At 39.9% G+C, this 57,671-nt stretch carries 57 protein-coding genes and 2 riboswitches (2 of these 59 cut by a window edge); of the genes, 52 read left to right on the top strand and 5 right to left on the bottom strand.

The annotated features are described in order from the left end of the window. Positions 1-79: the 3' end of a MarR family winged helix-turn-helix transcriptional regulator gene (locus AK95_RS21930; protein WP_162487627.1), read on the top strand. The gene continues 389 nt to the left of window position 1, outside the view; only the last 79 of its 468 coding nucleotides appear in the window; its start codon lies beyond the left edge, outside the window; its stop codon occupies positions 77-79. A 73-nt stretch (positions 80-152) separates the two neighbouring features. Here the strand turns inward: AK95_RS21930 and AK95_RS21925 are convergent, their stop codons facing one another. Beyond that, a complete protein-coding gene (locus AK95_RS21925; protein ID WP_071222023.1) occupies positions 153-2,249 on the bottom strand; it encodes a heavy metal translocating P-type ATPase in 2,097 nt (698 codons plus the stop codon). Between the two features lie 343 nt (positions 2,250-2,592). On the opposite strand from AK95_RS21925, the gene AK95_RS33615 reads away from it, so the two are divergent. The 8 genes from AK95_RS33615 (at position 2,593) to lgt (AK95_RS21890) (ending at position 10,160) form a co-directional block, all read left to right on the top strand. Further along, positions 2,593-2,922: a four-helix bundle copper-binding protein gene (locus AK95_RS33615; protein ID WP_074961916.1), complete on the top strand. Its 330-nt coding sequence runs from the start codon at positions 2,593-2,595 to the stop codon at positions 2,920-2,922. Positions 2,923-3,283: 361 nt separating this feature from the next. After that, positions 3,284-3,417: riboswitch (cyclic di-AMP (ydaO/yuaA leader) on the top strand. Positions 3,418-3,421: 4 nt separating this feature from the next. Further along, the gene (locus AK95_RS21920) at positions 3,422-3,901 is read left to right on the top strand and encodes a C40 family peptidase (protein WP_071222022.1); all 480 of its coding nucleotides are present in this window, start codon (positions 3,422-3,424) and stop codon (positions 3,899-3,901) included. A gap of 280 nt (positions 3,902-4,181) precedes the next feature. Further along, positions 4,182-6,053: an asparagine synthase (glutamine-hydrolyzing) gene (asnB, locus tag AK95_RS21915; protein WP_071222021.1), complete on the top strand. Its 1,872-nt coding sequence runs from the start codon at positions 4,182-4,184 to the stop codon at positions 6,051-6,053. A 151-nt stretch (positions 6,054-6,204) separates the two neighbouring features. Further along, positions 6,205-7,131, top strand: coding sequence for a WD40/YVTN/BNR-like repeat-containing protein (locus AK95_RS21910; protein WP_162487626.1), 927 nt, complete (start codon positions 6,205-6,207; stop codon positions 7,129-7,131). Between the two features lie 70 nt (positions 7,132-7,201). Beyond that, on the top strand, positions 7,202-7,633 hold the full coding sequence (locus AK95_RS21905; protein ID WP_071222019.1) for a BlaI/MecI/CopY family transcriptional regulator: 432 nt from the start codon (positions 7,202-7,204) through the stop codon (positions 7,631-7,633). Further along, positions 7,630-8,487 carry a M56 family metallopeptidase gene (locus AK95_RS21900; protein ID WP_071222018.1) on the top strand — a complete coding sequence of 286 codons (858 nt, stop codon included), beginning with the start codon at positions 7,630-7,632 and terminating at the stop codon, positions 8,485-8,487. Before AK95_RS21905 ends, AK95_RS21900 begins: the two co-directional genes overlap by 4 nt. Before the next feature lie 74 nt (positions 8,488-8,561). Continuing rightward, positions 8,562-9,299 carry an urease accessory protein UreH domain-containing protein gene (locus AK95_RS21895; protein ID WP_071222017.1) on the top strand — a complete coding sequence of 246 codons (738 nt, stop codon included), beginning with the start codon at positions 8,562-8,564 and terminating at the stop codon, positions 9,297-9,299. Between the two features lie 51 nt (positions 9,300-9,350). Further along, positions 9,351-10,160 (top strand): prolipoprotein diacylglyceryl transferase, encoded by an 810-nt coding sequence (gene lgt, locus AK95_RS21890; RefSeq protein WP_071222016.1) that lies wholly within the window; start codon positions 9,351-9,353, stop codon positions 10,158-10,160. A 110-nt stretch (positions 10,161-10,270) separates the two neighbouring features. On the opposite strand, the gene AK95_RS21885 is transcribed toward lgt (AK95_RS21890), so the two are convergent. Further along, complete coding sequence (locus AK95_RS21885) at positions 10,271-10,831, bottom strand: C40 family peptidase (protein ID WP_343225172.1); 561 nt, start codon at positions 10,829-10,831, stop codon at positions 10,271-10,273. A 286-nt stretch (positions 10,832-11,117) separates the two neighbouring features. Between AK95_RS21885 and AK95_RS35375 the strand changes: the two genes are divergently transcribed. The 6 genes from AK95_RS35375 to AK95_RS21850 all read left to right on the top strand — a co-directional run bounded on the left by AK95_RS35375 (position 11,118) and on the right by AK95_RS21850 (position 17,962). Beyond that, positions 11,118-11,363 (top strand): four-helix bundle copper-binding protein, encoded by a 246-nt coding sequence (locus tag AK95_RS35375; protein WP_481855861.1) that lies wholly within the window; start codon positions 11,118-11,120, stop codon positions 11,361-11,363. 770 nt (positions 11,364-12,133) lie between these two features. After that, complete coding sequence (locus AK95_RS21870; protein ID WP_071222013.1) at positions 12,134-14,335, top strand: spermidine synthase family protein; 2,202 nt, start codon at positions 12,134-12,136, stop codon at positions 14,333-14,335. Positions 14,336-14,450: 115 nt separating this feature from the next. Beyond that, positions 14,451-15,164, top strand: coding sequence for a cytochrome c biogenesis CcdA family protein (locus tag AK95_RS21865; RefSeq protein WP_071222012.1), 714 nt, complete (start codon positions 14,451-14,453; stop codon positions 15,162-15,164). 15 nt (positions 15,165-15,179) lie between these two features. After that, on the top strand, positions 15,180-15,692 hold the full coding sequence (locus AK95_RS21860) for a TlpA family protein disulfide reductase (RefSeq protein ID WP_071222011.1): 513 nt from the start codon (positions 15,180-15,182) through the stop codon (positions 15,690-15,692). A gap of 22 nt (positions 15,693-15,714) precedes the next feature. Further along, the gene (locus tag AK95_RS21855; RefSeq protein ID WP_071222010.1) at positions 15,715-16,560 is read left to right on the top strand and encodes a hypothetical protein; all 846 of its coding nucleotides are present in this window, start codon (positions 15,715-15,717) and stop codon (positions 16,558-16,560) included. A gap of 214 nt (positions 16,561-16,774) precedes the next feature. Next, a complete protein-coding gene (locus AK95_RS21850) occupies positions 16,775-17,962 on the top strand; it encodes a D-alanyl-D-alanine carboxypeptidase family protein (RefSeq protein ID WP_071222009.1) in 1,188 nt (395 codons plus the stop codon). Between the two features lie 44 nt (positions 17,963-18,006). Here AK95_RS21850 and spoIIP read toward each other — a convergent pair whose 3' ends face one another. Continuing rightward, positions 18,007-18,933, bottom strand: a complete 927-nt coding sequence (gene spoIIP / locus AK95_RS21845) for a stage II sporulation protein P (protein WP_071222008.1) — start codon at positions 18,931-18,933, stop codon at positions 18,007-18,009. Positions 18,934-19,154: 221 nt separating this feature from the next. On the opposite strand from spoIIP, the gene AK95_RS21840 reads away from it, so the two are divergent. From AK95_RS21840 to AK95_RS34275, 5 genes are all read left to right on the top strand, one after another. After that, positions 19,155-20,618 (top strand): UDP-N-acetylmuramoyl-L-alanyl-D-glutamate--2,6-diaminopimelate ligase, encoded by a 1,464-nt coding sequence (locus AK95_RS21840; RefSeq protein ID WP_071222007.1) that lies wholly within the window; start codon positions 19,155-19,157, stop codon positions 20,616-20,618. A 135-nt stretch (positions 20,619-20,753) separates the two neighbouring features. Then, positions 20,754-21,536, top strand: coding sequence for a flagellar motor protein MotB (locus AK95_RS21835; RefSeq protein ID WP_071222006.1), 783 nt, complete (start codon positions 20,754-20,756; stop codon positions 21,534-21,536). 333 nt (positions 21,537-21,869) lie between these two features. Beyond that, positions 21,870-23,318, top strand: coding sequence for an MFS transporter (locus AK95_RS21830; protein WP_071222005.1), 1,449 nt, complete (start codon positions 21,870-21,872; stop codon positions 23,316-23,318). Positions 23,319-23,491: 173 nt separating this feature from the next. Beyond that, complete coding sequence (locus AK95_RS21825) at positions 23,492-24,067, top strand: YdhK family protein (RefSeq protein WP_071222004.1); 576 nt, start codon at positions 23,492-23,494, stop codon at positions 24,065-24,067. Between the two features lie 472 nt (positions 24,068-24,539). Beyond that, positions 24,540-24,677: a hypothetical protein gene (locus AK95_RS34275; protein ID WP_162487625.1), complete on the top strand. Its 138-nt coding sequence runs from the start codon at positions 24,540-24,542 to the stop codon at positions 24,675-24,677. A 129-nt stretch (positions 24,678-24,806) separates the two neighbouring features. Here the strand turns inward: AK95_RS34275 and AK95_RS21820 are convergent, their stop codons facing one another. Beyond that, positions 24,807-25,214 (bottom strand): hypothetical protein, encoded by a 408-nt coding sequence (locus AK95_RS21820; protein ID WP_162487624.1) that lies wholly within the window; start codon positions 25,212-25,214, stop codon positions 24,807-24,809. A 31-nt stretch (positions 25,215-25,245) separates the two neighbouring features. Between AK95_RS21820 and AK95_RS21815 the strand changes: the two genes are divergently transcribed. The 32 genes from AK95_RS21815 to AK95_RS21650 all read left to right on the top strand — a co-directional run bounded on the left by AK95_RS21815 (position 25,246) and on the right by AK95_RS21650 (position 56,740). Further along, a complete protein-coding gene (locus tag AK95_RS21815; RefSeq protein ID WP_083397704.1) occupies positions 25,246-25,473 on the top strand; it encodes an SHOCT domain-containing protein in 228 nt (75 codons plus the stop codon). A gap of 132 nt (positions 25,474-25,605) precedes the next feature. Beyond that, complete coding sequence (locus tag AK95_RS21810) at positions 25,606-27,309, top strand: multicopper oxidase family protein (protein ID WP_162487636.1); 1,704 nt, start codon at positions 25,606-25,608, stop codon at positions 27,307-27,309. Positions 27,310-27,446: 137 nt separating this feature from the next. Next, the gene (locus AK95_RS21805; RefSeq protein ID WP_071222001.1) at positions 27,447-27,671 is read left to right on the top strand and encodes a DUF2933 domain-containing protein; all 225 of its coding nucleotides are present in this window, start codon (positions 27,447-27,449) and stop codon (positions 27,669-27,671) included. A gap of 379 nt (positions 27,672-28,050) precedes the next feature. Further along, positions 28,051-28,758, top strand: coding sequence for a response regulator transcription factor (locus tag AK95_RS21800; protein WP_071222000.1), 708 nt, complete (start codon positions 28,051-28,053; stop codon positions 28,756-28,758). After that, complete coding sequence (locus AK95_RS21795) at positions 28,755-30,158, top strand: sensor histidine kinase (RefSeq protein ID WP_071221999.1); 1,404 nt, start codon at positions 28,755-28,757, stop codon at positions 30,156-30,158. Before AK95_RS21800 ends, AK95_RS21795 begins: the two co-directional genes overlap by 4 nt. A 1-nt stretch (position 30,159) precedes the next feature. Then, positions 30,160-30,366: a hypothetical protein gene (locus AK95_RS21790; protein WP_071221998.1), complete on the top strand. Its 207-nt coding sequence runs from the start codon at positions 30,160-30,162 to the stop codon at positions 30,364-30,366. Positions 30,367-30,793: 427 nt separating this feature from the next. Beyond that, positions 30,794-31,162, top strand: coding sequence for an ArsR/SmtB family transcription factor (locus AK95_RS21785; protein WP_071221997.1), 369 nt, complete (start codon positions 30,794-30,796; stop codon positions 31,160-31,162). Position 31,163: 1 nt separating this feature from the next. Further along, positions 31,164-33,311, top strand: coding sequence for a heavy metal translocating P-type ATPase (locus tag AK95_RS21780; RefSeq protein ID WP_162487635.1), 2,148 nt, complete (start codon positions 31,164-31,166; stop codon positions 33,309-33,311). Between the two features lie 118 nt (positions 33,312-33,429). Then, positions 33,430-33,885 carry a signal peptidase II gene (gene lspA / locus AK95_RS21775; RefSeq protein ID WP_071221995.1) on the top strand — a complete coding sequence of 152 codons (456 nt, stop codon included), beginning with the start codon at positions 33,430-33,432 and terminating at the stop codon, positions 33,883-33,885. 230 nt (positions 33,886-34,115) lie between these two features. Next, positions 34,116-35,375 (top strand): CYP152 family fatty-acid peroxygenase CypC, encoded by a 1,260-nt coding sequence (gene cypC / locus AK95_RS21770; protein WP_071221994.1) that lies wholly within the window; start codon positions 34,116-34,118, stop codon positions 35,373-35,375. Positions 35,376-35,651: 276 nt separating this feature from the next. Beyond that, positions 35,652-36,323, top strand: coding sequence for a class I SAM-dependent methyltransferase (locus AK95_RS21765; protein WP_071221993.1), 672 nt, complete (start codon positions 35,652-35,654; stop codon positions 36,321-36,323). A 26-nt stretch (positions 36,324-36,349) separates the two neighbouring features. Continuing rightward, on the top strand, positions 36,350-36,985 hold the full coding sequence (locus AK95_RS21760) for a cadmium resistance transporter (RefSeq protein ID WP_071221992.1): 636 nt from the start codon (positions 36,350-36,352) through the stop codon (positions 36,983-36,985). A gap of 34 nt (positions 36,986-37,019) precedes the next feature. Continuing rightward, positions 37,020-38,429 carry a dihydrolipoyl dehydrogenase gene (gene lpdA, locus AK95_RS21755; RefSeq protein ID WP_071222307.1) on the top strand — a complete coding sequence of 470 codons (1,410 nt, stop codon included), beginning with the start codon at positions 37,020-37,022 and terminating at the stop codon, positions 38,427-38,429. 84 nt (positions 38,430-38,513) lie between these two features. Further along, positions 38,514-38,879 (top strand): ArsR/SmtB family transcription factor, encoded by a 366-nt coding sequence (locus AK95_RS21750; RefSeq protein ID WP_028407066.1) that lies wholly within the window; start codon positions 38,514-38,516, stop codon positions 38,877-38,879. 285 nt (positions 38,880-39,164) lie between these two features. After that, on the top strand, positions 39,165-40,010 hold the full coding sequence (locus tag AK95_RS21745; protein WP_071221991.1) for a cytochrome c oxidase assembly protein: 846 nt from the start codon (positions 39,165-39,167) through the stop codon (positions 40,008-40,010). A 63-nt stretch (positions 40,011-40,073) separates the two neighbouring features. Continuing rightward, positions 40,074-40,787 (top strand): cytochrome c biogenesis CcdA family protein, encoded by a 714-nt coding sequence (locus tag AK95_RS21740; protein WP_071221990.1) that lies wholly within the window; start codon positions 40,074-40,076, stop codon positions 40,785-40,787. 99 nt (positions 40,788-40,886) lie between these two features. Beyond that, a complete protein-coding gene (locus tag AK95_RS21735; protein ID WP_071221989.1) occupies positions 40,887-41,570 on the top strand; it encodes a DsbA family protein in 684 nt (227 codons plus the stop codon). Continuing rightward, complete coding sequence (locus AK95_RS21730; RefSeq protein WP_071221988.1) at positions 41,571-42,020, top strand: disulfide oxidoreductase; 450 nt, start codon at positions 41,571-41,573, stop codon at positions 42,018-42,020. 379 nt (positions 42,021-42,399) lie between these two features. Next, positions 42,400-43,305 carry a prolipoprotein diacylglyceryl transferase gene (gene lgt / locus AK95_RS21720; protein WP_083397703.1) on the top strand — a complete coding sequence of 302 codons (906 nt, stop codon included), beginning with the start codon at positions 42,400-42,402 and terminating at the stop codon, positions 43,303-43,305. A 253-nt stretch (positions 43,306-43,558) separates the two neighbouring features. Further along, a riboswitch (cyclic di-AMP (ydaO/yuaA leader) is annotated at positions 43,559-43,692 on the top strand. Between the two features lie 3 nt (positions 43,693-43,695). Further along, a complete protein-coding gene (locus tag AK95_RS21710) occupies positions 43,696-44,172 on the top strand; it encodes a C40 family peptidase (protein ID WP_071221985.1) in 477 nt (158 codons plus the stop codon). Between the two features lie 264 nt (positions 44,173-44,436). Beyond that, complete coding sequence (locus AK95_RS21705; protein ID WP_071221984.1) at positions 44,437-45,474, top strand: flavin-containing monooxygenase; 1,038 nt, start codon at positions 44,437-44,439, stop codon at positions 45,472-45,474. A gap of 128 nt (positions 45,475-45,602) precedes the next feature. Beyond that, entirely contained in the window at positions 45,603-45,977 is a 375-nt protein-coding gene (locus AK95_RS21700; protein WP_071221983.1) for an ArsR/SmtB family transcription factor, read from the top strand. 182 nt (positions 45,978-46,159) lie between these two features. Next, entirely contained in the window at positions 46,160-48,328 is a 2,169-nt protein-coding gene (locus AK95_RS21695; protein WP_071221982.1) for a heavy metal translocating P-type ATPase, read from the top strand. 364 nt (positions 48,329-48,692) lie between these two features. Next, a complete protein-coding gene (gene qoxA / locus AK95_RS21690; RefSeq protein ID WP_071221981.1) occupies positions 48,693-49,616 on the top strand; it encodes a cytochrome aa3 quinol oxidase subunit II in 924 nt (307 codons plus the stop codon). Positions 49,617-49,640: 24 nt separating this feature from the next. After that, a complete protein-coding gene (gene qoxB / locus AK95_RS21685) occupies positions 49,641-51,590 on the top strand; it encodes a cytochrome aa3 quinol oxidase subunit I (protein ID WP_071221980.1) in 1,950 nt (649 codons plus the stop codon). Beyond that, positions 51,587-52,183, top strand: coding sequence for a cytochrome aa3 quinol oxidase subunit III (gene qoxC / locus AK95_RS21680; protein WP_071221979.1), 597 nt, complete (start codon positions 51,587-51,589; stop codon positions 52,181-52,183). Before qoxB ends, qoxC begins: the two co-directional genes overlap by 4 nt. A 2-nt stretch (positions 52,184-52,185) precedes the next feature. Further along, positions 52,186-52,470 carry a cytochrome aa3 quinol oxidase subunit IV gene (gene qoxD, locus AK95_RS21675; RefSeq protein ID WP_036638605.1) on the top strand — a complete coding sequence of 95 codons (285 nt, stop codon included), beginning with the start codon at positions 52,186-52,188 and terminating at the stop codon, positions 52,468-52,470. A gap of 174 nt (positions 52,471-52,644) precedes the next feature. Then, positions 52,645-53,385 (top strand): pirin family protein, encoded by a 741-nt coding sequence (locus AK95_RS21670; RefSeq protein ID WP_071221978.1) that lies wholly within the window; start codon positions 52,645-52,647, stop codon positions 53,383-53,385. Positions 53,386-53,584: 199 nt separating this feature from the next. Next, the gene (locus AK95_RS21665) at positions 53,585-54,010 is read left to right on the top strand and encodes a BlaI/MecI/CopY family transcriptional regulator (RefSeq protein WP_071221977.1); all 426 of its coding nucleotides are present in this window, start codon (positions 53,585-53,587) and stop codon (positions 54,008-54,010) included. Beyond that, a complete protein-coding gene (locus AK95_RS21660; protein WP_071221976.1) occupies positions 54,003-54,863 on the top strand; it encodes a M56 family metallopeptidase in 861 nt (286 codons plus the stop codon). The genes AK95_RS21665 and AK95_RS21660 overlap by 8 nt, the downstream gene beginning before the upstream one ends. Before the next feature lie 177 nt (positions 54,864-55,040). Beyond that, entirely contained in the window at positions 55,041-55,658 is a 618-nt protein-coding gene (locus tag AK95_RS21655; protein ID WP_071221975.1) for a copper resistance CopC family protein, read from the top strand. Beyond that, the gene (locus AK95_RS21650; RefSeq protein ID WP_071221974.1) at positions 55,655-56,740 is read left to right on the top strand and encodes a copper resistance D family protein; all 1,086 of its coding nucleotides are present in this window, start codon (positions 55,655-55,657) and stop codon (positions 56,738-56,740) included. The genes AK95_RS21655 and AK95_RS21650 overlap by 4 nt, the downstream gene beginning before the upstream one ends. Before the next feature lie 120 nt (positions 56,741-56,860). Here AK95_RS21650 and AK95_RS21645 read toward each other — a convergent pair whose 3' ends face one another. After that, positions 56,861-57,671 carry the 3' portion of an IS5 family transposase gene (locus tag AK95_RS21645; protein WP_162487633.1) on the bottom strand. It continues 632 nt past the right edge of the window, so 811 of the gene's 1,443 nt are visible here — the last part of the coding sequence; its start codon lies beyond the right edge, outside the window — the gene reads right to left on this strand; it ends in the stop codon at positions 56,861-56,863.

Here is a 57,671-nt window from a genome sequence, read left to right as displayed (position 1 = left end):
GATCAACCAAATCCTTTGCGAACTGTTGTCGGAAGAACCCATTGCAGGCAGCCTGCAGGCTAGGGGTTTCATGAAATAATGGGATGCCTCGCTTTGCCCAAAGAAAAAAGAGGCTCGTATGAGCCTCTCGCAGTAATTGTTTCACACTTGGGTTATGCCCTAAGAAGTTTGGCGTTAATTGCTACGACAATAGTACTCAGAGACATCAGTATGGCTCCAATCGCAGGGTCTAGGACAATTCCAGCGCCATATAATATACCGGCAGCAAGTGGAATGGCAATAATATTATAACCACTGGCCCACCAAAGATTTTGAATCATTTTATTGTAAGCTTTCCTAGATAAGTCGAGAATCGAAACGACATCATTAGGATCACTCCTTACAAGAACAATATCTGCTGTTTCAATTGCGACATCCGTTCCGGCGCCAATAGCAATGCCGAGATCTGCTTTTGCCAAAGCTGGAGCATCATTCACCCCATCCCCCGTCATGGCAACCATATAACCCTCTTTTTGAATTTCCGTTATTTTATCAGCCTTTTGATGGGGGAGGACTTCTGCATGTATCTCATCTAAATGCAAGCTTTCGCCAACCCATTGGGCAACTTTTTTGTTATCCCCCGTCAACATCATTGATTTGATTCCTAATGATTTTAAATTCTCTACAGCGTTCTTTGCACTTTCCCGGACTTTATCTGCAAGGCCGATTAGACCGGCATATTGGTTATCAACAACGGCAAAGACAACCGTTTTCCCTTGTGATGACAGCTTATTATACTCCGAAATAGGATAATCTATTTTTTGATCCTCCATAAAGCCAGGACTAACAACCAAAACATCCTTACCGTTAACTTTCCCCTTAAGACCTTTCCCTGTCAGTGCTTCAAATGACTCTGGTTCTGATATTTTTATTTCACGGTTTTTCACTTCTTCCACTACACCTTTAGAAATAGGATGTTCGGATTGAGCTTCCAGGGAACCAACGAGGGTTAAAATTTCCGTCTCTGTATATCCCGATGCAGGTAAAATATCGGTTATTCCAAATTTACCTTGAGTTAGTGTTCCTGTTTTATCAAATACGACAGCGTTCAATTTTCGAGCTTCTTCAAAGGCAGTACGGTTACGTATCAATAACCCTTTTTTCGCTGCTATCGAGGTAGTGGTTGATACAACAAGAGGCACAGCCAAACCCAATGCGTGTGGACAGGCAATAATCATCACAGTCACCATGCGCTCTATTGCGAAGTTAAAGCCGTAACCTAAAGAGAGCCATACGAGTAGGGTTATTAACCCTGCACCTAAAGCTACATAAAATAACCATTTTGCCGCACGATCGGATAAGTTTTGAGTTTTAGATTTAGATTCTTGAGCTTCTTTAACTAGGGAAATAACTTGGGATAAGTAACCCTTTTCACCACTATTGGTAACCGTTACGGTTAATGCTCCTTCACCGTTGACAGCTCCTCCAATGAGTTTATCTCCAGGATTCTTGATGACCGGGACGGATTCCCCCGTAAGCATGGATTCATCGAGTGATGATTGTCCTTTCACAATGATTCCATCTACAGGGATTCGCTCTCCTGGTTTAATTAAAATCGTTTGCTCTGGGCTTAGCTCTGACACGCTTACCTCTTTGATATCTCCATTTTCCGTAATAAGATGTGCTTCAGAAGGAATTAGTTTGACCAATTCCTCTAGGGCATTAGATGCACCTAAAATAGACTTCATTTCTAGCCAGTGACCTAGCAGCATAATGACAATAAGGGTTGCCAGTTCCCAAAAGAAGTCTACATCCGTCAATCCTATGACAATTAATGAACTGTATACGTAAGCAACAACGATAGCAAGTGATATTAACGTCATCATGCCAGGGCTCTTTTGTTTTAGTTCTCGATATGCACCAACTAGAAAAGGCTTACCTCCATAAATGAAGACAAAAGTGGAGAGTAGAAACAGTAAAACGGTGTCATATGGAAACCGCCAATGTACACCAATGAACATCTGAATCATTGGCGAAAGAGCCATGATTGGAATTGTAATAATTAAACAAATATAAAAGCGTTTTTTAAAGTCATCTACATGATGACCGGCATGTTTATCCCCGCCGCTATGTTGGTGCCCGGTACTATGATGTGATCCGGAATGGTCATGGTCGTGTTTCATCCCTTGATGATGATGCTCACTTTCGTGTTTATGCATATGATTGTTCGTGAATTGATGTTTCACGCTCTTTTTGGAGTTTTTATACATTGAATTCACCTCTTCATAAGATTATTTAGTCTAATGCCGTAATAAGAAAAGATTGTTAGGACTACATCACGTAGTATTGTTACCCATTAATACTAATTTAAACCTTAAAGAGTAAAGTAATCACGGATTCAAAGCTCAGTCTTCATGTACAATCATCATTTTCAAATTTGTTCAGTTTCCTCACAAAATCTACATAACTTCGGGTTATATAATAGTCAACCTAACAATAGGTTACAAATCGTATGAAAAGCGAGGTGATTACATTATTTGATTTTTTGAATCAAATAAAAAGTGTTGTGCATCCTAAATTCTTGAATCGTAAATTCGAAAGGAGATATTGACTATGTCACATGAACAATACCAAAAGTGTATCGAGGAATGCATACGTTGTATGATGGCATGTAATAATTGTTACAACGCTTGTCTTGATGAAGAGAATGTAGCTATGATGACAAAATGTATTCGTTTGGATCGACAATGCGCTGATATTTGTGCTTTTGCTGCGCATGCAATGTCAACGAACAGTGTTTATGCGCGTGAGATTTGTAGTATCTGTGCCGATGTTTGTGAAGAATGTGGCACAGAATGTAAAATGCATGATGTAAAACACTGTCAAGAATGTGCAGAGGCTTGCTTTAGATGTGCAGAGGCTTGTAGAGCAATGGCAGCGTAGAACAGACTCAATAATCAATAAACCCTTCTTGTGAGAAAGGAGGGTTTATTGATTATAAGTTACAACTAAAATTATATATGACTTGAAGATAGCTGTTGGAGCAGATCAACGTCTGCTTGAACAGTTTTTTCTGCTTATACTGAAAATGAAGTAGTTACAATAATGTATTTAATAATTCACTTAGAAGAAGTCTGTGTTCATATAAGAATAATACAATAAGAGCGAAACTTCTCCTTATATGTGTACTTTATGGGGTGAATTTGAACGAAACTCGACTGTTTATAAAAAAAATGATGGATTTAGAGGATGGGATTGACAACATATACGAAAATGTACTACATTATGTAGGGTTACAAAAAATTAATTTTTAATGCCGAGTTTCATTTTTGAAAACGGGGGAACCATTCCGGGTGAATTATTCTTGATTGAAAAGGAATAAAGGGAGCCTTCTACCGAACCCTTAGCTAACTCCGTAGGCATCCGAAGGGAGAGCATGTGTTTGAAGAAATTCATGATTTCATTAATAGGGTCTGCAGTAATTTTATCAGCTGGTGCGACTAATGCGTTTGCTGATGATCAATCCAAATTGCGTACAGAAGTAAGTCAAGTTGTGGGTACACCTTACAAGTGGGGGGGAACTTCTGTATCGAGTGGATTTGATTGTTCTGGTTTTATCTTGTATATCTTTGATAAGTTTAATTTAGAGCTGCCACGGACATCAAATGCTCAGGCAAAAACGGGTACCCCAGTCGCAAAGAAAAATCTCAAACCTGGGGATTTGGTATTCTTTAATACAAGTGGTGCTGGTATATCTCATGCGGGGATTTATATCGGGAATGGGCAATTTGCTCATTCTTCCAGTAGCAAAGGGGTAAGGATTAGTAATTTATCGGAGTCATACTATAAGAATCGATACGTTACAGCAAGACGTACAATCTCTAAACAAAGTTATACAAAAATGGTAAGTGGATTGCACTAGTACTAATTTGTAATTAGACAAGCCCTGGTAAAAACCACGGGTTTGTTTTTTTGTATCGCATATTTAGGTGAATTAAATCTTGTTAAGAAATTAATCTAACAAAATTCATTAATCTACAATAGAAATACCATAAAATGAAAAATTGACTAGTTAAATTAAATAAACTACAATTCGTAGTATATAATATTATTGATTTCTTGATGTTTTTAAACAAGGATCAATTTTTAACACTAAAACACTACAATGTGTAGTTAATAATCCAGAAGGGAAGACTTTTTCTATGTGTGGGATTACAGGGCTTTTGATGTTTGAAAACAATTCGCTGCCAACGATGGCAGCAATTAGAAAAATGACCGATGCAATCAAACATCGTGGTCCTGATCAAACGGGCATTAGGTTGGTAGATCGGATTGCTTTAGGATTTACCCGTTTGTCGATCCTTGATTTGGAACACGGCAGCCAGCCTATTTCCAACGAAGATCAGAGCCTTTGGCTAGTTTTTAACGGTGAGATTTATAATTATCAATCATTAAAAAGAGAACTTGAAGACCTTGGTCATACGTTTAAAACGAACACAGATTCTGAAGTCATCATACATTTATATGAGGAGTATCAGGAATATTGTTTAGAAAAATTGCGTGGGATGTTTGGATTTGCAATATGGGATCGGAGGAAGAAACAATTATTTGCAGCTCGTGATCATTTCGGAATAAAACCATTCTATTACTATACGGATAATACTCAATTTGCTTTTGGATCCGAAATTAAAAGTATCCTTTCTTTAGATGGTCTGAAACCCGCCGTAAACCCGAAAAGCCTATTTCATTATCTAACATTACAGTATGTCCCCCAACCAGATACAATGTTTGCTGGAATAAAAAAGCTTGAACCGGGTCACTATTTGATTGTCGATCAATGGGGCAATATAAAGAACCAAACATATTGGGAGCCACAATTCGAACCGGAACATCGGCCAATTGAAACATTTATAGAAGAGATTCGGTATAAACTTAATGAATCTGTGAATCTTCATACCCAGAGTGATGTGCCGATAGGGAGCTTTTTATCTGGTGGCATAGACTCAACTTCGATTGCCAGTTATCTTAGCAAGAGAGGGCCTATAAAAACCTTCTCGGTAGGTTTTGAAGGTGAGCATAATGAAAATATATATGCCAAGAAGACGGCAATTGAACTGGGTATTGACCACTTTGATGAAGTGATATCGGTTGATCGTTTTTTTGAGGATACGATTAAGGCCGTATGGCATATGGATGAACCCATAGCAGATCCGTCTGCAATTGCGATCTATCGACTTTCCCAAGTGGCAAGAGAGCATATTACTGTCGCATTATCAGGTGAAGGTGCAGACGAGTTGTTTGGAGGATATCGTATTTATAGAGAGCCTTCCTCACTTAAGCCATTATCGTGGATTCCAACGAACCTAAAACGGAACATCAAGCAATTTATAGACGGAATTCCGTTCAATTTTCATGGTAAAAACTATATAAAAAGAGGCTTAACTCCTTTGGAAGAACGTTTTTTGGGGAATGCTAAGATCTTTAACCAACAAGAAAAGAGACTTGTTTTGTCTTCAATGGTAAATTTGCAGGCTAATTGGGAACCTACAACAGCACTGACGAGTAAAATATATGAAACTTCGAGAGACCTTGATGATATTAGCAGAATGCAATTAATTGATCTTAACTTCTGGTTACCCGGCGATATTCTAATGAAGGCTGACAAAATGAGCATGGCACATTCCTTAGAGGTTCGAGTCCCATTTCTAGACAAAGAAGTGTTTGAAATAGCTCGTAAAATACCATCATCATACCGTGTAACACATAAAACAACGAAATATGTACTACGTAAAGCTATGGAGGACATTGTACCAAACCATGTACTAAATCGTCCCAAGTTAGGTTTTCCAGTACCTTTAAAGAAATGGCTTATGGGATCTATCGGAGATATCATGATCGAACAAATCATTATAAGTGGTATTGAAGAATGGATTCAAATAGATCATGTTGTTGGTCTATTAAAGGAACACCGTAATGGGAGAGTCGACAACTCAAGAAAAATATGGACCATTTATATTTTTGCCTTGTGGCACTCGGTTTTTATACATGAAAATTCAGTTAGACTCGTGATATAAATTAGTTGTTAAATGAGGGGGTAGACCTCTCATTTTTTACTTTCTAAGTTGATAGGTTAAATCTTGGCTTAAATGTCTGAGAGAATGAGGCTCACAAAATCTACACATTTACCAACTATAATAGGAGTTATTCTATACTCAAGTTAGGAGAATGATGATGACGGATAAGAAATCAAAGAAAAAAAGGAAGGGAATATCATTAGGTATCGGATCATTATTTTCTGTGGTTATGATTGTCTTGATTGGTTTTGCTATTTGGGGAAATGTGAAAAAATCGAATGATACCACGCTTGATACACTGAATGCTGACTCTAACACTCATCCACATATATTTAGCTACTCGCCTAGTAATGATACGGTCTGGGTAGGGACACATACAGGTGTTTATGAGCTGAAAGACGATATATTTCAAAGAACACTCCCAGAACTCCGTACGAATGATGTCATGGGGCTTGAAATTGATCCGTTTGATCCAACAAGGATATTTGTATCAGGACATGGATTTGTCAAACGTTCCGTTGATGGTGGGGAAACTTGGCAGACAATTGAAAACGGACTCCCTAATGAAGCAAAACCCGATGAGCCCGATGCCCATTATTTAACGATGGACCCGGATGATCCGAATCATCTATTTACATTGTTAGCAGGTGAGGGTGATAACCTGTATGAAACAAGGGATGGCGGGAACACGTGGACGAATGTAACAAGTTTACCTGCCGGTGCATATTCTATTACAATGATGACTGGATCGCCATCATCCATTTTGGCTGCAACGGAAACGGGACTTGTACGGTATGATATACAAAATGGAACTGTTCAAGAAAACAAACTGACCAATGATCCGGTTTATCAAGTCATAACTTTGCCTAACAAAGAAGTAGTTACTATGACGGAAAGCGGATTCGAAAAATCAATGGATTTGAAAACATGGACGGCGATGGACATAGAATTGAATGGGGAAATGCCACTTGGTATTAAAGCATCTAAACAAGACAGCAACCGTCTTGTTGTTATAACCGATCGTTATTCTGTTTATGAAAGTAGTAACGGCGGAGAGAAATGGACAAGAACGAAATAAGTAATTCGCCTTCTACAATTGACAGTGCTACTAATTGTTACTACAATTTGTAGTTACAGAGGTGAGGAAATTGAAAATTAAAAAGTTTAACATGCATGAACAAGGTTTGAATCAATTTTTTGGTCCGCTGGAATCGAAAATCATGGAAATTATGTGGGCATCCAAAAAAACAACGATTCGTGATGTACAAACCATTGTAAGTGAAGAAGAACCACTTTCATTCAACACCGTAATGACGGTTATGAATCGATTGATTGAGAAGGGGCTGCTAAAAAAAACCTCCAAGGGGAGCGGTAGGGCAAGGTTAACGTTCTTTGAACCTATACAAACCAAAGAACAATTCTTATCAGAACAAACCAAAGAGGTTACACAAGGACTAATCCGTGAATTTGGAGATTTAGTTGTGGGTCATATGATCGATGCATTGGATGAAGCAGATCCTAAATTGATCTCTAAGCTACAAGATAAACTGAACCAAATGAATCACGGGAGTTCATCATGAAATCGGCTGTAAAAACAAATCTGATTTTTTTAATCATGTTACTCACGGGCTTATTTGTGTTGATCCAAATGGGTTGGTATGTTGCGCATCAAGTACTAGGTGTTCCACTCAATTGGAATATAATACAATACTGCTTAACCGCTATACAGGAAGACACTTTGGGACATGACATCATTAAAGTTTTATTTAATCTTGTCATTTTGTATACAGTGGTGCGATTAGTCGGCAGATCAAGTAGGCAATTATTCTTGACTTGGAAATGGATGCGGACCTTTAGAAATAATATGGATCACCAGCAAACGATATACCTAAACAAGGTATATCAGGATTGGAATACAGAAATTATGGTTGTAAGAGATGACGCATTTATTGCTTTGGCTATGGGGATTTGGCATCCACGTATCGTTATTTCTACTGGGCTTATGAACATGTTCAACGAAGAGGAAGTTAGGGCAATATTACTCCATGAATGGTATCACTGCAGGGGACGCGATCCGCTTCAAATGTTCTTGGTTGTTTTACTGACAGAGAGCATGGGGTATATCCCATTATTAAAAACATTGAGTAATCAGTTTGCAACTAGGAAGGAACTTCTTGCGGATCGCTTTGCTCTAAGACATATGAAATCGGAATATCACTTAGGGAATGTATTATTGAAGTTGTCCACTTTGGTAAATAATAGGCATATAACCGTAGCTGTGCCCTTTGCTAATACAGCGATTAATTACCGAATATTACAAGTGCTTCAGCCGGATCAACCGCTTCATGTTCCTTTTTCCTACGGCAAATCTCTTTTGTCAACCATTATTATTTTTGGCATCATGATTGGTTTGATATCGGGCGGATGTTCATGAGCCCTTTTTTTACCTTAAACACTACTATTTGTAGTTTTTTTGAAGTAAGATTGTTGCTGAGGTGATATAAAGACGTGTATGAAATATTCAACTGGATAACCAACGTCGTTGCTGGTCCATTAACTGAGGTAGCTTACTCTTCGAATATAGCACTTCTTTCTGTTATGTTTTTGGGATTTGTCGGTTCAGTGGCACCATGTCAAATATCAGCAAACATTGGTGCCATGATGTATTTTAGTAATCGCCAAGTTCAGCGAAGATCATCATGGATCGAAATTACTATGTATTTGCTCGGGAAAATTTCAGTATTTAGCATATTGGGTGCTCTGTTTTGGCTATTTGGCCAAAGTTTATCCCAAGATATGATTCCATTATTCGTATTCGCACGTAAAATGTTAGGTCCACTGCTGATTATCATGGGCCTGTTTTTTTTAGGATTGTTTAAATTACCAGGTGGTTTCGGTTTTCAATTATCTTCCTATTTAAAAGATCTATCTGGACGTATCGGTGGGAAATGGGGGGCGTTTGTACTAGGAGCTTCCTTTTCCTTCGGTTTTTGTCCGACGATGGTTTGGCTGTTTTTCGGCTTAGTTATGCCGTTGGTATTTCAATCTTCTTATGGATTCATTCTACCTCCAATATTTGCTCTAGGAACAGCGATGCCGTTTCTATTGTTTGTGGGATTGAGCGTCGTCCTGGGGATCGATACAGCTATGATAAAAAAGTCGCGGCAATGGGGGAAATGGATGCAGAGAGTCGTCGGTGTGTTATTTCTAATATTAGGAGTCGCCGATACGATAACTTATTGGTAAATCAGGTGACTGCATGCTGTTATATACTTGAGATGAGGGGAAAATGATGAAATGAAAGTTATACTCTTTTCCATTGGCGGAATTGAAATTCGTTCTTATGGCGTAATTGTAGCTCTTGCAATTTTACTTGCCATTGGAGTTGCTTATTACCTTTCGAGAGGGAGCGAGTACCAGAAACATATTCCCAATTTAATGACCTATGTGATTTTTGGCGCAATTATAATGGCCAGAGTTTGGCATGTATTCTTTTTTCAGTGGAACTATTACTCATCACATCTTAGTGAGATATTTGCCATTTGGAATGGGGGAATATCGATTCAAGGAGCATTAGTGGGTGGTTTTATAGTGGCAGCTATCTATACTAGGATACATCGCCTTTCATTTTGGGAACTGGCGGATGTGCTGGCACCTGCAATTATTTTAGGACAAGCTATTGGCAGAATTGCTTGCTTTCTTAATGGTGATGCTTTTGGTTCTCCGACTGGTTCAAACTTTGGGATTGTTTACCCTCCAGGAACAATGGCATTCGATGTTTATGGTTCGCAGCCGCTTTGGCCAGCGGAGGTATGGGAAGGGCAGTGGGATTTAATTGTATTTGCCGTTTTACTCATATTAAGAACGAGAACTTTACCTAGAGGGGTATTGTTCCTTTCTTACAACATTCTTTATGCAGTTGGCAGATTTATGTTAGAATTTCTGCGTGGGGATTCCCCTCGCTACGTACTAAATTGGACCGCGGGTCAATGGACTAGCGTTATCGTTATCCTCGTAAGTAGTGGTCTGATTCTGTATTTCTTATTTCAGAATAAACAAAATAAGCAAAATCAGCAGATTGCTGCAAGTGAAGTAAACGTACCTTAGACCATTTCTTTTTTGTGGTGTTATCTCAATGAAGGCTCTTGAAATTGGTATAGCTAAATGGACCCAGTATTCACTGGGTCCATTATTAATTAAACTACAATCTGTAGTGTTTATTTCAAAAAACTTCCGCCAAAGAGAAATCTCTTTTCCCAATGTGTATTCTCAATTGAATCGATTCGGACACCACCGGATGTTTTAGAATACGTATGCAAAATCTTTCCATTCCCGAGATATATTCCATTATGCGTAATACGTGCCTTACTTTTGTCAATACCTCTATAGCTCGAGTCTTTATTCCCCTTATAAGACATGAAGAACATGATATCCCCAGGTTTTAATCCTCTCCAATCCTTTGTTACAGTTCCATTTTGTTTGATATAGGCCCCTTGCGTTCTTGAATTTGCTGGGATTAATACACCGGATCCCTCCCAATAAGCTTGCCGAACAAAATCAGAACAATCAAAGGTATTTGTATTCGAGCGGCTAGAACCGAATTCATAAGGGGTACCTAAATATTTCATACCACTATTTATGACGTTTTGTCGGACTGAAGAAGAGTTGTCCTGCTGATATAAAGTCTTTTGTTGAGGAGCAGCCAATACTTGTCCTTGCTCTGGGACAACTGAAAATGATAGAGCAGTCAACAACCCCAATGCGATGAGTTTTTTCAAAATAATCCCTCCTGATCGTGATGATTAATGCCTTGCAATTCAAATCTATCACAACCGATGAAGGAGCATTGGATGGAATATTTACCATCCCTACATATTCAAATGAATAGGCAAATACCTACTACATCGGACAAAAGTCAGATGCATAAGCTGTATGAACAAAATATTAGGAGGCTCTAATGTTGAATCAGACTATGAAGCATCACACTGCCATGATGTTTCCTCGTGTACACAAAATCGTACAAGAATGTGGGGCAATGTGTGAACATATGGTTTCTCATTTTCTTTGTATGCTGACACACGTTCTAGAATCCACCAAATCCAATTACTCCGTGATTGTGCCACTATTTGTGAAACACTCTCTTGTTACATTGCTCGCCGTAGTGTTTTTGCAAAAGCAGCCGCTAATCTGTGTGCATATATTTGCGAGGTATGCGGCAATGAGTGTGCGAAGTTTGATGATCAGGAATCTCAAATGTGCAGTCGAATGTGCTTGAAATGCGCTCAAGAATGCCGTACCTTCGCTGCATAAAAAAGATCAATAGGAGCTAAGATGGACTTATTTAGCATTGGAAGGTTACTGAAGTTCAGCAGGAAGTTGGCAAAGGCAGAGAGGCGACTGGCAAAGGCTCAGAGAAGGATAGCGAGAGTAGAGAGGCGGAGAGCAAAAGCAGAGCGACGGAAAGCAAGAGCAGTAAGAAGAATTGCTAAACGAATACGGAAGGGGCTGCTTTAAGATCTAATATATATTTAAAAACATATGTTACAAATCAATAAAACCACATAACTCCTACCGATGTATTCCATCTGTAGGAGTTTGTGATTTTCTATCTTCTACTCAGCTTTATTATCTACATTCAGATCGGAAGTGTAATTAGTTTGATGCCAGACGATGCGTGATGCTGGAATGGTTTGCATTTCGATTGAGGATACAGGGCCCAGGTATTCCTGAAGATGAACTTCCTTGTTGATTTGAGCGATTCTATCGTGTTGAAAAATCCAGATCAATGGAACATGGTAGGTGTCTGGACTCGGGCTCGCAATTGCCAAAAGGCAAAAATCAAGTATTCAGTGAATATGGAAAGGGGACAACATTTGAAGTTTATATACAAAAAAAATTCGAATCTTAGAAATAAAAAATGTAATTATTTATTAGGTGCCATTTCTCGCTGATTGCGACAATGGTACTTTTTATTTGTAATATGTTAAATGATAAATGGACTATTGCAGGTTTGGAATAAGAATGATGAGAGCAGACTGATTTACATATGAGATACACGATAAATTGGGAAGGGGATTTTCATGGTGTTCAGGGATACTCAGAGGGATGCGATTCTAACATTCGCAGCTGCTTTCTCTTTCATCGTCTATGAAGTTTTTCTTTCTCGATTCTTTGCAGTTATCGCGGATAATAACTACGTATTTTTAACCATATCATTAGCTACGCTAGGTATTGGACTTGGTGGATTTATGGCCTATAAAACTGCCGGGCGTGTTTACCAATTTCGCCATGTATGTCTCGGCTTGTTTGCACTTTTTCTAATCGTATCCGTCTTTGTCATGTATGTCTTTCCGTACCAAGGGATATGGTTTTATTCGCCAGTCGCTCTTCTCCCTTTCTTTACTGGAGGTGCTTTACTCGCTGCCATTATGCAACAACATAAACAACAAATTCGCCTCATTTATTGTGCTGATTTGGCTGGCGCAGGGATTGGAGCCGTTTCATCCATCGTATTGATGAGTATATTCGATCCCATCACAACCATATCACTGTTAGCTGCCATATTGTTTGGAATAAGCGTTAGTATTGACTTTAATCGTTCGCGAACTCAGCGGAAATTCGTATATCTCCTGATTTTTACGCTTCTGCTTGTCAACACGGTCTTACCATTCTCACAATACCTTCCGTTTTTGGCATTTGAAACGAGTCCATCAAATGTATTCCAAGGAAATACGAAATCAAAAGTTATGTATACCGAATGGAATTCATTCTCTCGTACTGATGTATACGATGATGCAAACGGGGAGCTGTTATATATTACTATTGATGGGGGTGCTGTTTCTCCCATATCAAAATATACGGGGGACTTAAACGAGGTAGACTATTTACGATCAACAACCAGTTTTCTTGCTTTTGAGGATACCCTAGATAAAAAACGGGCACTCATTATTGGAGCAGGCGGTGGCCAAGAGGTTTTAGCCGCCCAACTTGCAGGCTACAAGGAAATTGAAGCGGTCGATATCAATCCTGGGAGCTTTCGAGCTGTACAGACAGTTGCTTCATTCTCGGGCGATGTATTTAATCAACCGGGGGTGAAAGCAATCGTTTCTGATGGAAGGAATTATATACGTCAAACACAAAATCGGTATGACTTGATCTATTTGTCCCTTGTAAAAAAAGAATCGGGGAATGGCTTAGGCCTTGCTTTGACTGAAAATTATATCTTCACAGAAGAAGCAATCCGAGAATATCTAAACAAGTTGAAGCCGGGCGGGAGGCTTGCATTTTTACTCCATGATGAGTCAGAGCTCATGAAGGTGTTGAACGCAACCGAGAAATCACTACGATTTGTAGGGATTAATCATAATCAATTACAGAATCATCTGGCAGTGATTGGCACATATCAGCATCTTGGTCATGTCGTGTGGGGATTCAATGGGAGTCGTATTACCAGGCCGTTGGTGATTGTGACGAAATCCCCCTTTTCTTTAGAGTCCGCACAACGTCTTAAAGTGGAAGCTGAAAAGAAACAACAGATACCTGTTCACATCCCAAAGATATATGATCGCTATGCTGATTTATATCGTACTTTTTCGATTTCACAAAACCAATTACTTTCTAATCGCGACGATATGCCTTATTTTTACAATAAGGCAAATGGGGTTCCTGTCCAACTTGTCATTCTAACGATAGGTACGATATTGATCACTTTAATACTAGCTGTAAGAACAAAGTACTCATTAGGACGTACCGTGTACTTTTCTGGGTTGGGGATCGGATTTATTGTGATTGAAACAACACTTATACAGAGATTAATCCTACCGTTAGGACATCCAACGTTATCTTTTGTATTGGTGCTTGGTGTATTGTTAGTTTCTGGTGGTGTTGGCAGCCTGTTTTTTGGTAAATGCTTCTCATTCAACAAGAAAAGATACACACCATTATTGTGGATTTGTGTTTTAACATTGTGTGTGAATGGAGTTTTATCATGGTATAACGAACAATTATTTTCTTTATCATTAACCTATCGGGTTATAGCAGCGGGGCTAATACTCATCCCATTAGGTTTATTTATGGGTATGCCGTTTCCGTTTGGTTTGACGAAGACTCCTGAGCGGAAGATAGCATTAAGTTGGGCAATTAATGGTCTGATGACCGTCACGGGTTCGCTCCTTGCCACCATGATCTCTTTAACCCTAGGCTTTACTGCTGCTATGACGATAGGAGCTTTGTTATACGGTTTGTTGTATATTTTGCAACCGAAATTAAATTTAAGTATGTAATATAAAAAATTCCGCTATTAATTTTTCATTGGAATTGACATCGTCTATTCTTTGATACTACAATACGTAGTGTGAGGTTAATCACTACTTACTGTAGTTTAAGGAGAAAAGTAGCATGTTGGACGCTGATTTAACGGTCTGGATTGTTTTTGCAGCAGGATTTCTGTCATTTATCTCACCATGCTGCCTTCCGCTGTACCCCTCGTATATATCTTATATAACAGGGGTATCCGTGAAAGATTTACAGGAAGGTAGAGGGGCTTTTCGAAAAAGAACATTGTTTCATACTGTTTTTTTTATTTTAGGGTTTTCTATTATATTTTTCGCTCTAGGTCTGTCTGCTAGTTTCATAGGAAATCTGTTTACTGGTAATCAAGAGTTTATTCGCAAAATAGGCGGTGTGATGATTGTTGTGATGGGTTTGATGATGGTGGGGTTATTTAAACCTTCCATTCTAATGAAAGATATGCGATTTGAATGGAATAAGAGGCCTGTCGGTTATCTGGGTTCCGTATTAGTCGGGGTTACATATGCGGCAGGGTGGACACCTTGTGTTGGCCCTATACTCACAGCGGTGTTGGCTTTAGGTTTTACCAATCCCTCTGAGGCGCTGATATATACCTTTTCTTACACTTTAGGCTTCGCTATTCCGTTTTTCATCATGGCCTTCTTCCTTGGGCGAACAAAATGGATCCTAAAACATTCTAATCGACTCATGAAAATCGGAGGAGCATTAATGGTGTTGACAGGTGTCTTGCTCTATACGGATCAAATGACAAAAATCACTATTTTTTTCATTGAATTATACGGTGGATTTACTGGTTTTTAAGGGGGCGAGTTTGTAGTGAAAAAACAATGGTGGATACTTTCGACAATTATTGTTCTCGCTATCATCGCTATTATACAATCGACGTCTGTAAGCACAGAAGAACTGCCCAAAACGGGTTATCAAGCCCCGAACTTTTCACTACAAGCACTTGATGGACAGACTTATTCACTCCAAAGTTTGAACGGCAAACCTGTCGTAATTAATTTCTGGGCTTCGTGGTGCGGCCCATGCAAAATTGAGGCACCTGAATTGGTACGGCTCTACGATAAATATAAAGCTCGTATAGAAATCTATGCGGTGAATGTAACAGCTAGTGATTCAATTGAAGGGGCTAAAGCTTTTGCACAAGAGTATGGTTTTCAGTTTCCCGTTCTGATCGATGAAAAAGGTGAAGTAGCTCAAAAATATGCGATTCGCCCCATACCAACTACGCTATTTGTTAATAGTGAAGGCATTATTATCGAACAGGTCATTGGTTTGGTTGATCCACAAACCATGGAATCCAAGTTTCGGCGGTTGTTACCTTAGGGCTTAATAGGGGGATGATATTTTGCAGTTTGGCCCGTTTGTAATCAGGATAGATTGGTTGATAATAGCGGTGTCTGGATTCGCTGGATTTATAGCCATGCAATGGTTGTGTAAACGATACGGTAATCGAGCTCAGTCAATATTAGACCCCGTTGCCAATGCTTTGTTATGGATATTGATCATATGGAAATTTAGCCCTCTGGTTAGTACACCATCATTGTTGAGTAACCATCCGTTTCTTTGGTTGACGATGCCCGGAACCATGATGGGATGGTGGATCGGTTTGATAGTTGGCTCGATTTATTTATACCGTGCATGGTATCGTCTCCAAGTTTCTTGGTGGTTAATTGGCGACTTGTTCACCTTTGGAGGGGGGGTTACGTATGTAACGTACAGCATGCTTGCTTGGCAATACGGAAGTCTGACAACTCTTCCATGGGGAATATCAATTCATAATCCTGAATTCCATTATCACCCGATCAACATATACCGATTAATCATTCTTTTACCGATGCTAGTCTGGATCTGGAAAAACGCTGGGCATATTGGAAGCGGTAAGTGGCTAACAACTGCGTTAAAATTTCCCGTGATGGGTCTAATGATCGTGTCATTATTTGATTCAAAACCCAAATGGCTCATCCCGTTATCCTTCGAACAAATGGTGTATCTCATCTTAATGTTGTTAGGAATTGGATTATCATTACGTAATGCTAGAAGAGATCAGACAAATATTTCGAATGAAAGGATTATAGAGGAGGGACAAAATGAAGCATCAGGGATATTACAATCTCATTCAAGAAATCTTGATATTGACCCGATCAGACCTAAAGATTCGAGGAAAGAAAAAGGGTCATTTTTATCAGATTAGACAAGATGCAATTGCATTCATTCATACAGATTGGTTTGAATCATTGTGTTATTCAGTGAATTTGGAGCCTGATGCGGTGCGTGTATCATTTCTTGATGATACCATTCAACACTCAAGAAAATATAGGGCAACTAACCATTAGTAGAAAAGAAACCATCCATAAGCTACACATATTTTCAGAATATTATTGCCTTCAGAAAAGGATACGGCATCTATGAAAAAATTCTACAAGGTTTTTCTATTCCTATTCACTTTGCAGTTCAGTCTTCAGAATCTGACATTCGCAATGGAAGATAAGGATCACTTTTCACTCAATAGCGAGGCAGCTATATTGATTGACGGAACAACAGGTTCCATTTTGTTTAATAAAGAAAGTGATCGTTTGATGTATCCAGCAAGTATCACAAAAATTGTAACAGGAATTATTGCGATTGAAGAAGGGAATTTAGACGACATTGTAACCGTCAGCAAAGCGGCTAGATCTATCGATGGTACTAGGGTTTATTTACTTGAGGGTGAACGGGTCTCGCTGTTAAAGCTGGTACAAGGGCTTCTTATTAATTCAGGTAATGATGCGGCTACAGCGATTGCGGAGTACTTTGATGAAAGTGAAGCCCAATTTGCTGAACGAATGAATGAATTTGTGAGTGAAACAATTGGGGTTAAAAACACGACCTTTCAGAACCCGCACGGGCTATTTGATCAAAAGCACCAAACAACCGCTTATGATATGGCAATGATTACACAATATGCCATGAAAAATCCTTTGTTTCGATCCATAGTAAGTACAAAGGAAATGGAATGGGTTGGAGAAGGTTGGGAAACGACTCTCTATAATCATAACAAACTTCTTTGGCGTTATGAGGGAACGACGGGTGTGAAAAATGGATTTGTAGATCAATCCGGCTATACATTGGTTGCTTCTGCAAAGAGAGGAAGCTCAGAATGGATCGCTGTAACGTTGAAATCGGATTCATCAGAACTAGCTTATAGCGATATGGTGAATTTATTTGATTATGGATTCGAACATTATGAAACCTATTCGATCTCGGTAGATGCTACATCTTTCCAAAGTTATAAAGATCGGTTTGTAATCCCCAAAACATTGGTGTTTACAGGCACAAAAGACATCGATTTTAAAGTTGAGATCGATCAATCTGACGGTCAGATCGTTGTTGTTGATTCAGCTGGGAAAATTGTATATAAGGAAAAATTGGTACCTATCGTTCAAAGCCTTCAAAAAACAACAAGTGCCGATCAAGTTATAAAAACAGAAAGTGAGTCCTATTATCGTCCATCAATACCTAAAAGCATCATCTTGGCAGTAACCACGTTGTTTACGCTACTGTTTATTAGAAAACAATGGATAAAGAAAAAGCGACGTTATTTGAGTAATGATTGAAAAATCGAATGCGTCCTTACTTAATAATTTGATCAATTCATGTATTAATTTAAGTCGTTATCTTCTAACCAGATCTCCTGAATAACTTTAGCTAGTACAGTTATCGTACGATAACTTTCTTCAAGATTATTTTCGACCCCTCCGATCTCTATAAGGGCACTATTTGTCGATAGGGTTTGGTTGTAATCACCATTACCACTGGCGGAGTCTTTTTTATATATTCCTTTTGAAAGATCAGGTACTTTATCGTTTAGTCCCTTTTGAATGCGTTCAGCGAATTTCATATTCTTTTCCCAATTCGGATTATTTGTTCCAACAACAAAATACACTTGAGCATAATTCAAGTTATTATGCTGAACGGTGGTTTTATCTCGTCCCTGTGAGTCACGATGGATATCAATCAGATACTCAATATTATCATGCATCGTAAGCTCCCGTTGTATTGTATTCTTTGAATAGGTGTAGGAATAGGCATAATTAAAACTGTCGATAACTGAAGGATAATCTTTTTTTGAATGAAAAACAGGGATGTCATATGATTGCATTTTTTTTATTAAATAATCACCTAATAAGGTAACATTTGTTTTAGAGTCAAAGGCTACATTCGCTGTTTGGACATTGCTTAATTCGGGTAACCATGATTCACGATTGTGCGAATGATAGATGAGAATTTGAGGCATGGAACGTTTGGCTTTTACTTTTTTCTTTAAGGGATTGGTTTGAGCATCGGTTGATGTTTTTCCTTTGTTTTTTAATGGAATCGGTTGTTCCGATTTGTGCTTTGAAGATTCTGTTGTTAAGGGGGAACCTAGAGAGGTTACTTTAACAGACTGTACCGGTTGGGGATCCGATTTCGTTATTATTTGAGGTGAAGCGAATTTCGTGTGATATATATGAATGCCTATCGTTGTATAGAAAGTTAACGAAAAAACCAATCCAAATACTTTGATATATTTGCGTCTATTACTCATGAATTATCCCTCCTGGATCTCTCTGAATCTAGCGTTCTTTACTAGTAGATTATGAGTGGAGTAGGAGAAGTAGAACCAATAGATAGAATAAGCAATAAAAATAACGTCGATAATTAGGATGAGAATTTCTATAAGATTGAATGAGGCACACATGAAACACTACAATTTGTAGTTTATGTGGATCAATCAAATTTGATAACTAACATGCCAAAGGAGCTCACATGAATCTACACACAGCATTGAAACCATTTGTGCAGGATTATACGACAATTGCAAACATGAACATTACAGGTGTTCAATTTCATTCGGGTAAGATACAACAGGGGGATGTATTTGTGGCCATCAGCGGGACCAAAGAAGATGGTCATCATTATATCCAAAGAGCGATAAAGGCGGGTGCATCAGCCGTTGTCGGTGAATATAAAATAACGGACTTACCCGTTCCTTATTATCGTGTTTCAAATACACGGAGGGCCTTAGCTGCACTTGTTGGTCACTTATACGATTTCCCTTCTCAGCGTCATGTAATGATCGGTATTACCGGTACAAACGGGAAAACCACCACTGCGCATATGCTTAAGCATATATTGGAATTTGCTGGTGTTACATGTACACTCTTAGGCACTGTATTTCAAGAAATTAATGGACAAGAATTGATATCGACACAAACAACACCAGATTCACTACAACTGAATAAATGGTTGAATCAAAGCGATGACCAAGTGGTCATCATGGAAGTATCTTCACATGGGATTGATCAGGAGCGCGTAGCCTTCATCGAATATGATTATGCCGTATTTACGAACCTTAGTCACGATCATTTAGACTATCATCATACTCTTGAAGATTACTTTGGAACTAAAGCACGTTTATTTACTCAACTAAAGCCTAACGGAGAATCCATTATTTCAAGTCATAATGATTGGGGAATAAGGCTTATTGATCTTCTGACTACAAAAAATATAAGTGTACATACGTTTGGAAAAAGTGTTAACGACAATGTGCAACTCACCAATATTGAATCAGAATTCCCTTTGACGTTTCAATTGAGACAAAGAGGTACGCACTATAAACAGGTTTTGCCAATCCCAGGCATATACAATGCATGGAACGCCGTAGCTGCTTGGTTAACAGCAAGTCGAATGGGAATCGAGCCTGAAGTCATACAAAAGGCACTCCGTACATTCGCTGGTGTTCCTGGGCGCTTTGAAATTTTTAAACATCCTTCAGGGGCAGAATTTATAGTTGACTATGCCCACACTCCTGACGGATTTCACCAATTCCTCAGAACGATACATTCGCGTACAAATAACAGAGTCATTCACATTTTCGGTTTTCGAGGGAATGGAGATCCAACTAAAAGAAAGGAGATGATCCGGATTTCTGTTGAAAACAACGACATGATTGTTTTAACCCTAGATGATTTAAAGGGAGCAAATAAAAAAGAAATGTTGATGGAAATGAGAAGTTTAGTTAGTAATTACGGGAACAATAAATGCTTAATCATTGAAGATCGTACGGAGGCGATCGAATATATTTGGAAAAAAGCCAAGAAAGGTGATGTTGTTATAATTACCGGTAAGGGGCGAGAGTGTTATGAACAAGAATTCGCAATACCAAGTAAATCCGATATTGAAACGATTGAATATTTGTTAAAATCCATTGCCCCTGATGATTCTATATAAATGTCATAAAACTATGAAAATACGGGTAAGTTTAAACTCAATAACACTACAATTTATAGTGTTATTGAGTTTTGTGTTGTCATAGCCCTATGTAATTTCATGGCTAATACCAATTTGTAGATGGGAGGAACAAACTTGATTAAAAAAAAACGCTACAATGAACACGAGGGACATGTTAATGAAGGTTGGTTGATTCCTTATGCCGATTTGTTAACCTTGTTGCTAGCACTATTTATTGTGTTGTATGCAATGAGTTCAATAGATGCGAAGAAATATGAAGAGATGAGTAAAGCATTCAGTACATATTTTAGTTCTGGTTCGGGGGTATTGTCACAGTCTGGAATTATAGAATCTGATATGAGAATGGATAGTACAGTAAACGTTAAGCAAACTATTGATAGAAGTATTACCAAGCAAATAGACACATTAGTCAATTTAGAGCAGATAGATCTTGAAAAGATACAGAAGAAGATCGAATCATTCATACAAACAAATGGTTTTGAAACTAAGATTCGAACGAGTTTGACTAAAACGGAATTAACTATAATGATTAGTGATAATACATTGTATAATTCTGGTGAATCTGTTATAAAACCTGAATCACGGGCCATTGTTATGGCTATTTCCATGATTTTAGAAGAGACTGAAGATTATAATATAATCGTTGCAGGACATACCGATAATGTGCCGATTAGTAATAGCGAATTTGATTCAAACTGGGAATTAAGTCAGAAGCGAGCGCTTCGATTCATGGATATTTTACTTCAAAATAATAAAATGGATCCGAAAAGATTTCAGATTGTTGGCTTTGGAGAATTTCGTCCAAAAACCACAAACACTACCTCTGAGGGGAGGGCAATGAATCGGCGTGTAGAGGTATCCCTTGTACGAAGATTCGTTATAGATAAACAACTTTAATTTCTTTTGATCAAAAGACGGCCAGAATGCATTAAGTTTTGAATAAATTCATTTAGGCCAAAGCAAAATCAATAACACGAATTTAAACGCTCAAGATATTATAAATCTGAGCGTTTTTGTTATTTGCTGTAAAAACCTTTTGATAAAGATCAGGGTATCATAATCATAAAAAAATAAATATGTTGACAATATAGGGTAGGGGGCTATACTATAAAATCAATCAGATCCCGGTAAATTATGGTACATAATTACCTCGCCTTTTGACGGCCGTCGCGAGTAATAATTTGGATTGTGATGGAACCCGGTGATATGAGTTAAAGGAGGATAAATCAAATGTCAAAACAAGGGCAGACTCTTTCGCAAGCTGATCCAAGACGATGGATGGCGCTAGCATTATTATGTCTCGCAAATTTTATGGTGATTATGGATACATCAATTATCGGAGTTGCATTACCGGCGATTCAAGAAGCGCTTGGATATACGCAGGAAAGTTTACAGTGGGTATTTAATGCTTATGTGATTTTCTTCGGTGGGCTATTACTACTCGGTGGCCGATTATCAGACCTCTTTGGACAAAGACGCATGTTCATGTGGGGATTTTTGATTCTTACATTAGCTTCTTTACTTGCGGGTTTTGCTTGGAACGATGATTCACTAAACATCGGTCGCGCACTGCAAGGATTCGGTTCAGCATTAATAGCGCCTTCGGCTCTAACCATTGTGATGATGTTGTTCAGTGGTAATCCTAAAGAGTTGGGTAAGGCACTGGGTTTCTGGGGCGCCTCCGCAGCTGCGGGAGGTTCAGCTGGGGTATTTTTGGGTGGTGTTATTACGGAGTGGTTGAGTTGGCAATGGACTTTTCTAATTAACGTACCTGTTGGTATCCTCGCCTTAATTTTATCACCCGGTCTTTTAGCGAAAGGTACACGAAGAAAAGGAAGTATTGACATAGCAGGATCCATCTCGGTTACAGCGTCTTTGGTTCTGATCGTTTACGGAATCGTAACTGCAGAACATAATGGTTGGGGGGCACCAATCACCGTATGGACCCTTATCGCTGGAGTGATATTGTTCATTCTTTTCCTAATCATTCAGATAAACAAAAAAGAACCTCTAGTACCACTTCGTATTTTTAAAGCACCAAACCTGGCTGCCGGCAATATTGCGCTTATCATGTTGTCAGGTGGTTGGATTCCATTATGGTACTTCCTCAACTTATACATGCAGCAAATATTAAAGTTTTCAGCTTTCGCGGGTGGGGTTGGACTGCTTCCGATGACCATTTTGATTGCCATCTTCATGATCGTTATTACAGGCAAGTTGATTGGGAAATTCGGAATAAAAGCAAACATTGTTATTGGGTTGACTGCCCTTGGAGGTTCGATGCTCATGTTCTCAAGTAATACGCCGGTGGATGGCAGTTTCCTTATCAATGTACTTCCAGCATCGCTTTTGGGTGCTCTCGGGATGTCTCTAGCCTATATCCCTTCTATGATGGCCGCAATGTCGGGAGCAAAGCCAGAAGAAGCCGGTCTTGCATCCGGCCTTGCCAATACAAGCTACCAGATAGGTTCAGCAATAAGCTTAGCAATCATGGTTGCCATTGCCGCATCTGCTACTTCTTCCACGACGGGTGCCAACCCTGTAGAAGCACTAAATGATGGTTTTCAACAAGCATTCTTTTGGTCAGGTATGGTTGCTTTTGCGGGTGCGATATTAGCTTTGATGTTTATCCGCTCGCCTAAACAGGCGGATTCGTCGAACGTACCGAAAGCGATGTAATTGTTGCGTAAAAACTTATCTAGTGAAGATTGCAAAAGTCCTCTTCTGAATAATGAATACATTATTTACAGAGGGGGTAAACCAATAATAATGTCACTGTTAAGGTTAAAGATACATTTTCAATAACTTTGTTCTAATCAGGGCAAATATTCGTTACATGAAGGGAGTTAATTATGTTGAAGAAGAGATTTAAACCAATGGCTGTATTATTAATATTCATGTCCCTTTTATTAGTATTGGGGGCCTGCGGCAACGCTAAAAATAATGACCCCGAAAGTCCAGAAAATGCGGGGGAAATGGATCATGGTAACATGGAACACACCGGTTCTGGAGAAGTGCCTAAAGGTTTGAAAGAAGCAAAGAATCCAACCTATGGAGTCGGAACTCAAGCGATTATTGAATCAGATCACATGGCAGGTATGAAAGGTGCAACGGCAAAGATTGTGGGAGCATATAATACCACGGTGTATACTATTTCTTATACACCAACGAATGGTGGAGAAGTAGTGAAGAATCACAAATGGGTCATTCATGAAGAATTACAAAATGCAGGCGAGGCTCCATTAAAACCAGGAACTGAAGTGGTTGTAAATGCAGATCATATGGAGGGTATGAAAGGAGCAACGGCTGAAATTGATTCGGCTGAGAAAACGACAGTATATATGGTTGATTTCACTCCTACTACCGGTGGAGAAGAAGTTAAAAATCATCAATGGGTAACAGAAAGTGAGTTATCCCCTGTTAAATAATTTTAATCATAAAGAGAGCTTAATCATAATTGATTAAGCTCTCTTTATTGATGATTTTAGTTCGACGATTTATTTTTCTCGATATTCGAAAGTGATATAGAGGCTTTCTTAGTACATGTCATTCAAACATATCTTAAATGCCTAATTTTATTTTTTAACTACTAGTTCTCCGTCGAAGGACACTTAAGATAATAAGTAAAAGCGCAATAATTCCAATAAATGCGGACAAAATGCATCTACCTCCTACAATAATCCATATTTCAAAGACTTCTCCTTTTAAAGAGAAGCATTTTAACGAATTCATTTCAGTTAACACTACCGTATGTCAATGTAGCATATTCTGCTCTTTCTTGGATGTGCTGAAATTAGCAAAATCAAGTTGGGGTGGAACGTACGCCATGCCCACTATGGGTGAACTGCTACTTTTTATGCCGTGACTGTTCACGGTGGCATTGCTAAAGAGGTATAAATAATGGATGAAGAGAACATTCTTGCCTATTGCTTGAAGAATATGTCGGAGGATAAGAACACATATGGATATGAAGTCGCGAAAGTGGCTTTTTTGTGGGGCTCGTCACTTACCGCCAAAACAGCAAAAATCCGGGGCTAATTAACATTAGTCCCGGAAGGGTTGAGGGCTACGGGTTAGTGAGTAGTGTCACACCACTTATCATTAAGGCCAATGCGTAAGATACAGTCAAAGAGACGCGTTCTAGGTATATCCTTCTGAATTCTTTCGTTAAGATTTACCTTTCATCATTTCTTCCATTCGTCTACATCTTTCTTCAATACTGTCTACCGTACGTTTTATTTCATTTGTCGTCATCATATGCTGCTTCATCATGTTCATCATTTCCTTCATAGGTTCAGACATCATCATATTTTCTGCTGCCATCATCTCTTGACGCATGGGTGGCACGGATCGAGACGGCGGATAATACCAGGTATTGGGATACACATTATACACTTTTCTGATCTCTCCTTGAATTGATTTCTTCACCATTGTATGAGCACGACAAGGTAAATGCCATTGATGAAAAAGCCCAATCTTGGAAAGACCATGCATGTGAAAAAATTCAGTGCCTCCCAGGAGTAAGGACATTGATGGTGGCTTTTGTGGAAATACTGAACTTTGTAAACCATGCAAGGGAATTTTTCTCGAGGTGAAAAATAACATAATGATAAATATGAATAACTCATTCATGATGATGTGTATGTTGCTCATGTTTTTAGGTGTGCTTATACTGATTGTTGCAGTAGGCGTGGCGGTTTATTGGGTAGTTGCTTCACTGACAAGAAAGAACAGGACGAAGAACTACCCCATTATGATCCTAGCGGAGCGGTATGCAAAAGGTGAAATCACGGAAGAAGAATTTAAACAACGAAAAACGATCATCGAAGAGTAGACGTCAAAAGACCAGCTGATAAACCATCCAGCTGGTCTTTTCATTATTTCTAATTCCGAAAAGCTTTTCTTCATAAATTCAACACAAATTTTAGATATATTGATGAAGAGAAAAATCAAAAGGAGGTTCATGATGAAGGGTAAACTCAAATTATTCCTCGCTGCAGGTGCCATTAGTGTCGTCGTGGCGGGTTGTGCAAATGCAAATAGTCAAAATGGGATGGAAGGTATGGATCAACCCAAGATGAACATGGGGGATTCTCAACAAAATACGAGTCAAAACAAAGAGCAGTCAGGGGACATGAAATTGACGCAAGCGACTCCTGTTGCAGATGGGAAGGAATTTACGGTTACCGCACAAGCGAGCAACTTGAAGGTATCGGATGATGTGACCTTGCCTGTTTGGACGTTTAACAATTCGGTACCTGGCCCACAGATTCGTGTGAAGGTTGGGGACACCGTAAAAGTTAAATTGAAGAATGAATTGGAGGAGCCTGTTTCAATACACTGGCATGGCTACCCGGTTCCAAATAATATGGACGGTATTCCAGGCGTAACGCAAGATGCAGTGGCTGCAGGTAAGGAATTCACATATGAATTTAAAGCAACGGTTCCAGGAACTTACTGGTATCATTCGCACCAAGATAGCGTAAATCAGTTGGATAAGGGCTTGTATGGTACGTTAATCGTGGAAGATTCCAATGAGAGCTATGACCGTGATTATACGCTTGTACTCGATGAATGGATGAGCTCAGGTGAGATGGATATGAGCAACAACGAAGACATGGAAGGTATGGATCATAGCCAAATGGATATGGGCGATACGAGCAACAATGAAGACATGCAGGGAATGGATCACAGCCAGATGGATATGGGCAATACGAGCAACAATGAAGACATTGAGGGTATGGATCACAGCCAAATGGACATGGGCGATACCAACAGCATGACAGAGATGGCTGGGCATGATATGAGCATGTATGATGTGTATACCATGAATGGGAAAACAGGTGATGCAATTGACAAGCTCACCGTGAAGAAAGGGGATAAAGTCCGCATTCGTTTGGTCAATGCGGGTTACATTACGCACACGATACATTTACATGGGCATGAGTTCAAAGTCATTGCAACTGATGGACAGCCTGTTAATAGTCCAGCCGTGATCACCGATCAAGGCATTGCGATCGCACCTGGCGAACGCTATGATCTCGAATTTACTGCTAATAACCCAGGATCATGGCTATTAGAAGAACATGGAAAAGGGGACCGCGTGAAGAACATGCGTGCAGTCATTGAGTATGAAGGAGTAAGCGGCAAACCCGACGCTTCGAACGCAAACGAAGAGCTGCCGACCTTTGATCTAACCAAATACGGTCAGCAAGCAAGAACCAATTTTTCTTTGGATCAGAAATTTGATCAAGACGTGAAGCTAGATCTGAACACGGAAATGAAAGGCGGAGAAATGGTTTACACCATTAATGGAAAGCTATTTCCTGATACCGATCCAATTAAAGTAGATAAAGGGGATAAGGTGAAAGTAACCTTCGTGAATAATTCGAAGACCGATGATCATCCGATGCACTTGCACGGGCACTTCTTCCAAGTGTTAAGCAAGAACGGAAAACCACTTGAAGGAACGCCAGTTATCAAAGACACGCTGAATGTAAAGCCTGGCGAAGAATATGTGGTCGCATTTGAAGCCGATAATCCTGGGGATTGGATGTTCCACTGCCATGATCTGCATCATGCGTCCGCAGGTATGGTTACGGACGTCATGTACAATGGATACAATAGCAATTATATACCTGACCCTACGGTAGGAAATAAGCCTGAATAATCAATAAGACTCCTGCATCGATCAGCCGTTGCAGGAGTTTTGATTATGGTCACATCAATCCTCCATCGTTTCAACACGATTTCCACACATTCTTCTTCTACAATAGAGTTACATCACCAGATAGGAGGAGTTTAGAGATGGACTGGACATGGTTATTGGTATTGGTTTGCCCGATAATGATGATCTTTATGATGCTGGGTATGCGTGGTGGTCACGGTAATGGGCATGAAAAACAAGGACATCGGACGAGTGAAGAAACTCAAAGAATGCAGAAAGAACTAGACGAGTTAAAGGCCCAAAACGAAAAAATGCGAAATGATCTTCAGAATGTAACCAAATTATACTATTTAAAGGAGGAATGAATTTTGAGTTGTTGTGGAGGGCATCATCAAGAAAACAGCCATCCGTCTCAATCTTCTTATCATGCTTCAAAGTCGCATCATTGGATCATGACATTATGCTGCGCGCTGCCGATTGTAATTGTTGTTCTCATGGTCTTGATTCGTGCCTTTCGAGGAGAACCAACCAATAATATTCTAATAGGCATCTTGCTGATATGCCCATTATTCCATATGATTTTCACGCCGTTGATGAACAAGATCCATCAAAGAAGAACATCCAAAGAATGAATCAATTGCTTTTGCTTCAGCAGAATGCTGACGACGTTTCTTCATCTTGCATTTGACGCCATGAATCGTTTACATTTTGGGTAGGATTTACACATTGAAGAAGGTGGATACAATGTCAAAGATTCATGTACTTGTGGTCGATGATGAGTGGAACATGCGGAATCTACTTCGCCTATATCTTGTGAAAGAGGGATTTGTGGTGAAGGAAGCTTCCACTGGTTATGAGGCGCTGTCGATTCTCAAGCAGCATTCCTTTGACCTTCTAATCTTGGATGTGATGATGCCTGGAATGGATGGTTGGCAGGTGTGCAAAACCGTTCGAGAAACGGAGATAATTCCCATCCTCATGCTCACCGCGCGTACAGAGACAAAGGATAAAGTTCATGGGCTCGGTATTGGGGCGGATGATTATTTAACCAAGCCATTCGAACCCGAGGAATTGGTAGCCCGGGTATTTTCGCTGCTAAGACGATCTATGATCAATCAGGCCCAAAAACCTCAAGATACGGCGTTGGTCTTTAATAATCTCAAAATCAACGCAGATGCTCGAGAAGTTTACATTCATGAAAAAAGCATTGATTTTACGCCCAAAGAATTTGATTTACTTCACTTTCTTGCTGAGTATAGTCAACGTACATTTTCGCGTGATGACTTGGTTGAACGATTATGGGGGTATGAGTATACGGGAGACGCTCGAGTCGTCGATACCCACGTCAAAAATATTCGAGAGAAGATGAATCGTGCAGGACTTGGATACGAGGCAATTCACACGGTTTGGGGAGTAGGCTATAAGTTTATCGCGCAGGGAGAAGAAAGATGAGAAGTAATCGAATTGGGATGAAACTGGGGCTTATCATAGCTGCGATTTTTTTTATTGTTCTCCTCTTCCTTGGTGTCAGTTTATATCAAATGTTTTCAAGCTTTTACCATTCAGAAATGAAAACAGAGATCACGGAAATGACTTCTCATGTCTCGACCATGGCCGAGACCACAGAAGCATCTTCAGAAGAAATGATGCTGACCTTCGCCGATTTTTCGAATGTCAGCATGTTTTATATTAATGCAGCAGGAGACATCACTTTTCATACAGGGAAACATAATCCCGCCGATCGTACATTTATTCGCAAAGAGGATTTGAAGAAAATCTTCTCAGGAAAAGCGATCAACTTAGAGCATGAAGATCCATTAGGCCATCGCTATATGGTGATTGGTCAACCGATCCATAAAGATCATCAGATTACCTCAGCTATTTATGTGATGGCTTCTATGCAAAGCATGGATAAGTCGCTTACAGCCATACGTAATTTGTTGATGTTATCCGGGGTAGGTGCATTTTTGCTAGCAATGGGCATTACATGGATTGTGGCATTGCTTTTCTCACGACCACTCATTATGATGCAAAAAGCGACGAAAAAAATCGCCATCGGCGAGTTAGAAACCCGGTTGGACATCCATAGCAAAGATGAAATCGGCGATTTGGCGGCAGCAATTAATAACTTGGCCGCAGATCTTCAGCGATACCGGGATACACGACAGGAGTTCTTTGCGAATATTTCACATGAGCTTCGAACACCGATCACCTATTTGGAGGGATATGCCAAGGTTGTAAAGAACCATATGTATGAGACGGAGGAAGAGAAAGACCGTTATTTAGATATTATTTATCAAGAAGGAGTTCGAATCCAGCATTTGGTGGATGATCTATTTGAGCTTGCCAAAATGGAAGAAGGAAAGATCAGTTTATCCATGGAATGGATTGATTTGAGGTATGTTATCCATCAGTCAGTCCAAAAGGTATCGTTAAAAGCAAAGGAAAAAGGGTTGGAGTTGGTTGTCCATCCCACCGAGTCTGTTCCATTCATTCGAGGGGATGGCATGCGTTTAGAGCAAATTGTCCTCAATCTTTTGGAGAACGCTATACGATATACCGATGAAGGGCGTATAGATGTATATCTTCGCCATTCATCCACCATGCTTACACTATCCATACAAGACACGGGGATCGGAATTCCTGACGACGAGCTCCCCTATATCTTCGACCGTTTTTATCGTGTCGAGAAGTCCAGATCACGGCAAACGGGCGGGACAGGGCTCGGTTTGTCGATTGTCAAAAAATTAGTGAAGCTGCAGGGAGGTTCAATCCATGTAACCAGCAGGGTTGGGAAAGGCACCTGTGTTAGCGTTCAATTCGTCCTTCCGCTGATGCAGGAGGATCAATAAGATGAAGAAAACAGATTGGTTTATTGCTTTGTTTTTCATGGTACTCGGGTTGATGTGTTTAATGTTTTCGGCCTCATATTACCGAATGGGCTCGTTTATAAGTGAGGTTGGCATATTCAGATCGGCATGCATTGGAATGGCGGTCGTAGGTGCGGCCATCTATCTTATCTATCGCTTGATTCGTTTCAAACAAGGAAAGGGCAAGTAAAGGGTGACTTCCATAGGGAGTCATTTTTTTTCACAGCGTGCCCAGCATCTTCTAGCCGGTGAAAGTCCGGTCACGAGAGGGGCCAAGCCCCCGTGAGCTAAAATACCTGTGTATGGCGAAATCTATGCGTAGAAGCGTATTGACGAAAGTACCTGTCGGAGACAGGGCGAGCAACATACCAGGCCGTTTCATAAAGTGAATCCTGCCATGTCGTTAAAATGGCCTCGCAAGAGGGTATAGAGAAGCCGAATCTCGTTGCGTATGGATGAAGGCAACGAAAGCTGCTTGGAACTTTTGAACGGCAGCGAAGATCCTCTGGCGTAAGGGGATCGGCATGGGGGGGGGAGCCTTTTTAAGGTTTTCTTTGACAATTAAAGAACTTGGGATTATTATAATAATCAAATAATTATTTGATTGAGGTGATTCGATGGAAGTTAGAGATACATGCGATATTTTTTGTTATGACGAGCATAAGGTCAATCGAGTGAAGGCAAAGCTAAGCACACATGATTTTCAAGATATGGCACAAGTGTTTAAGGTCTTAGCAGATCCAACGAGACTGAAGGTTGCTTATGCACTTTGTGATGAGGATGAGTTATGCGTGTGTGATGTTGCAAATATTATTGGTTCTACTATGGCAACGGCTTCCCATCACTTACGGCTGCTGCGGAACATGGGGATTACGAAATATCGTAAAGAAGGAAAACTTGTTTTTTATTCAATGGAGGATGCCCAATTGAAACAAATCATCCGTATCGCGATTGAGCATCAGAAGGAGGCTGTTGGAGTTGAGTAATATGGCTGAATCAACAGATAAAAAAAATGTATATCGTGTAGAAGGCTTTACATGTGCGAATTGTGCAGGGAAGTTTGAGAATAATGTGAAACAGCTTCCGGGAGTACAAGATGCCAAGGTGAATTTTGGTGCATCCAAAATTTCCGTGTATGGTGACACAACGATCGAAGAACTTGAGAAAGCCGGTGCGTTTGAGAATCTAAAGGTTGCCCCAGAAAAGGCTCAAAGGGAAGCGACAGCAGACTCTAACAAAGAAGAAAAGGAACCATTTTATAAAAAGCATAGCACGTTATTGAATGCGGCTTTACTGATTGTTTTCGGATACCTTTCCTTAATTGTAAACGGTGAAGAAAACCTGATTACGTCCTTGCTTTTTGCTGCCTCTATCGTTATCGGCGGGTTTTCGCTTTTTAAAGTTGGTTTTAAAAACTTAATGCGTTTTGAGTTTGATATGAAAACCCTTATGACGGTAGCTATTATTGGAGCCGCAGTTATCGGGGAATGGGCGGAAGGCGCAATTGTAGTCATTCTCTTTGCGATAAGTGAAGCTCTGGAACGATTCTCGATGGATCGCGCAAGACAATCCATTCGTTCGCTAATGGATATTGCACCAAAAGAAGCCCTGGTGAGACGCAATGGGCAGGAGATGATGATACATGTGGATGACATCGCGCTAGGCGATATCATGATCGTCAAACCTGGACAAAAGATAGCCATGGATGGTGTTGTTGTTAGTGGCTATTCAGCAGTAAACCAGGCAGCAATTACGGGTGAGTCAGTCCCCGTAGAGAAAAAAGTAGATGATGATGTATTTGCCGGTACATTAAATGAAGAAGGTTTGCTTGAAGTTAAAGTAACCAAACTGGTTGATGACACGACGATTGCAAAGATTATCCACTTAGTTGAGGAAGCACAGGGTGAACGTGCTCCATCGCAAGCCTTTGTTGATAAATTTGCGAAGTACTATACACCTATCATTATGATTGTGGCAGCATTAGTCGCTGTGATCCCACCATTGTTCTTTGGTGGAGATTGGACAACATGGATCTACCAAGGCTTATCCGTACTCGTGGTCGGTTGCCCTTGTGCACTGGTTATTTCCACACCGATTTCTATTGTGTCGGCCATTGGGAATGCTGCGAAGAAGGGTGTTCTCATCAAAGGCGGCGTATATCTGGAGGAAATGGGTGCTTTAAAATCAATTGCTTTTGATAAAACCGGCACGCTCACCAAAGGTGTTCCAGTTGTTACGGATTTTAATGTATTGAATAAAGCTGCCAATGAAAAAGAATTACTCTCCATTATTACTGCCTTGGAGTATCGTTCTCAACATCCTCTTGCCTCTGCGATCATGAGAAAGGCAGAAGAATCCAATATTTCTTATTCGGACATTATTGTTGAGGATTTCTCATCAATAACAGGTAAGGGTATTAAGGGTGGCGTTAACGGAACGACATATTATATTGGAAATCCAAAACTCTTTAAGGAATTGCCAACGGTCCAGTTCACACCTGACCAAGAACAACTGGTTGCGTCCCTCCAAAATCAAGGGAAGACGGCGATGATTGTTGGTACAGAAAAGGATATTCTTGCTGTGATTGCTGTAGCAGATGAAGTTCGCGATTCCAGTATGGGTGTTATTCAAAAATTACATCAACTTGGCATTAAAAAAACAATTATGCTTACCGGTGACAACAAAGGTACGGCTACGGCTATCGCTGGATCTGTTGGTGTATCGGATGTACAGGCCGAATTATTACCTCAAGATAAATTAGATTTCATTAAACAGTTGAGATCGGAATACGGTAATGTAGCCATGGTTGGTGACGGAATCAACGATGCCCCTGCACTGGCTGCTTCCACAGTTGGGATTGCCATGGGCGGAGCTGGGACGGATACGGCGCTCGAAACTGCAGACGTGGCTTTGATGGGAGATGACTTGAGAAAGCTGCCTTTCGCAATTAAACTAAGCCGAAATGCGCTATCGATAATCAAACAAAACATCACGTTTGCATTAGCGATCAAGCTCATTGCTTTGCTGCTTGTTATACCTGGGTGGTTAACGCTATGGATTGCCATTCTTTCCGATATGGGTGCAACACTCCTGGTTGCATTGAATGGCTTACGTCTGATGCGCGTGAAAGAATAAAAAGTACGGGCTGAGTCATTCAAGCGTTAGGCTCTGGCTATCCATATAGCCAATCATAAAATTAAACTAGAGTTAGAGGTGTACGCCTCTAACTCTTTATTTGTGAGGATGTGAGAATGTGCTTCGATACTATGTCGTTGCGATTGTCGCCTTTGCTGTCGACCAGTTCATCAAATGGAGTGTAGCTACTTTTATGGATATCGGTCAAAAGATACCACTTATATCGGGTTTTATTCAATTGACATCCATACGAAATCGGGGGGCCGCGTTTGGCATCCTGCAAAACCAGCGGCTCTTTTTCATTGTGGTGACGACAATTGTTCTTATTGGCATTATCTTTTATTTGTACAAAATTCATCGCAAACAAAAAGAGCTAGCTTATGCTCTAGCTCTGATTTTTGGAGGGGCACTCGGAAATTTTGTAGATCGTGCCCTTCACGGCGAAGTTGTGGATATGCTGGAATTTACCTTCATCAACTATCCCGTGTTTAATTTGGCCGATGTGTATATTGTCACAGGGGGCGTTTTGGTCATGATCAATACGCTGCGGGTTTCTAGAACGGAGAAGGCATGAGGCAGGAGTAATTAGGAGTGGTTGAAGACGGCCTTTTGGCAAAGTGATACAACTCGTGGGTTCAGGTGTGGATCCGGAGCTGATAGACGAAATCATCAATCATAGCTCTTTAGCATCAGCTTTACTCTTCAACTGCCTTTCCGAAAAATCTGCGTTACATAATTTTTGAATAAAGAGGCGAAAGAAGTAAATGTTATGAGTATTACTCATGATGAAATGGAGAGACATATATGTCAAATACAAATCAAATGCCTAAAGAGGAAGGAATCGACCATAGTTTGAGCCTTATGAGAGAAGGATATATGTACATTTCGAACAGATGTCACAGTTTTAATTCTGAAATTTTTGAAACCCGATTACTTGGCATGAAAGCTATCTGCATGAAGGGAAAGGAAGCTGCGGAACTTTTTTATGATACTGAGAAATTTATAAGGAAGGATGCAGCACCAAACCGAGTGGCGCAAACATTGTTTGGAAAGAATGGCGTTCAGGCGCTAGATGGACAGGCCCATAAACATCGAAAGGAAATGTTTATGTCTCTCATGTCTCCTGACGGACTTCAAATCTTAAATGACATTACAAAAGAACAGTGGGAGAAAGCAGTCGACAAATGGGAACAGACAGATAGGGTTATTCTTTATGATGAAGCAAAGGAAATTATGTGCAAGATAGCCTGCCAGTGGGCGGGTGTTCCTGTTCAAGAAGATGAAGTTAAGGAGTTAGCAAAAAAATTGGGGGCAATGTTCGAGTCGGCTGCTACTATTGGTCCAGTTCATTGGCTTGGGAGACATGCGCGGAATCAGGTGGAAAAGTGGGTCGGAGACCTCATAAATGAGGTTCGTGGTGGGAAATTGAATCCCCCTGCAAATTCAGTATTACACAGATTTACTTGGCATCGCGATCTGGAAGGGAATCTTTTGGATACCGAGACTGCTGCTGTAGAAGTGATCAATATCTTAAGACCGATTGTGGCAATCGCCGTATTCATTAATTTCATTGGGGTGGCAGTTCACCACTATCCAGAAGAGAGGGAGAAACTTATATCCGGCGATGCAAATTATGCTCGAATGTTTGTACAAGAAGTTCGCCGTTTCTATCCGTTTTTTCCGTTCGTTGTGGCTTTGGTAAAAAAAGAGTTCACCTCGAACGGTTATAAATTTGAAGAAGGTACATTAACCTTACTAGATATTTATGGGACAAATCATGACCCCATGATTTGGGAAAAACCTGATATGTTCTACCCGGATCGGTTTGCTAAATGGGAAGGAAGCCCCTTCAGCTTTATTCCGCAGGGTGGTGGCGACTACTTAATGGGTCATCGCTGTGCAGGTGAGTGGGTCACTATTGAAATCATGAAAGTGACCCTTGATTATCTAGCAAATCAAATCGATTATGATGTTCCCGACCAAGATTTAAGTTTCAGCATGGTCAACATGCCCAGTATTCCACACAGTAAAGTAGAGATCACAAATGTTAAAAGGAGGTTGTAATTTCATCCTTAAAGGAGAAAATGAGCACCAAGCAACCTTAGTTCAGTATCCCCGGATTAAGGTTGTTTAATTTCTTTTGGAACCACCGGTAATTGAGACGTGCTTTCGTTTTTCGTATTACGATACCAAGTCTAAAAATGCATGTCATAACCGTTCGAATACTCCATTTTGTAAACAATCAAATGAACATTTGACTATTTGAAAATAATGGTGTATTATAATCATACATTCAAACGACTGTTTGATTATTAATGTTCAGTGAATTGGGGTAGATCAATGAAGAGGAGAAACGACAAAACCAAATTGGATTATATTCCGGCTCTACGTTTTCACTGGCTCACGTCCTTTTATGATTCTGTATTACGTTGGACGATGAGAGAGTCTACATTTAAAAACCAATTAATCAAACAAGTTCAAAGTTATCCAGGACAACGAATACTTGATCTTGGGTGTGGTACAGGTACATTAACGGTGCAATTAAAACAAAGTTATCCTGAATCAGAGGTCACTGGTCTTGATATTGATCCCGATGTTCTTCGAATGGCAAAGGCAAAGGCCGACCAGAGGCATTTAAGCATTAAGTTTGATCAAGGTAACTCGTACGAGTTACCATACCCTGATCACTCATTTGATCGCGTGGTCACTAGTCTAATGTTTCATCATTTAACCACAACAAACAAGCTCCAAACATTGAAGGAGATATTCAGAGTACTTAAACCAGAAGGAGAGCTGCATATCGCCGATTGGGGGAAAGCGAAAAATGGCATTATGCGTGCAGCATATTACTCCATTCAGATCCTCGATGGATTTTCAACAACCACGGATAATGTAAAGGGACTTTTACCTGAATTTATCCTAAAGGCTGGATTCCATACGATAAAGGAAACAACACAATACACAACCTTATATGGGAGTCTTTCGCTATATAAAGCAAAGAAGTGTGGTTAAGCCCCATATAGAAAGGAGAATCATCCATGACTATTACGCAACTCTTATCGGCCATTGGTACCTTTATCGTAACCAACATTGATGATATTTTTATCCTCATGATCTTTTTTGCCCAAATTGATAAAGTGCGTCATATGCAAATTGTAATTGGTCAGTATCTTGGATTCGGACTTTTAGTGATACTGAGCTTACTTGGCGCTTTTGGCTTTACTTTTCTACCACCAGAGTGGGCTGGGTTTCTTGGCTTGATACCGATTTATCTTGGTATTCGAATGTTCTTCACCAAAGAGGAAGATGAGGCTGAAGAAGCACTGGAGAAGTTAGGTGATGTAAAGGCTCAATTAACGGGTAATCGTTTTTTTGGTCCATTGACTGCTAAGGTAGCAGCGATTACCTTTGCGAACGGTGGAGATAACCTAGGAATATATATTCCTTATTTTACAACCCAAAGCAGTGACTCACTCATTTATATCGCGCTCGTTTTCCTGGTTATGGTTGCGGTCTGGTGTTTCTTGGGTTATCGTCTAGCGAGTTTCCCAGCTATTGTGAAGATATTGCAGAAGTACGGTAATGTTATCATTCCGATCGTTTTTATCGTTCTGGGTATATCCATCATGCTTCATGGTGATGTTTTAGATGTTATCAGAAGCTCTTGGAATTAATAATACAAACATTTTATAAACAAAGATGGAGGAGATTAGGATGGATCAAGCAAATCAGCACTTTGAATTGTTGGTAATTGGCGGGGGATCAGGTGGATATGTGGCTGCAATCAGAGCAGCTCAACTCGGGAAGAAAGTATTATTGGTTGAAAAATCAGAACTTGGCGGCGTTTGTTTGAATTGCGGGTGTGTACCATCCAAAGCATTGATCTCGGCAGCCCATAGACACGAAGATATGCATAATCCAGGAATACCCGGACTAACAGCAAGGGATATAGAAATTGACTTCTCCCAAATTCAGCAATGGAAGCAGAAGGAAGTGGTTGATCGGCTGAAGTCAGGTATTCATTCGCTAATGAAAAAAAATAAAATTACGGTTATCAAAGGGGAAGCAACATTTATAAGTGACCGTGAAGTACAAGTATCAAATAAGCAGGAAAGCTATCATGTTCATTTTGAAAACTGTATCGTCGCTGTAGGTTCTCGTCCGATTGAATTAAAACCATTTCCTTTCGGAGGACGTATCTTATCTTCGACGGAAGCTTTAAGCCTCACTGAAATCCCAAAGCGTATCATTATCATCGGTGGAGGATATATTGGTATTGAACTTGGACAAATGTTTGCAAAATTCGGTACAGAAATCACGGTGTTGGAAGGGGCCAGTACCATATTGCCAGGGTTTGAGAAGGATATTACACGTATTGTAAGTAAGAACTTAAGTTCTTTGGGCGCTACAGTGTATACAGATGCGATGGCTCAGTCAGTTGAGCTAACGGAGAATGAAGTTACCGTAACGTTTACCGTAAATAATGAAGAAAGACAAGCGACGGCTGATTATGTACTAGTTACAGTCGGTCGTAGACCGAATACGGATGGTGAACTTGGTCTCGATAAGATTGGTGTTAAATTAGGAGAACGAGGACTTGTTGAAGTCAATGAGTCAGGTCAAACCAGTCTACCACATATATACGCGATTGGAGATATTATTCCAGGACCGGCATTAGCTCATAAAGCCTCATATGAAGGGAAAATCGTAGCAGAAGCCATTGCAGGACTTCCAAGTATTTTTGACTATAAAGTGATTCCTTCCGTTGTATTTTCTGATCCGGAAATTGCATCGGTCGGCCTTTCTGAGCTCGAAGCTAAAGAGCAGGGGGTTGATGTATTGACAGGTAAATTCCCTTTAGCTGCTAACGCTCGAGCACTATCTTTGACCTCAGCTGAAGGGTTTGTAAAGTTAGTAGGGGATAATAAGACAGGTCTTGTGTTAGGTGGACAAATTGTAGGGACCAACGCATCAGATCTGATTCCGGAGATCGCATTAGCCATTGAACTGGGTTCAACCTTAGAAGACATTGTGCTTACCATACATGCTCACCCAACACTTGGTGAAATGACTGCAGAAGCGGCTGAAGTTGCTCTTGGACATCCTATTCATATTTAGTTTGCTGCGTATTGGCTTTTTTGACAACCATCCGTAACTGAAATATGATAATACTCAAATGAGTATGAGATTGAGGTGTTACACATGTCAACGGAGGATACTTGCGATATATTTTGTTACGACGAAGATAAAGTGAGACGTGTTAAAGCAAAGTTGAGTAATCATGATTTTCAAAATATGTCCCAAATTTTTAAGGTCATTGCCGATCCTACACGGTTAAAAGTCGCCTATGCCTTATGCGATGAGGATGAGTTATGCGTCTGCGATGTGGCCAATATTATTGGTTCTACAATGGCGACAGCATCCCACCATTTACGACTGCTTAGAAATATGGGGATCGCGAAATACCGTAAAGAAGGAAAACTTGTGTTTTACTCACTAGAAGATATGCAGTTAAAGCAGCTGATAAAGCTAGCTGTAGACCATCAGTCAGAAAGTATTCAGTTTTGAACCTAGTTTATCCAAAGAGGACCAGTTCTGTTCAAATGAATATATTGATTTCTCATATTAATGGACGGAATAGAAACGGGGAGATTGAACTCATGTAGAGTGCAGATCTTCCCGTTTCTTTGTTCATTTCCTTGGTGAGTCCTAAAATCAAGTGGTAGATACACATATTATATTCAGTTCAGTAAGTTGACAAACAATTGTAATAACCAGTAACCTTGAGTTTGTAATATACTATGTTGTGTAGTCTTTTAACTGTTTGATACGGAAAAGGAGTTATTGCCATTGATGAATCAGAGTGTATTAACACATTTCAGTTTTTCAGAATTATGGGGTCCGCTCGTATTTTTTATAACCGTTTTATTATCTGTAATCTACTTGTTATATGTTGGTCCATTACGTAACCGCTTTTATGAGAGTGAACCCGTTAGAACCGGACAAAAAATATGGTTTATTTCGGGTTTGTTTACGTTTTATATAGCGGTTGGAAGTCCAATCAATGCGTTTAGTCATCATGTGTTATTTAGCGCTCACATGTTGAAGCAAGCTTTATTATACTTTATTATGCCGCTGTTTTTTTATTTAGGTACGCCATCATGGTTAATACGCCCTTTATTAAATACCAAGTTTTCCTCGAAGTTTCTCTCATTTTTTAGTCGACCTATCTTAGCCATGTTTCTATTTAACTCTGCTTTATCCTTATATCATTTCCCAGTAGTTTTTAATAAGCTGATGGAGATCCCATTCCTAGGAGGCTTATATCATGTTTTTTTAGTGATTGCGTCATTTCAGATGTGGTGGCCACTCATGTGCCCTGTACCGGAATTTGATAAACTATCCAATGTAAAAAAGTTAGGGTACATTGCAGCCAATGCAATTCTGTTATATCCAGCATGTGTAGCCATAATTTTTGCCGGCAACATTCTTTATGATCCATATGTGAATGCTCCACAACTACTTTCATTTTTGAGTCCCATTGATGATCAACAATTAGGTGGGATTATCATGAAAATGACGCAAGAGGCCGCATTTGTAGTCACACTTGCAATCATTTCAGCAAGATGGTATCGGAAGGAGAAACATGATGACCCCATTGAAGTTTATGATGTGAAAATTGACTCATCGAATACTTAGACCACAAGCATTGCATAATTCCCAAATAATTGATTTTTTCTCATTGCAGAAAGGAAGTTAACTATGGGCCCAGACAATTTGACTCTATGGATAGCATTTGCAGCAGGATTTTTGTCTTTTATATCTCCTTGCTGTCTTCCGCTCTATCCATCCTATATATCTTACATTACCGGGATTTCTGTTAAGGAGTTAAAGGATGGTAAGGGGATCATGCAAAAGAAGGCTTTTGCTCATACCATATGCTTTATGCTAGGATTCTCTGTCATTTTTTTCGCATTAGGGTTATCAGCCAGTTTAGTAGGAGATTTATTTTCAAATAATCGCGAATTGATTCAAAAATTAGGCGGATTATTAGTGATTGTCATGGGATTAATCATGCTTGGAGTTATTCAGTTACAGATTTTAATGAAGGATAGGAAGTTTCAAATCAAGCATAAACCGTCAGGATATCTTGGATCCATATTAGTTGGATTATCATTCTCTGCAGGATGGACGCCGTGTATCGGACCCATTCTTTCAGCCGTTTTAGCTATGGGAGTTACAAATCCTGAAAAGGCAGTGGGCTATATTAGCGCATATACGCTAGGGTTTGGAATACCGTTTCTTATTATGGCTTTTTTTATTGGCAGATTAAAATGGATCTCAAGGTACTCTTCACTAATGATGAAAATTGGCGGAGCGATGATGGTGCTCACGGGAATATTGCTTTACACAGATCAAATGACCAAGATCACCATCTGGTTAATTGGGTTATACGGCGGATTTACAGGTTTTTAACCTAATCGAGATGTGGAGTTAAGGCGGTGATAAACATATAAAACGGCAAGTAAGTAACATCTAAAAGGTCACTAAACGAATAAATAGCTGAGGTGAAACATGAATAATAAGAAGAAATCATCAAGAAATCTAGTTATCTTTACCATCATCATTGTAGGGCTAATGGTAGCTTTGGTTTTGATAAACCAAAGCAGTCAGAAATCAAAAAGTTCGGAAGGGGCATTCGATAATCCACCGGTTACGGAAAATCAGCCTACCCTAGGAGACCAAAATGCAAAGGTTTCAATCGTGGAGTTTGGTGATTACAAATGTCCCTCCTGCAAAGCGTGGGGGGAGAATATAATGCCACAACTTTCGAAGGACTTTATCGAAACAGGACAAGCATCATTCTCCTATATTAATGTTCTTTTTCATGGTGAAGAATCAAAAACAGGCGCACTTGCTGCAGAAGCGATAATGCTGCAAGATCCTGACGCATTTTGGACATTTCACCATGAAGTATTTAATGCACAACCTGCAACAGAGGAGCATGATAACGCATGGCTAACCCCAGATAAGGCGCTGGAGCTTGCTAAAGAATATACGCCCAATATTGATCTAGCGAAGCTTAAAGAAGATATGGGAAGTAAGCAGATCGAAGACCAAGTTAGTTTAGATGAGGAATTAGTCCGTGAATATAATATACAACAAACACCAACGATTATGATCAATAATGTTATGGTATCGAACCCGTTTGATTATGAGGAGATATCTTCCTTAATCAATGCGCAACTTAAGGAATAGATGGGAGAGGATCGAGTAGTGGTACGTGACAAAACAATATATTTAGCCTGGGTTGTCGCACTTACAGCAACGCTTGGAAGTCTCTATTTTAGCGAGATAAGAGGATTTATTCCTTGCGAATTGTGCTGGTATCAGAGAATACTAATGTATCCACTCAGTATCATTCTAGGAATTGCGGCTTTTTACAGTGAGACAAGGATAAAAAAATATGTGCTTCCATTTTCGATTTTTGGAGCATGCGTTTCATTATTTCATTACTTGGAGCAGAAAGTCCCTGGATTTGAGGAGATCAAGCCCTGCACGAACGGGGTGCCGTGTAATGTACAATACATTAATTGGTTTGGTTTTATAACGATTCCTTTTCTCGCATTAGTAGCCTTTATTTTAATTACAATCTTAATGATACTTACAAGATCTGAGACTGGTGTGAACCCAAAATCAGGTTCCTAACAGCTAAAAAAACACCAAAACCACTACTAGAATCAGTACTAATGAGATAATAGTTGTTAGCGTTGCACCAAGTAACCAGGACACTTTGTTCTTCACGAAAAGGGATAATAGTAAATGGATGACAAACGGACAGATATAATATGCTATCAAATGAACGGTATTGTTGAAATCGATAAAATAGATATCCGTCAGAAAAACGATACTAATCATAGTAAACAGTAACAGTGAGCTTAAAATCATAATCCTAGGCTTGAGAAGTGAAAGAAAAGTATCATTGTTCAAAGTGTATCGCCTTCCTTATGTAAATATAGGGTGTTTAATTAATTATGAACTACTCAATACATCGGTTACAAACGATGTGGGATTGAGGTGAAAGGATTTGTACGAGGCGATTAATCCAATTGCATTTCGATTAGGGCCAATTCAATTATACTGGTACGGGATTATTTTAAGCGTAGCTGCACTCATAGGTCTTATCGTTGTTATACAAGAAGGCAAACGGTATCAGATCCATCCGGGGTTCTTTTTGGATATGGTACTTGTAGGCGTGCCATCCGCTATCGTCGGGGCTAGAGCTTACTATGTCGTATTCAAGTGGGAAGATTACCGCAATAACTTCTGGGACGTTTTCAAAATATGGAATGGTGGAATCGCCATTTACGGAGCTTTAATCGGAGCGATTATGGCTATGATTTTTTTCTTTCGTTTGCGTGGCTATAATTTTTGGCGCATTGCAGATCTATGTGCTCCGGGATTGATTATAGGACAATTGATCGGGCGTTGGGGAAATTTTATAAATCAAGAAGCTCACGGAGGGCCAGTATCTGAGGATTTTCTCAGAACAACATTACATCTGCCTAACTTTATTGTCAATCAAATGAATATCGAGGGTGTCTATTATCATCCGACCTTTCTGTATGAGTCCATATGGAATTTTGTTGGTTTGTTGTTGCTCTTATGGTTGAGACGTCAGCCTTTTCTACGTTCAGGGGAATTATTTTTGACTTATTTCACTTGGTATTCCATTGGACGGTTTTTTATCGAAGGACTGCGTACCGACAGTTTAGCTTGGTATGCCTCTAACTGGCTTGCAGCGTTGATGAAATTGCTTTGGTCACCGATGGGGCTTTTGTTTCACGAAGGCGAAATGAGTTATGGTACTGTTCGTGTTTCGCAGCTATTAAGTGTCTTGATTGTCCTTATTGCCATAAGCCTTATTGCAAACCGAAGGTTTAGAAAACATCAGGAACGATATGCAGACCCAATCGCCAGCAATAGACCTTAATTAATTTAATATAAGAGGCAGTCGACCTTGGTTCGACTGCTATTTATATTTCGAACCTCTGCAAAAGTATTACACTATTGTTTTATTTGCTTCTGCGTTCAAAATGAATTCTTTTTGAATAATGTCCTGATATAAGTCCAATAGGTACGGGATTTGAACAAATCTTAACATTAATTTAAGGAGGGAAAGAATTCTAATGATAAGATTGACAATCGAGAAAAAATGGACTACATTATGTAGGGTTACAAAAAATTCATAAATTGTGCCGAATTTCGTTTTTGAAAACGGGGGAACCATTTTTGGGTGAATTATTCTTGTAGTAAAGGGAGTATAGGGATCCTTCTACCGAACCCTCAGCTAACTCCGTAGGCATCGAAGGGAGAAATAATCTTGAAGAAAATTTTACTGTCGTTGTTAGGGTCTGCCATTATATTATCTTCGGGAGCAGCCAGTGCGTTTGCAGATAATCAACCTAAGTTGACTACTGAAGTAAGTAAAGTCGTTGGAACACCCTATAAATGGGGAGGTACAACTTCAAGTGGTTTCGATTGCTCCGGCTTTATTCTTTACATTTTTGATAAATTCAACTTAGATTTGCCACGTACATCGAGTGCTCAGGCCAAAGTGGGTACTCCAGTCTCAAAAGCTAATCTGAGACCGGGTGACTTAGTTTTTTTTAATACGAGTGGCAGGGGAATTTCTCATGCTGGAATCTATATTGGCAATGGTCAATTTGCACATTCGTCCAGTAGTAAGGGTGTAAGGATAAGTAAACTGTCAGAAACCTATTACAAACAACGTTATGTAACTGCAAGAAGAACCATTAGTCAAAAAAGTTACATGATGATGGTCGGAAGTTACAACTGAAATAATTAAAATGAACAAGCCCTTCATAAATGAAGGGCTTGTTTTATGATTTCAATTCAATGTTACCCTCATAGGTTTGCAATCGTGTTTCCTTCTTAGACATACGTTTGTACTTATAATTAAGTGTACAAAACACCAAATACTTGATGCCTATATAGAAGATCTACATTTCTGCCGATACTCAATATTGAGATATTCATTATTGATGAATAAATGCTCATATGATACTTTAAGTAAAAATATTATAGGAGGTATGATATTTATATGTTAGATACTATTGTCATCGGTGGAGGTCAGGCCGGGCTTGCGGCTGCTTACTATCTCAAACAAAATTCAGTGAATTTCCTCATCCTTGATGGTCACAGGGAGGTTGGTGATTCATGGAGAGACCGCTATGATTCTCTTCATCTGTTTACGCCAAGAATGTATAATAGTTTACCTGGTGCTCCCTTTCAAGGTGATCCTCAAGGTTTACCACATAAAAATGAGGTTGCCGATTATTTGAAAAATTATGCGAAGCGTTTAGAACTTCCTGTTCAAAGCAATACACAAGTTACATCATTAACCATGAACAATGGAATCTTTGAAGTCTCCACAACGAAGGGTACGTTTAGATCAAAAAAAGTTATAGTAGCCACCGGTCCTTTTCAGAAGCCACTAGTTCCTTCCTTTCATGACAAGCTTGGTGATGCAGTTATACAATTACATTCTTCTGAATATCGAAATAAGAACCATCTCAAGGAAGGGGGTGTTCTTGTTGTAGGTGCAGGAAACTCTGGGGCCCAAATTGCCAGTGAGTTGGCAGATGATTTTGATGTGCATCTGTCTGCAAGCGGTGAGATCCAGTATAAACCGTTACATATTTTCGGGAAGAGTATTTTTTGGTATTTCGACAAGGTGGGCTTTTTAACAGCAAACCGCAAAAGTACGTTAGGTAAATGGTTGCATGCAATGCCAGAACAGATTTATGGAAAAGAGTTAAAGCTGCTCATTCAACAAGGAAGGATACAACTTCATGCAAGGACGGAAAAGATAGTAGATCAAACGGTGTATTTTCAGAACGAAGAATCTCCCATACATATCGACAACATTATCTGGGCTACAGGTTTTAAACGTGATGATCACTGGATAGATATAGAAGCGGCATTTAAAGATGGGCATATTGATCATATGGAAGGTGTATCCGTTGTAAAAGGACTCTACTTTGTTGGATTACCGTGGCAAACATCAAGAGGGTCAGCGCTGCTTGGATGGGTGAAGTATGATGCTAAGCGTATTGTTGATTATCTACTGAGAGAATAAAAATAGGGTAGAAGTCGTTCGAGACTTTTTCTTCTGACAAAATTCGGATTGTTAATCGTAATCCTTTCGTTTTTTGTGCCTTTGCTATAAAATAAGTGGTAATGGTAAATAGGATGGTGATTACGAAAATGGAGCAGAAGGATCCCTTGATTGAAGATTGTGACACATCATGCTTTGGATCAGAGGCTGATTTAAAACAAGTTAAGGCCGAAATGATTGATGAGCAAGCAGCTGTTCAAGTGGCAGACTGGTTTAAAGCCTTCAGTGATCCTACTCGGGTTAAATTGATCAATGCTTTATTGCAGAAAGAATTATGTGTCCATGATCTCTCTGTATTACTCGAGATGGGACAGTCAGCGATCTCGCATCAACTGCGATACCTTCGTAATATGAGGATCGTAAAACGTCGTAAAGTGGGCAAGACGGTGTTTTATTCATTGGATGATACGCACATCGAGCAGATTTTTACACAAACCCTACAACATACAATGCATGGAGAATAACATGAAAGCACCCGCAGTCAGCTGCTGGTGCTTTTTTTGATGTGTTTAGAAGTCTTCACCTAATTTAGAGGAGAATGTACGAAATAATTGACAACTAAGTTTTCATTTGAATATAATGAGTTTAAATAACATATGAATAATTGTTCATGTGTGTACGGCAAGGTTGGTGGAAAGGAGATTATATGATGGAAGCTCAACAACAAAGGGTTAAAAAAGAATTGATATTAGAAGGATTAGATTGTGCTAATTGTGCAATGAAAATCGAAAATGGTGTTAAGAAAATTGAAGGTGTAAGTTCCTGTTCCGTTAATTTTGTAACGAAGACACTAACGATGGAAACTGCGAACGGACAGGTTGAAAACATTGTATCGAAAGCCAAGGAGAAAGTGAAAACACTAGAGCCTCATATCCGAGTAATTGAAAAGAACAAATCTGCAGCAGGGGCCTTACATTCAGAGGACAGTCACGGTCATGAAGATGATCACGGACATTCTCATGAACATGGAAATGAAAATACGAAACGGATGTTAATTCGTTTATTGTTTGGTACCGCTATTGCTGCGGTTGGCTTATTTTCTTCTTTCTCCGGTTATTTAGAATTTGCACTGTTTGCAGTAGCTTACATTGTTATAGGTGGAGATATTGTCTTTCGGGCAGCTAGAAATATTGTTCGCGGCCAGGTTTTTGATGAAAACTTCCTTATGACGATAGCAACACTTGGTGCTTTCGCCATTCAGGAATACCCTGAAGGTGTCGCCGTGATGTTGTTCTATCAGGTTGGGGAGATGTTCCAAGGGATCGCTGTAAATCGTTCTAGAAAGTCCATCAGTGCTCTTTTAGATATTCGCCCTGACTATGCAAACCTTAAAATGGGTAGCGATACAAAACGTGTATCTCCGGAAGAAGTTAAAATCGGTGACTATATTGTCGTAAAGCCAGGCGAAAGGGTACCTTTGGATGGTAAGGTCATTGAAGGGATGTCAGCGGTGGATACCTCTGCATTAACTGGTGAATCGGTTCCAAGAGAAGTGGAACCAGGTCAAGATGTTCTGAGTGGATTTATTAATAAGAATGGTGTGTTAACGGTAGAGGTGGCCAAGGATTTTGGTGAATCTACAGTTTCAAAAATTCTGGATCTAGTTCAGAATGCCAGCAGTAAAAAAGCACCAACAGAAAATTTCATAACAAAGTTTGCCCGCTATTATACACCAGTGGTAGTCATTATTGCGGTATTGCTCGCTGTGCTACCTCCTCTTATTATAAGTGGAGCCACATTCACTGATTGGATTTATCGTGCTTTAGTATTCTTAGTTATTTCATGTCCTTGCGCTTTAGTTGTTTCGATTCCGCTCGGATTTTTTGGTGGTATTGGAGCTGCTTCGAAAAAAGGGGTATTGGTTAAAGGAAGTAATTATCTCGAAGCTCTTAATGATGTCAAATACGTTGTTTTTGATAAGACGGGGACCCTTACAAAAGGAGCATTTACGGTAACCAACATCCATCCCATGGGCGAGATTTCTAGAGACGAGTTGCTCAAATATGCGGCTTACGCCGAAATGCACTCTACCCACCCGATTGCAGAATCAATAAGAGCAGCATACGCTCAGGAAACACGTGAAGAAGAATTGGAAGGATACAACGAGATATCTGGTCATGGCATTCAAGTAAAGGTCAGTGGAAAAGAAGTCTTGGCCGGTAATGCGAAATTAATGAAGAGAGAGCAAATTCCATTTGATCAACCTGAAGATTTAGGTACTATCGTACACATTAGTATTGATCGAGAATATGCAGGGTATATTGTCATTTCGGATGAGGTGAAAGAGGATTCTGCAGAAGCTATTCGCTCATTGAAGGAACTGGGCATTAAGAAGACGGTTATGCTAACCGGGGACTCCAAAACTGTAGGAGAAGCTGTGGGACGCAAACTCGGATTAGATGAGGTACATGCTGAACTGCTTCCACAGCATAAAGTAGAAGAAATTGAAAAGCTGGATCAACAGAAAACATCAAAAGAGAAAATCATATTCGTTGGAGATGGTATTAACGATACACCTGTATTAGCTAGAGCGGATGTGGGAATTGCAATGGGTGGACTCGGTTCAGATGCGGCCATTGAGGCTGCTGACATCGTTATTATGACAGACGAACCATCCAAGATTTCATCCGCCATTCGTATTGCGAAGAGAACCCGAAGAATCGTGTGGCAAAATATTATCTTCGCACTTGGAGTTAAAGCCGTGTTCTTGTTACTTGGAGCCTTTGGCATTGCAACGATGTGGGAAGCCGTTTTCTCCGACGTTGGGGTAACACTCCTCGCTGTATTAAACGCAGTTCGTGTCATGAAGAGTTAAAATCAAAGAGCCGTAAGCGGCTCTTTTTTTATTTCATAACCATAGTACCTTCTTTAGCAGTTCTATAACCAGCAAGCTCGAAAGGATCAAAGGGTTCGGATGTTATCTCCTGGCATTAGGATATAAACTATCTAACAATACAGAGCGTGGTTGTGAATATTCTGAGGCTGATTTGTGTTGAAAAGGTGAATAAAGCGTGAAAGAGTTATGACAATCGCCTAAAAGACCACATTGCGTAGTCTTAATTATATACAATGGTTTAAGCACGTATAAGTCGACAGGAGGAGTGAAGGAAAGATAACTATTGAGTGCGATCTGATAATCTAAAAACGTATGACTTGAATTTATGAGAAAGGGGTACTTCATGAAAACAAAATGGGCAACGTTATCATTGATTTTTATTTTTGCTACTATTCTGACCGGTTGTGAGCCACTTAAGGTCTTAGATCCGAAGGGACCGCAAGCTCGTACAACAGCTGATGTCATTATGATATCCATATGGACCATGGCGATTGTTGTTGTGGTTGTGATTGCACTTTATGTTTCGATTATAAGGAAGTATCGAGCCTCCAAGCAAAGTGATGAGTATGAACCTCCTCATATTGAAGGAAGTCTCAAACTCGAAATACTCTGGACATCGATCCCCATATTAATCGTAGCTTTCCTTTCGTTTGTAACGGTGAAATCCACTTATGAAGTGGAAGCTATCCCTAAAGGATATAAGGAGGAGCCTTTAGTCATATACGCATCTTCTTCCAACTGGAAATGGCATTTTAGTTATCCTGAAGAAGATATTGAAACCCTAAATTACTTGTTTATCCCGACTGACAGACCGATTCAATTCAAACTGTATTCTTACGGACCCATATCGAGTTTTTGGATTCCCCAGCTCGGTGGACAGAAGTATGCCATGGCTGATATGGTAAACACTCTAAATCTTGCAGCTGATGTGCCAGGTGAATACACCGGCCGGAATGCTAACTTCTCTGGTGAAGGGTTTGCTCAACAGACGTTTAGCGTAAAAGCACTTTCTCCAGAAGAATATGATGATTGGGTCACTGAAGTTAAAGCAACAGCTAAACCTCTCACCGAAGAGAAATTTAACGAACTGCTCGAACCAGGACATCTTGGACAGTCCACATTTACAGGAACACACTTAGGCTTTTCACCACCTCCAGCAGGGCACCATCCTTCAACCAAAGAAACGGATGCTGAAGGTGATCCTCCAACTGACGAAAAAGGCAAAGAAAATCCTGATGAAAGCAATATGAGTAACATGAACCATTGAGTTCAGCAGAAAGGAGACAGGAGCATGGATTTTTTCGATCGATTTGCCGTCCCCAACCCGGGGCCGACAATTTATGCCTCAATGGTTGCTATAGCTCTTACCGTTTTCGCGATAATCTTTGGCTTAACCTACTATAAAAAATGGGGTTACTTATGGCGTGAGTGGTTAACAACGGTTGACCATAAACGTATTGGTATCATGTATCTCATATCTGCTCTGCTGATGTTATTCAGAGGCGGCGCAGACGCGATTATGATGCGTGCACAAACGGCTGTACCTGATAATAATCTTCTTGGAGCCCAAGAGTATAATGAAATATTTACAACCCATGGGGTTGTCATGATTATCTTTATGGCGATGGCATTTATTATGGCTTTAATGAACTTTGTGGTGCCACTTCAGATTGGCGCTCGGGATGTTGCATTTCCGAGGCTAAATGCCTTAAGTTATTGGTTATATTTTTCCGGTGCCATGCTATTTAACATTTCTTTTGTAATCGGTGGATCTCCTGATGCTGGTTGGTCATCTTACTTCCCTCTTGCCGGGAACGAGTTTAGCCAGTCCGTAGGAACGAATTACTATATGTTCGCTCTTCAAATTTCGGGCATGGGTACTTTGATAACGGGGATCAACTTTATCACGACGATATTAAAAATGAGAGCACCAGGTATGACCTTGATGAAGATGCCCATGTTCACATGGTCCGCGCTGATTACTAACCTTATTATTGTGTTTGCGTTTCCTGTCCTAACCATTGCGCTCATCATGGGGACAATGGACCGATTATTTGCCACCAACTTCTTTACAACGGCAGATGGCGGCATGGACATGCTTTGGGCTAATTTGTTCTGGGTTTGGGGTCATCCAGAAGTCTACATTTTAATCCTGCCAGCATTCGGTATTTATAGTGAGATTATTTCTACCTTTGCTCGACGTAATCTCTATGGCTACAAATCCATGGTAATATCCATGGTTGCCATCTCTGCACTTTCATTCTTAGTTTGGGTACATCATTTCTTTACAATGGGTCAGGGAGCGCTTGTGAACAGTATCTTCTCGATTACGACTATGGCTATAGCCGTACCGACGGGGATCAAGATATTTAACTGGCTATTCACCCTTAGAAAAGGGAAAATTGTTTTTACGGTTCCCATGCTGTATTCCTTAGGGTTTATCCCCATTTTCACCATTGGTGGAGTAACCGGCGTCATGCTGGGAATGGCCAGTGCGGATTATCAGTACCATAACACCATGTTCTTAGTGGCCCACTTCCATCTGGTTATTATTCCAGGAGTCGTATTTGCGATGCTTGCGGGTCTTACTTACTGGTGGCCAAAAATGTTCGGCTTTATGCTAAATGAGAGAATCGGGAAATGGGCATTCTGGTTTATTGCAGTAGGTGTTTGTGTAACCTTCTTCCCTATGTTTATCTCTGGCTTAGACGGACAGGCAAGACGAATGTACACATATTCAGAGTCTACCGGATTTGGTCTGTGGAATATGATTTCATTTATTGGAGCAATTGGGCTGTTAATCGGATTTGTACTCATCGTGTATAACATCTATTACAGCACTCGATTTGCATCAAGAGATATTCCGGCTGATCCTTGGGACGCTCGATCATTAGAGTGGGCGACACACAGTCCAGTACCTGAATACAACTTTGCTGTAATTCCAACGGTAAATTCAACTGAAGCGTTCTGGGATTATAAGAAGAAAGGATTCAAACTTTTCAGAAATAAAATTGATCAAATTCATATGCCGAATAATAGCGGATTACCATTCATCATGGCGATTATTTTCTTCGTATGGGGATTTGCACTAGTCTTCGCTATGTGGGGCGTCGCCATTGCAGCTACAATCGGCATTTTTGCTTGTTTGGCGTATCGCTCATTTGAAAAAGATGATGGACATTACATCCCCGTTGAAAAAATTATTGTTACTGAAAAAAGATTGGGGGAGGTTAGAGAATGAAAACAGATCCATCGCTCCCACTAGAATATGGAACAGAACAAAACCGACTCAATATTTTTGGATTTTGGATTTTTCTTGGGGCTGAAATCGCACTCTTCGGAACGCTGTTTGCTTCTTATTTTACACTAGTTAATCGAACAGGCAGCGGCCCGACAGGTGCTGAATTATTTGAAATCGCCCCAGTAATAATTGAAACTATTTTGCTTTTGGCAAGCAGTTTTACAATCGGATTAGGCATACATGCTATGCGCATAGGAAGACCAAAAGCAATGATCACATTTTTTCTGATTACGTTGCTTCTCGGATTAGGCTTTCTAGGTGTCGAAATATATGATTTCTTTGTGTACGTTCATGAGGGGGCTACTCTCCAGACTAGCGGTTTTACTGCGATTCTATTTACTACCTTAGGTATTCATGGGGCGCATGTTGCGATAGGTTTAGCTTGGGGATTGTTCATTATCATTCAAATAAAAAAGCATGGATTAACTCCAGCAACCACGAATAAAGCATTTATTTTCTCTCTGTATTGGCATTTCCTTGACGTTGTTTGGATTTTTATCTTTAGCTTCGTCTTCCTGAAAGGAATGATGTGACCATGAAAGAGTTATTCCCGCGAAAACAAGTGATCGGTTTTGTATTTTCACTTGTCCTGATCGCCGCTGCCCTTACGGTATACTTCCTGGATATGTCCTTCGCGGTCGGGGCCACCATTCTTCTTGTTACAGCGTTCATTCAGGCAGCTATACAATTAGTTGTGTTTATGCATGCTGGTGAAACGGAAGATAAGAAATCAATATACACAAGTCTGTATTATGGGATTTTTATTGCTTTAGTCACGGTATTCGGTACACTTCTGACATTAATCTGGGGTTATTACTGATTAAATCAATGTGCAAGTCGGACTGCAGGCGGCTACTTCTTGATTGTGTTCAATAAGTAGTCGCTGATTCCAATTCGAATGTATCTATAAGTAAGTCAGCAGCTCTCCCTGAATGCTTTTTGGTGGCGTATTCTTCATTCATACGAGTTGAATTGTTTTAACAGGGGGCTATATATGAACATTCACATTTATCCATCTCGTAATCAAGGGTTTATGGAATGGGGGGCACAATTAAACGGTCATATACCCGTCAGTTGTGGCAAAACACCGGACGAAAAGGAAGTGGGTCCTCTGTTTTACTGGAACTGGTTTCGAGTAAGTGATTATTTTAGTTCCCCTATGCAATATCATCATCGGTACGAAATTTTGACTTATATACTACAGGGAACAATGGAACATGACGTTAAAGGGAAGGTCTATAGAGTTAGTCGGGGGGGAGTCCACGTACTGCAGACTGCAACGGGGGTATGTCATCAAGAGCGTTTCTTAGGTGCCCGAGCACATGGATTTCAAATATGGTTTGATCCGAAACGCCCCCAAAGTGTTAGAGATCTTCCGCGCCATCGTGGGTATCATTCAAGTGAGTTTTTTGTGAAACAAAAGGGAGGTGTGAGAGTTCGTCAGATCATTGGTGACAATTCCCCAATTACGCTAAAAACAGATGTTTCCATGATAGATTTGGAGCTTGAACACAGGGCATCCACGTCATTAACCCTTGCACCGTTTCGAGTCATGACCCTGTTTATCGTTGAAGGCCAAGGGAATCTAAATGATGGTTTAGGCCACTTTCAAAAAGGGGACTTTGTGGTGGTTTATTCCACAGAAAGTGACACAGAAGCTGTACATCTTCAAACTTCTCACAATGGTTACCTTCGAGCCGTTATTGTTGACGTAAGGCGGGATGATTTTACTTAAGCGCATATTCAGGTCTGGGTAAAGCTATTTGTCGATTTCAGTTCCGAGACCGATTAAGATATTTTTTTATTCCTATAAAAAGGATCCTCATCCAGTTGAATGAGTGTTATTGGCATATTCCCAAAGATGATTTAAAGTATAGTAGTCGGTTTAAAACATCATACTATGATATTAATCAACTTGGAAAAGGTGGATTATCATGCGAATAAAAAAGATTAACATGGATGAGGAAGGTCTTAATCGTTTTTTCGGCTCGTTAGAAGCGAAAATTATGGATATCATATGGGCAAAAGGTAGAGTAACAATAAAAGAAGTTCACGAGATGATTGATGATGAGAATCCGATATCGAAAAACGCTGTAATGACAGTCATGACAAGACTGGTCGAAAAGGAATATCTCATTAGAGAATCATCGGGTAAAGGGCGGGCAAAGGTGTCACATTTTTATGCCCCCCAAACGAAAGAGCAATTTATCACTGAGCAGACACGAGCTGTTACAGACAGTCTCTTTGCGGACTTTGGTACATTTTTGGTCAAAAATTTAATCGATAATCTAGACAGTGCTGACCCTGATTTAATCAAACAATTAGAGCTAAAGTTGAAGGAAATGAGACGAGATGAATAAACCAAGTGATTTTAGTCATAATCCGAAAATATCCTTAACCATTGCTTTACTAATCTGTGCAACTGTCTTGCTTCAGATGGGTTACAATGTCCTTCACCAAATTAAAGATGTGCCGTTCGATTCCGATATTACCCCATTGATGATGTCTACCATTCGAGATGCATTGTTTAATCATGAGATTTTTATAAATGCTTTTATTGCGTATTCACTCATCATTCTTAGTTATCAAACCATAAAGCAAATTTTTCTATATCGAAGTTGGGGGAAATTCGTTAGTTCTAACGAATTGCCTGAATTGTCTATTTACTATACAGAAAAAAACGTAGATTTGAATTGTAAGGTCAAAGTAGTCTCAGATTCAAGAAAGATTGCAGTGACGTCAGGTCTCTTTAAGCCCTACATCGTGCTATCTACCGGTCTTATCAACCATTTCAATGATGAGAAACTAAATGCAATTATTTTGCATGAATCATTTCACTGTTTAAGGCGGCATCCTCTTCATAATGTAATGTTATGTATCGGTTCTAAGAGTCTTATTTATGTCCCGATCGTAAAAGAGCTGGTTCAATACTATCAAATATGGATGGAACTGAATGCAGACCGATTTGCAATTGCAAAGATGGGGAGTGAGTCGCCTTTAGGCCATGTACTCCTTGATTTAATCAAGAATCAAACCGTAAAAACTCCGGGTTATGGTGTGCACTTCTCACATACCGCGATAAATTATCGAATTCAGCAGCTGATGGACCCAGAGCGTCGATTACAAGTGATGGTATTTAGAAAGAAAGCTTTGTATGCTTCCCTGATTGTGCCGGTATTGATGGGAATCATCATTATCATGGAATGTATTTAATTCGTACCTAATTAGTTTTATGAAGTGCGCAACAATCTAACAGAGTGAATTTCTGCATAAGAAATTCACTCTGTCTTAAATTTGTCAGAATTAGAGTTTTAACATTATTGAATGAACATATCTTCATGTGTTAGTCTGATAGCAATGTTAATTTAAATTTGAAAGGGTTGCTTTATTATGATAAAGAAAATAGGTCAGCACATAATAATAGGGATGATGTTTGCACTTGTTTTTGCCTTCCCAACCACCATATTTGCACATACTCAATTGGAAATGTCATCACCCAAAGAAGGGGAAACCGTAACGACGGAACTTAAGGATGTATCCCTGCAATTTGACACGAATATTGAAAAACTTAGCTCTTTTAAAATCATTCATGAATCGAAACAGGAAGTGCCTCTTGATCAAACTACGATTGAGGGGAATACGATGACAAGGCATATTATGGATGGGACTGCTCTTGAAAATGGTACGTATACCATTGAATGGAGAATTGTTGGGAAAGACGGTCACCCTATAGAAGGAAAATATGACTTTATTGTTAATATCAAAGCAAAGGAGCCGGTTACAGAAACCAATGAGAAGGAACCGGAAATAGCAGATAAAGAGGCTGTTTCTGAGCCAAAGGAAACTCCTGAGGTGACATCCGAAACGGCAAGCAGCAATCAAGCGAATACGGAGTCGGACATAAATCAAACAGGAAAAAGTAATATTTGGATTTATTTTGTGGTTGGTATTATGATCATCCTTATTATAGCTGGAGTAGGAAGAGTAATAACTCGGAGGAAAAAATGAATTGGTATTGGATAGGGGAACCCATACTTTATAGTTGCTTAGCTATCTTATTCGGGGGCATTATCGTCCCACGTATTCATACACAAGTTAAATTCCCTGCCAAATTATTAATCATAGCAGCAGTAGGAGTCGCAATCTTTTCGTTCCTACCGGTTCTCAGGATTGTCCTCTTCTTCTCTGATGATGCTGGTTTTGCACTTATATTTAAGAATGTCATGCTGTTTTTCTCGGAAGGGAAAGCATATATTTGGACTGTGATATTCACAGGCTTATTTATCAGTATCGTGTTGGTGAACAACGGAGTTAATAATAGAGGAACCAATAAAACAGCTCTTACGGGGTTATTCTTACTAGCGATTGGTATTATCGGGACTCTCTCGTGGTCAAGCCATGCATCCTCCAATTTTGGAATCATAGGTTTTTGGACACAATTTTTACATTTGCTTTCTGTGAGCGTTTGGGCAGGAATTCTGGTTGTTGCTGGCATGTTTATACCCAGTAAAACAGATGAGTGGAAGGTGTTTTTAAGATGGTATCATCCGCTCGCAATTATCGCTATGGTTATCATCCTTGTATCCGGATTACTTTTAAATATGAGAACAGATCCTGATTATGTGAACTCTTGGATCACTTCATATGGCCAATCCTTATTGTTAAAACATCTATTCGTGATTCCACTTTTGGTCATTGCTTTCTTCAATGGTTTCTTAGTAAAAAGGAAGCTAAACCATACGGATTTCAATCCTAAAAAGTGGGTGTTGGTTGAGGGAATCATTATTCTACTGATCTATACCGTTACAGGCTATATGAATCAGCAGCCAGCCCCTCATGATTTAAATCCTCAATTGATGGAATCATCAGCATCCAAGTTATATATGTGGTTGATTCAAGGAAAAGGAGTGCGGGTTCCTGTTGAAATGACATGGAGTCCGATATCTGTGTTCCTCTTTATAGTGGCACTTTGTAGTATCGTTTCAATGTACCTGTTGTTTAAGAAAAATAAGAATGCTTACGCTGCTCTGATATGTGCCTTCATATTTACGTTTGTTTCATTTGTAGGGTTTATGACCTTAATATCCTGAGCTAAGACTTATATTGTTAGTTAAATGAAATTACTTATCCCAAAAGAGCCTGATCTTTTTTCGATTAGGCTCTTTTTTGTCGTCTGTTAAAAGAGGTAAGTAGGGCTTGCTGAACAGTCCTTAACCGGCCACCATTGCCCTTTCAAAAGCCATTTGTAACATGTAACGAAAATAGTGAAAAAGAAAGCGCAGCTTGCGCTCCAGGTTCATCACCAAGAATTGAAGTGCAATCACGGTGAAACTCGTATTGGAAAGACGAGCCCGGATTCTCTCGAGTCCGTACTTGCGCTTTCCTTCACCGAATTTGCCTTCAATTGCATTGCGCTCAGTTGAATCCTGGTAAGCGATTCGTTTCTGTTCTTTCGCATCATCGCCCAGCGACGGTCGTCCTAGTTTCGGTCCACTTAACCGGATGCCACGTTCTTTGCAGTAAGCTAGGTTCTCTCGGTTACGGTACAACTGATCCGCTAGCACGGCTTTAGGGTAATGGCCAAATCGTGTCTTGTATGCTTCGACCGATTCGATCAAGGTCACACCTTCGTGGAAGCTGTCCCATTGCATTCGTTCGATCAGCGCATATCCGTTCACCATGCTCAAGTGCACTTTCGCACCAAACTCTACTTTGGCTTTGGATTTGCCCCGTACCATCGGGCGCACATGCGGCTGGTGAATGCTTACGATTCGATCACCAACTTGATGTGTTCGGTTCATGTGCATTTCCTTTTGCTGACGATATAGCTCTTGCACGACAAGCAAATTCTTGTACTGACGCTTATTCAATACCGTGAGGGGCGTGATGCCAGACAGTTGTTCGATGATTCGAAGATCCCGTGCAACGAATCGGAGTTGCTTCCCGATCGCTTTGCGAAGTTTATGACGTCCAATGCGACGTTGCTTTGCGACTTCAAGATAAGCCTTTCGTGCATTCTTT

It is taken from the genome of Paenibacillus sp. LC231, from assembly GCF_001860525.1.
GTDB lineage: Bacteria > Bacillota > Bacilli > Paenibacillales > Paenibacillaceae > Paenibacillus_AQ.
This window is presented reverse-complemented; position numbering and strand designations above follow the sequence as displayed.

Bases quoted from the DNA above. Each gene is read 5' to 3' on its own strand.
- AK95_RS21840 (WP_071222007.1), top strand. From the start codon at position 19,155: ATGAATCTACACACAGCATTGAAACCATTTGTGCAGGATTATACGACA.
- AK95_RS21735 (WP_071221989.1), top strand. From the start codon at position 40,887: ATGAATAATAAGAAGAAATCATCAAGAAATCTAGTTATCTTTACCATC.
- AK95_RS21700 (WP_071221983.1), top strand. From the start codon at position 45,603: ATGGAGCAGAAGGATCCCTTGATTGAAGATTGTGACACATCATGCTTT.
- AK95_RS21655 (WP_071221975.1), top strand. From the start codon at position 55,041: ATGATAAAGAAAATAGGTCAGCACATAATAATAGGGATGATGTTTGCA.
- AK95_RS33615 (WP_074961916.1), top strand. From the start codon at position 2,593: ATGTCACATGAACAATACCAAAAGTGTATCGAGGAATGCATACGTTGT.
- AK95_RS21825 (WP_071222004.1), top strand. From the start codon at position 23,492: ATGTTGAAGAAGAGATTTAAACCAATGGCTGTATTATTAATATTCATG.
- qoxC (WP_071221979.1), top strand. From the start codon at position 51,587: ATGAAAACAGATCCATCGCTCCCACTAGAATATGGAACAGAACAAAAC.
- qoxA (WP_071221981.1), top strand. From the start codon at position 48,693: ATGAAAACAAAATGGGCAACGTTATCATTGATTTTTATTTTTGCTACT.
- AK95_RS21815 (WP_083397704.1), top strand. From the start codon at position 25,246: ATGATAAATATGAATAACTCATTCATGATGATGTGTATGTTGCTCATG.
- AK95_RS21790 (WP_071221998.1), top strand. From the start codon at position 30,160: ATGAAGAAAACAGATTGGTTTATTGCTTTGTTTTTCATGGTACTCGGG.
- spoIIP (WP_071222008.1), bottom strand. From the start codon at position 18,933: ATGAGTAATAGACGCAAATATATCAAAGTATTTGGATTGGTTTTTTCG.
- AK95_RS21830 (WP_071222005.1), top strand. From the start codon at position 21,870: ATGTCAAAACAAGGGCAGACTCTTTCGCAAGCTGATCCAAGACGATGG.
- asnB (WP_071222021.1), top strand. From the start codon at position 4,182: ATGTGTGGGATTACAGGGCTTTTGATGTTTGAAAACAATTCGCTGCCA.
- AK95_RS21760 (WP_071221992.1), top strand. From the start codon at position 36,350: ATGACTATTACGCAACTCTTATCGGCCATTGGTACCTTTATCGTAACC.
- AK95_RS21665 (WP_071221977.1), top strand. From the start codon at position 53,585: ATGCGAATAAAAAAGATTAACATGGATGAGGAAGGTCTTAATCGTTTT.
- AK95_RS21850 (WP_071222009.1), top strand. From the start codon at position 16,775: ATGAAAAAATTCTACAAGGTTTTTCTATTCCTATTCACTTTGCAGTTC.
- AK95_RS21695 (WP_071221982.1), top strand. From the start codon at position 46,160: ATGATGGAAGCTCAACAACAAAGGGTTAAAAAAGAATTGATATTAGAA.
- AK95_RS21900 (WP_071222018.1), top strand. From the start codon at position 7,630: ATGAAATCGGCTGTAAAAACAAATCTGATTTTTTTAATCATGTTACTC.
- lgt (WP_071222016.1), top strand. From the start codon at position 9,351: ATGAAAGTTATACTCTTTTCCATTGGCGGAATTGAAATTCGTTCTTAT.
- AK95_RS21780 (WP_162487635.1), top strand. From the start codon at position 31,164: ATGGCTGAATCAACAGATAAAAAAAATGTATATCGTGTAGAAGGCTTT.
- AK95_RS21660 (WP_071221976.1), top strand. From the start codon at position 54,003: ATGAATAAACCAAGTGATTTTAGTCATAATCCGAAAATATCCTTAACC.
- AK95_RS21750 (WP_028407066.1), top strand. From the start codon at position 38,514: ATGTCAACGGAGGATACTTGCGATATATTTTGTTACGACGAAGATAAA.
- cypC (WP_071221994.1), top strand. From the start codon at position 34,116: ATGTCAAATACAAATCAAATGCCTAAAGAGGAAGGAATCGACCATAGT.
- AK95_RS21805 (WP_071222001.1), top strand. From the start codon at position 27,447: ATGGACTGGACATGGTTATTGGTATTGGTTTGCCCGATAATGATGATC.
- AK95_RS21910 (WP_162487626.1), top strand. From the start codon at position 6,205: ATGATGATGACGGATAAGAAATCAAAGAAAAAAAGGAAGGGAATATCA.
- AK95_RS34275 (WP_162487625.1), top strand. From the start codon at position 24,540: ATGGATGAAGAGAACATTCTTGCCTATTGCTTGAAGAATATGTCGGAG.
- AK95_RS21650 (WP_071221974.1), top strand. From the start codon at position 55,655: ATGAATTGGTATTGGATAGGGGAACCCATACTTTATAGTTGCTTAGCT.
- AK95_RS21730 (WP_071221988.1), top strand. From the start codon at position 41,571: ATGGGAGAGGATCGAGTAGTGGTACGTGACAAAACAATATATTTAGCC.
- AK95_RS21670 (WP_071221978.1), top strand. From the start codon at position 52,645: ATGAACATTCACATTTATCCATCTCGTAATCAAGGGTTTATGGAATGG.
- AK95_RS21870 (WP_071222013.1), top strand. From the start codon at position 12,134: ATGGTGTTCAGGGATACTCAGAGGGATGCGATTCTAACATTCGCAGCT.
- AK95_RS21785 (WP_071221997.1), top strand. From the start codon at position 30,794: ATGGAAGTTAGAGATACATGCGATATTTTTTGTTATGACGAGCATAAG.
- AK95_RS21745 (WP_071221991.1), top strand. From the start codon at position 39,165: ATGAATCAGAGTGTATTAACACATTTCAGTTTTTCAGAATTATGGGGT.
- AK95_RS21810 (WP_162487636.1), top strand. From the start codon at position 25,606: ATGAAGGGTAAACTCAAATTATTCCTCGCTGCAGGTGCCATTAGTGTC.
- AK95_RS21800 (WP_071222000.1), top strand. From the start codon at position 28,051: ATGTCAAAGATTCATGTACTTGTGGTCGATGATGAGTGGAACATGCGG.
- AK95_RS21740 (WP_071221990.1), top strand. From the start codon at position 40,074: ATGGGCCCAGACAATTTGACTCTATGGATAGCATTTGCAGCAGGATTT.
- qoxD (WP_036638605.1), top strand. From the start codon at position 52,186: ATGAAAGAGTTATTCCCGCGAAAACAAGTGATCGGTTTTGTATTTTCA.
- AK95_RS21925 (WP_071222023.1), bottom strand. From the start codon at position 2,249: ATGTATAAAAACTCCAAAAAGAGCGTGAAACATCAATTCACGAACAAT.
- AK95_RS21765 (WP_071221993.1), top strand. From the start codon at position 35,652: ATGAAGAGGAGAAACGACAAAACCAAATTGGATTATATTCCGGCTCTA.
- AK95_RS21795 (WP_071221999.1), top strand. From the start codon at position 28,755: ATGAGAAGTAATCGAATTGGGATGAAACTGGGGCTTATCATAGCTGCG.
- AK95_RS21865 (WP_071222012.1), top strand. From the start codon at position 14,451: ATGTTGGACGCTGATTTAACGGTCTGGATTGTTTTTGCAGCAGGATTT.
- qoxB (WP_071221980.1), top strand. From the start codon at position 49,641: ATGGATTTTTTCGATCGATTTGCCGTCCCCAACCCGGGGCCGACAATT.
- AK95_RS21705 (WP_071221984.1), top strand. From the start codon at position 44,437: ATGTTAGATACTATTGTCATCGGTGGAGGTCAGGCCGGGCTTGCGGCT.